Source organism: Brevibacillus sp. FW301-21C12A, from assembly GCF_058788915.1.
The window spans coordinates 1-54981 of sequence record NZ_JBYTBG010000016.1 but is presented as its reverse complement, the minus strand read 5'-3'; the positions used below and the strand labels follow the sequence as shown (position 1 = coordinate 54981).

Genomic DNA, 54981 nt, shown 5'->3' with positions numbered 1-54981 from the left:
GCGAGCAACCGCTGGCAAAGCAAAACGAGGCAACAGCCAAAGCGTCTCAGCCTGCTTCCCCGGCTACGCCAAACGCCGCTTCGCCATCGGCCAGCCATGAGCTTGCGCTAAATACGCAGGAACCCAAAACAGCAGCACCCCAGACGCAAGCGCCGCAAGCCGAGGGAGAGGCGTCCATAGCTTCCCGCAGCGTTCTGACAGGTTCAGAGGAACAAGGCGCAAACGCCAAGGCAGCCCTGGCAAAAGAGGCAAACGGAGCCGAGAACAACCTGGTCGCCGGGAAAAAAGCCAGAGCCGCCGCAGAAGACCAGCAAGCCTATGGGATTACTGCCATGGGCGAACCGGAAGCCAAACAAGCGAAACAAGCGGAAAGCAGTGACAGCGGCCTTGTAGGGCCGACGCTGGCTATGACAGCCAAGCAGCCGATCACGCTGTCGACCTTCTCGGACACGGATACAGCCGTCCAGGCATCGGATATGCCTGTTCCCGTGCTTGCGCAAAACGCGAACAGCTTTTCCTTGAGCACGATCTCTGTCCAGTACGAATCGGAGACGAGCCAAAAGGTCACGCGCCTCTCAGCGGATTACAAGCGCAACGACGACTGGATTCGCATCGAGGTAGTTCGCAATGCGAAAGGCAAACGCAGCCTGTCGATCCCCGGCACGTTCTCCGCTACCCAGCTCTTTGCCGTAAACGGCGAGCAGGCCATCGCCGTCTCGTTTGACAATCCGGACAAGAAAAGCTCTGTCGCCGAGCACGCCGTTCATTTCAACGCCCAGTCCAATAACCAGTCGCTCTACGTAGTAGTAACCGCCCACGGCATTTCCTTGGACGAATTGATCGAAACTTCCAAGCAGATGACCTGGAAGCCTTAGCCGCAACCGGAAGACGCGTTTCTGGCAGACACGACCTGTCGCATCAGGTGCGTGTCTTTTTTGTTGGCTCGCGCGCGGATTTTGCCCCCACGCGGCATCTAAAAATTCGCCGCGTCCCGCCAGCAACGGCTGAATCGTGACGACTTTTTTTCGCAAAAAAATACGCCGTCTTTTGCCCTGCATCGCAAAAAGACGGCGTTTCTTCTTTATAAGCTACTGAGTCTGGTTTTTCGCCTGGTTCCACTGCTTGATTTGCTCGATAATTTCCCGGATTTGATTGCGCGCAGCCTGGTGCTCCGGCTCGCTACCCCAATGCAGGATGAGCGGCGGCATCGCTTTTGCCATCGTGGTGTACAGGCACCATACTTTTACCATCTCGACGCGCTCCGGCGTCGCTTCACCCGTCAACAGCTCGGTAAACTTGTGCAGCAGTTCATCCAGTTCGGGCACCAGCGCTTCTTTTTTCTCACTCATGGATCATCCCCCGCTTTCCTTTCCTTTTTCATTTCTTGGAACATTGTATGCAAGATTTCTGCCCGGCAAAAGGGAGATTTTTCAGCCCATCGGTTTTGGTGTCAAGAACTGGAGCAGACCGTAGGCGACTGCTGCCGTAAGGATGACGCTCCAGATCACGATGCCAATCGACATCCACCACATCAGTTTGCCTGTCGGTGCGCCGAGCGAAATGCCGATCGCAGCCCCTAGCGGAGCGCCTGTCAACAGCGGAGAAGCCAATCCGAGGCCGATTACGCCGTACTTCTCCCAGATGCGGCCCATCCGGCTCTGGCGCCCTGCTTTTTTCTCCACGCGCTTCATCAGCCAGCTTCTGAGCGAACCGCCCAAATAGATGACAATCCCGGCGCTGGCAATCGCGCCAAGGGCACTGAATATCCCGGTAAGCAACGGAGGCAGTTGCAGCATGAAGCCAATCGGAATCGCTCCCCACAGTTCAAGCATACTCGTCAGTGCAACCGTCCCGCATTTCCATAACATGTCCATAATCTCACGCCAATCTCCTCTCGGTGCCATTCTTGGTCCTTCCATGAAATACGAATGAAACGGAAAAAGGTAGCGTTTTTTTCCAGATCAGGAAGTTACGTCTCTGCGGGTAAAGACGGTGTATGCTACAATCAGCGCCGCGACTGCCCAGATCGTCAGTACAGCCAGCGAGAACGGCAGCGTCATTCCTTTGATCGGAGGCAGCGTGCCATTGAGGTAGTCGGTGAGCTGCAGGTTGACGACAAACAAGTATTTGGACGACTCCCACGACGAAGCCATCTGCGTCAGGATCGTCCCGCTGATGAGCGCCGCCATCATGATGCCCATGCCTGCGGCGGCGCTTGGAATGAGGACGGAGACCATGAACGTAACGGTTCCGACGACGATGCAAACAAACCAGCCGAGCCCATACTGCATGAGCAGAAATTGCCACTGCGGCAGCATGAACGCTCCCGACGTCACAAGCTCCCCGCCTGTCACCTCGAAGCCTGTGAGAATCGGCAAGTCCCAGCCGGAATAGCCAAACACGACACCCGACAGCAAGTAGGCCAAGATGAGCGTCATCAGTACCGTAAGCGAGGTGAACAGCAACAGCGTGATGTACTTGCTGGTCAGCACCTTCCAGCGCCGCACGGGTCTGGTCAAAAGCAGCTTGATCGTCCCTTCGCTAAACTCGGCCGACACGATATCGACCGCCAGCACGACGATAATCATCGGCAAAAACATGGAGATCGCCTGATCCATGAAGCCGCGGGCAAATGTCGGGCCTCCGGGCGCCATCGGATTGATATTGTGGTCGAGGTAATACTGCTGCTGCTGAATCCGGATTTTGATAAAATCGCGCCATTCTTCCGGTAGACGGCTGGACGCGAGCCGGTTTTGCATGTCGACGATCTGCTGGGTCAAGAGCGGCCGCCAGTCCGTCGTGCCCATCCGCTCCTGAGCCGTCACGACCGAGCGGTACTGGGCGTATGTAAAAATCGGGATCAGAATGGCCAGGATGAGCACGACCACGAGAAAGCGGCGGCGGCGCAGCAATTTGACGGTTTCGTTTTGGACGAGGCCCAGCATGCTTTGATTCATTTCTCTTCCCCTCCCCCTGTCAGCGTCAGGAACAAGTCTTCCAGCGTCACGGTTTTCGTGGCAATCCCGATTACCGGGACTCCCGCCTGCACCAGCTTCTGGTTGACTTCGCCTACCCGCTCCATATCCATCCGCGTCTTCACGCTTTCCTCCCCGACCGCCAAAATATCCGTCACGGCGTTGTGCCCGCGCAATACATCCAGCGCTTTTGGCAGGTGGGCGTGCGGGATCGTCCATTCCACCTGGTCGGCAAACTGCTCCATCAACTCGCGCACTAGTCCGACCGAAATGACTTTTCCCTGGTTGATAATCGCCACCCGGTCGCACATCATCTCGATCTCGCTGAGCAGGTGGCTGGAAATGAAGACCGCAAGCCCCTCCTCCTCGGCCAGACGGCGAATGAACTGGCGCAGCTCGCGAATCCCTGCCGGGTCAAGCCCGTTTGTCGGTTCGTCGAGAATCAAGATTTTCGGCCGGTGCAGCAGCGCTTGCGCGATCCCCAGCCGCTGCCGCATCCCGAGCGAATACGTTTTGACTTTGTCGTCAATCGCCCGTTCCAGGTCGACGAAGCGGACGATTTCTTCGATCCGCTCCTGCGTAATCCCTCCGCTCATGCGGGCAAACTGCTCCAGGTTTTCCCTGCCTGTCAAAAATTTGTACAGCTCGGGATTTTCCACGATGCAGCCGACTTGCGCAATCGCCTCCGGGAAGTTCTCCGAGAGCGATATCCCGCCGATGCGGATATCTCCCCCGTCTGCTTTAGCCAGACCGACCAGCATGCGAATAGTCGTCGTCTTGCCCGCGCCGTTCGGCCCCAAAAAGCCAAACACTTCGCCAGCGAGCACGTCGAATGTAATATCGTGAATAATCTGCTTTTTGCCGATCGTTTTTTGCAATCGCGATACTGCGAGGACTGTGTCGCCCAAGGTGCGCCCTCCTGTCTTTGTTCCGCTTCCCGCAACTGACGGCAGCGATTCGTTTATGGTACACTGGCATAAGATGTCCCACCACATTATACCATGTCTACCCACTTCCCATCGAATAGGAGGATAGCCGATGCGCACATCCGGCAAACTTCTCTGGCGCACTACAGGGTTGTTGTCGCTTCTGTCCTTTTTATTGTTTGCCGCAGGCTTTGTCCTGGCGATGAACCCGCAGCAGTTGGCCCCGACCACGGGAGCGCCACCTGTGGAAACCGAGGAACCGCCTGCCCCTTTGCCAAAAGAAGGCGTCCACAAAGTCGTCGCGCTCGGAGACTCGCTCACCCGCGGCGCTGGCGATGCGAACGGCCAAGGCTATGTCGGGCTCGTCCGGCAAGCGCTGGAAAAAAAGGCGGGCCACCCGATTACGTTTACGAATCTCGCCATTAACGGGCAAGAGTCGTCCGACCTGCTCAAGCAAATGTCCGAAGCGCAAGTCAAAACGCTGCTCGCCGAGGCCGATCTGATCCTTTTCACCATCGGCGGCAACGACTTGTTCAGGCAAACGGGCGGGCTCTACACGATCGACAAAGAAAAAGTGGCCGCAGCCACGGACAGGCTTGCGACCAACTACGAGGAAATCATCCGGCAAATTCGCCAGTTGAACAGCAAAGCGACGATTGTTTACACGTCGTTGTACAACCCTTTTGGCAATACGGAAGCGGCTGTCGATACGGTGCAGCCCGTTCTGGACTGGAACAGCACGGCCTCCGCGATTGCCTCCCGCTATCCGCAGGTGTTCGTCGTACCGACGTATGACATGTTCCTGCGCAAAGAGCAGGCGTATTTGTACACCGATCATTTTCACCCGAATGCAGAGGGCTATGCCCGCATCGCGGAGCGCATTTTGCAGGCGCTAGAGTGATTCTGCCCTGCTCTGATTGAGCGACTTGCCGTGGGTAGCGAAGTACACCCGTTGGCCCGCCCACTGGAATGCGCTGCTCACCATGGAAAACGCCGCTACGGTCAAGAACAGTGTCGTGCCGCCGTAAAGCCCGAGCAGCAGGCCGCCCATCCACGGGCCGATGAACTGTCCGAGGTTGCTGAAGCTTTTCGCGCCGTAATAGCTGCCGCGCATTCCTTCCGGGGCCATGCGGTCAATCAGGACGTCACCTGCGGTAAAGGTCAAGATTTCCCCAAACGTAAACAGCACCATCCCGATAATAAAGACGATCCAGGAGTTGGCGTAGGCAAAGCCGACGTCGCCCAGCGCATACATGACGTTTCCCACCACAATGGCGGTGAGAGGCGTCTTTTTTTCGGCCCATCGGGTCAGCGGCATCTGCATGAGCACGACCACGACAGCGTTGACGCTCATCAGGATGGCAAACAGTTCTGCGCCGGACGCAACGGTCATTTCCGTGAACTTGGCGAGGGTAGACGACATCTGCGAATAGCCGATCGCGCCCAGCACGCCTGCGACCATGTAGTAGCGAAACGCCTTGTCGTGCACGATCACGCTGAAGGCCCGCCCAAAGGTGACCGTCTCTTTCTTTTGCCCTTCAATTTGTTTGATCCCGAACTTGTTCAACAGCCCTTGCAAGCTGATGACGTACACGAGGTAAATGAGCGCGGTAATCAGAAACGGCAGGGCGACGGACGTCTTCGCCAGCACGGCGCCTGCGATCGGGCCAACTGCGACCCCGACGTTGATCGCGGTGTAGCGCAGGCCGAATACCCGGAAGCGTTTCTCAGGCGGCGTCACGTCTGCCATCAGCGCCTGCGACACCGGCTCGTAAAACGAGCGACAGAGCCCGCCTGCCATGTTGAGCAAAAGCAAAATCAGCGGGTTTTTGCTGAGCGCAAACCCGACGAATACGAGCGTCCAGACGTACAGCGCCCCCAGCATGACCCGTCTGCGGCCGATCCGGTCGGACAGCGTCCCGGCAATGAAGCCGCCAATCGTTCCGGCGAGCGGCCCGGCCCCGATGGTCAGGCCGATCATTGCCAGGTCCATATCGGTTTGGTTGGATAAGTATAAAAACAAAAACGGCATGCTCATCGAGCTGGCAGCCCTGACGAACACGGTCCCGACGACCAGCGACCAGACGATCGGGTGGTACTCTTGCATACGTGATTTGATCCAGCTCATTGTCTCTCTCCCCGCAACTGTTCTGCTTCGTCCTGCCTACCAGAACAGATGCTCTGTGATGTTCCTATTGTAGTGAGCCGTCTATCGTTCGTCAATGAGCATTCGAAATTTTTGGATTATGAAAAATTTCTATGAGGCTTATCGAAATTTCGATAGCTTGAAAAATGTTTGGCGTGGCTGGAGTATCTTTTTCCCGCCTGCAAGCAAAAAAACCGGGAGCATCCCGGTTTTACTCTACAATCTTTCTATAATCAATAAGTTCTCCCTTGTCGTTCCACTTCACGGCCCGGTAGACATTATCGTGGTAAAAGGTGAACCACGCCTCTTGGCGGATGCCGCCGTGAATCCATTCTTCCTTGGCGAAGATCGAGGTCATCGGGTAGTCGTCGTAAGCCATGACCCACAGCGGATTTTGGTGGGCGTGCGTCGGCATGATATCGGCGAGGTGCAACAACAGGTGGCCTTGGCTTTCCATGCGGACGATGGCATGTCCCTGGCTGTGGCCGCCTGTGTGGTGCAGGGTAATGCCGGGAACGACCTCGAAAGTGGCGCCGTACGTCTGCACCTGCGACTCGATGGGACGCCAGTTGTCCTCCCAGTATGTATTGCGCGAACGGATGTTGGGCTCTCGCATCTCGGCCCACTCCTGCTCCTGCACGTAGATCACTGCGTTCGGAAACGTGGAAAAAAGCTGGCCGTCCCGCACCGAGACGAGGCCATTCGCATGATCGTAGTGCATGTGCGTCATGATGACGATGTCGATGTCAGCAGGCGTCAAGCCTTTTGCCGCCAGCCCTTCCTGGACTTGCGATTCTTCCACCAGCCCAAAGTTGCGCTTCTGCTTCTCCGTCAGTCGGTCTTTGCCGATACCGGACTCGATCAGGATGCGTTTTCCGAAAGCTTGTACCAAAATCGGGTCCGCTCGCAGCGGAATCTGGTTCAAATCGTTCGGAGGGTAGCGTTTGCTCCAGAGCGGCTTGGGAACCACCCCAAACATCGCGCCTCCATCGAGCTGTGTCAGACCGCCTTTGAGCCATGCCAATTGCAGCTCGCCTACTTGCCATTCGTTACCTGCCAATTCATCCAGCCTCCTCGCCTGCATTTTCTGTAAAGAAAAAAAGCGAAAAGCACCCCGCCAAGGGTGCCTTACTGCTTCTCTGCCACACTCACGGTTCTGGTCGCAGGGGCGATTTCCAGCAGGAGCTCGCTCGATACGGCCTGAACGGTAACATCCGAGTCGGAACGTCTATGATGAAGCACGAGTTGAGCAACCTTTTCATTTTCGCGGTACATACTGATTAATGTCTGAAGTGGGTTTGCACTACCACCTGCAATCATCTTAAACCCCGGGGCAATCGTAAACGTCCATCCCTCCACCTCTACTACCTGCGCAGTGGAGTACAGGAAGTAACGCTTTCCTAAAAGAATGCTATTGTGGTTCATCAAGGCGAAAGCCCCCAATCACATGAATTTAAACAGTATGCCTTCATTGTGCAAGAATTTAAGTATGTTGAAAAGCGATTCGACAAAAGTTCCGAAAAGACGACATCTTTTTCTCATCATACACGATCCAGCCTATTTTCGGAATAGAAAATCTTTTGCGAACATCAAATCGCTCTGCCAACCTGTGCCCCTTCCAGGATCGCCCGCTTGGCGTCCAGCTCTCCCGCCTCTTTTGCCCCGCCGATCAGATGAACCGGGAGGCGGTTCGTCAGTGCGTGATACAGCGATTGGTTCGGCGTAGCGCCAGCCGCGATAATCACCGTATCGGCAGGCACGAGCTGCTCTTCGTCGTTTACGCTGATGTACACCCCTTCCGGAGCGATTCGCTTGTACTCGATCTGGGTCAGCATCTCCACGCCTCTTTGCTTTAATTGCGCCAATGTCGCCCAGCGGGTCGTTTTGCCCAAGCCGCTGCCGACATGCTTGCCTCTGCGCAGCATGAACACTTTTCGCTTGCTCGCTTGCAACCTGTGAATCGTCTGTTCGTCCACGATCCGGTAGGAGAGCAAATACTCCGCCGTTTGCGCGGAAATGACTTCATTGTGGACGAGCAAATGCGACAAGTCACAGGCGATTCCCCCTGCTCCCACAATCGCCACCTTGTTTCCGACCTTCGCCTTTTGCTCGAACACTTCGTTGTACATGACGACATGCCCAAGCTCCCGGCCAGGAATCTCCGGCACGCGCGGGACGACTCCCGTGGCGATGACAACTTCCGCAAAGCCTTCCGCCACCAGCGCATCCGCCTCTGCTTCCGTCCCCAGCCTGATCTCTACGCCCAGCCGCGCAAGCTGCGTGCGATAGTAGCGCAGCGTTTCGTTGAATTCCGCTTTGCCCGGCACTTGCCGCGCGTAGTTGAGCTGGCCGCCAATCCGCGTTTGTTTTTCGAACAGGACGACCTCGTGCCCGCGCTCTGCCAGCACGCGCGCCGCCTCCAAGCCCGCGGGACCCGCGCCCACGACCGCCACCTTTTTCCGAACTCCCGCCGGAACAATCGCCCATTCCGCCTCTCTGCCGACCTGCGGATTGACCAGACAGGAAGCCACTTTGCCGTCAAAAATATGGTCGAGGCAAGCCTGGTTGCAGGCAATGCACGTGTTGACCTCGTCATACCGTCCTTCCACGCTCTTCGCCACGATTTGCGGGTCTGCCAAAAAAGGCCGGGCCATGGAGACGAGATCGCAATGCCCTTCCCGCAAAATTTCTTCGGCATGGCGCACATCGTTAATCCGGTTGCTGGCGATCACCGGGATGCTGACAGCCTGCTTGACCTGCCGGGCGACCCACACGTACGCTCCGCGCGGGACCATCATCGAAATCGTCGGTACTTTCGACTCGTGCCAGCCGATTCCGATGTTGAGCGCATTCACGCCTGCGTCCTCCAGCATGCGGGCGAATTGCAACGTCTCCTCCATGCTCGTGCTGTCCGGAATCAGATCGAGCCCGGACATCCGAAACACGACAGGAAAATCAGGCCCAACCGCCTCGCGCACCCGCTTCGCCACTTCGATGCCAAACCGCGCCCGGCGCAAAAAGTCTCCCCCCCAGTCGTCCTGGCGATGGTTGGTGACTGGAGAGAGGAACTGGTTGATGAGATAGCCTTCCGAGCCCATGATCTCCACCGCGTCAAATCCGGCCTTTTGCGCACGGACCGCTCCGGCGGCAAAGGCAGCAATCGTCAGTTCGATCTCCGACGCATCCAGCTCCCGCGGCTTCCAGCGATTGATCGGGGCTTGCAACGGCGACGGCGCTACCGGATCAAGCCCGGTTGCCTCCTTGTACGCATAGCGGCCTGCGTGAAAAAGCTGCAAGGCAATTTTGCCGTTGGCCTGGTGAACTTTTTCCGTAATCACCCTCAGTTGCTCGATGTGCTCATCCAAGTACACGTTGCAGTACACTTCGCCCATGCCGCCCTCTGGCAGCACAGCAGCGCCTCCCGTCACGATCAGCCCGGCTCCCCCTCTGGCCCGCTCCGCGTAAAACTCGGCGAGCCGTGCCACACCGTCCGGCAGTCGTTCAAAACCGACGTGCATCGACCCCATGATGATTCGGTTCGGCAGTGTCATCGCCCCAATTTGGACAGGTTCCTGTACGTTTGCAAGCTTCAAAATATGCCCCTCCCTCAATACGAATGAATACTCATTCATTTTCTATTGTATTCGATTCTGCACACCAGCTCGCAAATCCTGCCCGTTCTGCTGGCAAAACCAAACAAAACTCACCGTGCGGGGGAAGAACATCCAAAAAGGCCCAGGAGCACTTCTCCTGAGCCTGTGTGTCGCAGCCTGTGTGTCGCAGCCTGCCTGTCTGCCTACCCGAGCTTGACCAACTCGCCCAAATCTGCCGCGAACCTTTCCAATGTCTCGTTCAAGTCCGCTTCTTCCGCTGCGCTCTGCGGCGTCTGGACGACAAAGTGATAGTCCACCTGCACGCTCGTCTCGGCGAGCTTGCCTGGCTCTATGTAACGGCGCTTTTCCGACAGCGAGCACTCCGCCACCCGGCTTCTGGCCTGCGCCCACAACGCCTGGATCTGTTCTGCCTCCAGCTCGTACGGATACGCGATCTCGACCTCTACCTCGCAGCTTTTTTCATCTTCCAGCAAAAACAGATGAATGGTAGCTACAGGCTGTTCTTCTTCAAAGGTGCCCGCGAAGGAAATCATCACTTCACGCATTTCCTCGTCTTCGAGCAAAGAGCGGTCCGAGCGCAAGACGATATCCGTAATCATTCCTCGCGCAGACAGCAGTTGATTTAGTTTTTCGACCAATAATTGCAGCACGTAAATGGTTCCTCCTGTTAGTTGCGTTATTCCTTATCCAGCTAGAAGTATAGCACGATTGCCCCGGACACGAAAAACCCCTTCACTCAGGAAGGGGTCGGTGTATTGTTCATATTTTTTTGGTTCATAAATTCAGAGAGCCACGCGCGTCTTACTTCCTTGTTCGGGCAATAGCCTAAAATGTAGCTTTCCCCGCGCATATATTTTTCCTTAATCCACTCTTTGTGCTTGCGGAAAAAGGCGTGTTGGAAATCGATCGGCATCTGCTGATATTCTTCCAGCGCTGAGGGGTTCTGGAGGAAAAAATCTTCGTCGTACACAAGCTCTTCATTTTGTTGGCGGCTGATGAGGTACACAAAGGCAATCACCAGAAACAGGTTCACCAAGAAAATCGTCATCCAAATCCCTCCAGTCAGGTCCTTAATTATCTGATTAATCTGTCTTATCAGCATATTATTATTGTACCACGAAATTGGTGTTTTCTAAACCTTTCGTTTCATTTTTCGTAAAAAAAAATCTATTGAAAATAGAAATGCTTGGCTATGTCGAAAAAAAAGCACCCGCTCTTCCGAAAGAAAGAAGCGAGTGCCTGTTTGGCGTACTTATGATTTGCTTGTCGGGCTGCCTTGCGTCGCTCCGCTGTCCTGCCCGGTGACAGGAGGGGAAACGATGTCTGGCGGCGGCGCCGGTGTTCCGGTATTGCCTGCTGGTGCGGAAGGCGGCTGGGTCGCATTCCTATTCGAAGCTGGCGTCTGCGCGTCAGGCACAGTGGTCTGGCCTTGAGGCTGCTCGGGACTGACTACATCCGGGGGAGGAGCGGCGCCCTCTTCCGCAAGCTCCTGTCCTTCCGCTACTTCGATCGGCTCCGTCTGCTTTTTCGGCTCCTCTGTCGCTTTCGGCTTGGAAGTCGCCGGAGCCGCTGATTCTGTCGTTCTATTTTTGGTCGACTTGCTGCTGCTGGAGGCAACCGATGATTCACCCGCTCCGAGGATCGGGGAGTTGTTCAACTGTGCGACTACTTTGCCGGACAGGCCCATCTCCGCCTGCAAGGAGCTGCGGATCAGCTCCAGCTTTTCTTTTTCCAGGAACGTATATCCGCCCTGCCAGTACGCTCCGTTGTCGAGCGTGGTCAAGGTAGAAGCGTTGAAGCCTTTGAAATCATAGGCCAACCCTTTGATCTGCTCTTTGGACAGGTCGGTATGGATGTGCTTCGCGCCTACTTCCATGATGTTAAAAATTTTGGTCAAGCCGTCCAGGGAACCGACTTTGTCGACAACGGCGCGGATCACTTCCTGCTGGCGGCGGTTGCGATCGAAGTCGCTAGAGTAGTATTTCGTTCCGCGATTGTCGTGGCGGTGGCGCACGTAGCCAAGTGCCTGCTCGCCGTTCAGCGTCTGGAGTCCCGGATTCAGATTGATGTGCGTGTCGTCGGTCGGATCGTCGTACACGAGCTTGCGGTCGACGTTGACCTCGACTCCGCCCAGCTCGTCGATTACCGCCTTGAAGCCGTCAAAGTCGACAGCGACGTAATGCTCAATCGGAATCCCCAAAATTTCGTTCAACGTTTTCTTCGTCAAGGAAATGCCGTCTTCGGTCGGCGTCTGGTTGTTGCGCTCTGCCTGTCTCCGCTCTGCCTCGCCGTTGGCGTAAACCGAGTTGATCTTGTGGTAGTCGCGATATCCCGGAATTTTCACCCGTGTATCGCGCGGGATGGATACCATCGTCACTTTTTTCGTCTGTGGATTGGCGACCGCGACGATCATGACGTCCGTGTTCATCGAGCCTGTCTCGGGACGCGAGTCGGAGCCGAGCAAGATGAAGGACATCGGCTTGTCGGCGTGGTAAACCGGGTCCGCATTTTTCGAAGCTTCCGAAGCAAAACCATTTTCTACCGGCTTTGTTACTACATCCAGAGTGTCTTCAATTTTCCAATAAATTGCTCCGGCAACTCCGCCTACCAACAACAGGACCGTCAATGTGAAAATCATCAGGAACCTGCGCAGCTTGCGGCTGCGGGTCGGCTGTTTTTTCTTGCGTGGAGCAGAAGCGCGTGTTTTTACAACAGTTTCTGGCATATGTATCAATCTCCTTGTTCGCGCACGCTTTTTGACAAAAGAAAAGGGAGGCACAATTGTGAACAGTGCCACTCAACCAGATGCACTAATATTTTCTTCTGTTGGTAATCATCTGATTCAGATATTGTATCACAGGATTGTCTTCATTTGTAGAAAAATGTTCCTTACAAGAGAAACTCCCCCACCGTTTTTGTCGATGGGGGAGGCTTTTTGTTTGTTATTGCAAGCCTTTTGGCGCCTGGCTAAAACCTTGTACGGGACCCTCCGGCTGCTTTTGCTTGGAGCGGTGAGAATCGCCGCCTTGGCGCACGTGACTTTCCTGCTTGCCGTTTACGTCGTTCGATTTCTTTTCCATGTACACTCCTCCTCGCTGCTGATACGCAAGTAGTGTACGTCATCTTATGTATTCTCATTCCCGCTCGAAAATCTGCATTTCTTTTCCGGCAAAAAACTCTTTTCGCTGCAAAAGCGCGCGCAGGTCGTAATCGCCCGTTTTGTGCTGGCTCAACTCGGCGAGCGCCATTCCGTAAGCCGCTTGCTCTCGGAGCAGGGGCGTCATCCGTTGCGCGTAAATAATCCCCGCGGCAAATGCATCACACGCCGCTTCGCGGATCGGCGTAGGAGGAGCCGCTACCCAGATGGACTCTTCCTGGCGGCACAGATACAGGCCAGCCTCGCCGCAGTTCACCATAAGCTGATGGAGTCCCTGCTCGAGCAGCCGCTTTGCACACGCTTCCACGTCGCTAAAGGAGTGAAGCGATTGGCCGCACAGCACCTCGACCTCGTCAATGCTCGCAATCAGCACGCGGACTCCCGGCAAAAACGGCCGCCATTTTTCCGCCTTTTTCACAGAGACGGGATCGACCACCACGATTTTTCCCAATCGGTTTGCTTCGTCTACAAAAACGCGCATGACAGCAACAGGCAGGTTCGCATCCATAAACAGCCCCGCTGCATGCGGCAGGCGCTCCAGGGCATGCTGAACCAGCTCGTCTGTCCACGCTTCATTGACTTCCATATCGGCCACGGCTGTGTACAGCTCGCCATCGAGGTCGCGAATCGCCAAATACCGTCCTGTCGATTTGCCGGCGATTCGCACCATTCCATGCGTCGCTACTCCGCTTTTGGCCGTCACTTGTCTCAACCATTCTCCGTCAGCGTCTTCCCCTACGAGAGCGAAGAGCTGCACTTCTTCCCCCAACCACCCCAGATTTTCCGCCACATTTCGAGCTACTCCGCCTGCCACTTGCTGAACATGCCCTGGATTGCTCGTCCCAGGCAGCAATCTGGCAGAAGTGACTCCTTGCACGTCCACGTTGGCTCCACCCACGCATAGCCAGTATTCGGTCATCCCTTTCAGCACTTTGGCACTCCTCCCAGCCTTTTGCTCATGGTCTAGTCCATCTTCTCCCCCATCTTTTTCGACAACGCTCTGGCATTTACCTACCGGGTTGAAAACTTCCTCGCCAGAAAGCCGTTATGTCTTGCCGCCATATGCCGTCCAGACAGTAATGACGCCTCCCTCTATTCCGTGCTACAGTGAGAAAAAGTGCGTGGGCGAACAGAGGGTACATGGGTAATTGCGCTGTTTTTTTACACTACAACTAAATGGAGATGAACTGACATGAGTGCCACATCTACGCCGCTCCAGGCATCCGGCGGGGGGAAAGCGGCACCTACCGTCTACCGCATGCTGTTTGCCATCAGCCTCGTTCATTTGCTGAACGACAGCCTGCAAGCGGTCATTCCCGCCCTGCTTCCGATCGTGGAAAAAAATCTTGCGTTGACCTTCACGCAGGTAGGGGTCATCCTGTTGGTCATGAACTTGACTTCCTCCGTCCTGCAGCCGGTAGTCGGCTACTATTCCGATCGCAAATCGCAACCGTTTTTGCCGCCGCTCGCCTTGCTCGTCTCGGGGATCGGGATGCTCGCGCTCGCGTTTGCGGGCAGTTACTACCTCGTGCTCGTCGCCGTTGCCTGCGTCGGAATCGGCTCGGCCGTCTTCCACCCGGAGGCGTCCCGCTTCGCCCATCAGGCGTCTGGCCCTCGCCGCGGCCTGGGGCAATCGATCTTCCAGGTAGGGGGAAACGCCGGGCAAGCGCTGGCACCGCTGATGACCATTCTCGTGTTCGCCAATCTCGGCCAGCCTGGCGCAGCCTGGTTTTTGCTGCCAGCCGTATTGGCAAGCTGCGTCCTGCTCTACGTGGCGCTCTGGTATCGCGGCCAGCAACGAATGAAGAAAACGGCTGCCGCCGTCGTCGCGTACACGAATCGCAAGCAGCGGCTGATCGCCCTCTGGCTGCTGATTCTGATCGTCAGCGTCCGCTCGTGGATGAACGCAGGCTATCAGAGCTTTTACCAGTTTTACTTGATGTACATCAAGCACATGGACTATTCCAGCGCCCAACTCGTCGTGTTCGGCTTCCTGTTCGCCGGAGCCGTCGGGACCTTCTTCGGCGGCCCGCTCTCGGATCGGTTCGGAAAACGCAATCTGCTGATTCTCTCGACGCTCGGATCGCTGCCGTTCACCTTGTTGACACCATACGTCTCCGGGTTCTGGGCCTTTCCGCTCTTGGTCGTAAGCGGCTTTATCATGCTTTCCAGCTTTTCGGTCACAGTCGTCTACGCCCAGGAGCTTCTGCCGGGCAAAATCGGCACCGTATCCGGCCTGATTATCGGCCTGGCATTCGGGATGGGCGGCATGGGCGCGCTCGTGTTCGGCTATTTGGCAGACATCTTCGGCCTTGGCTTCGTCATCACGCTCTGCTCCGCGTTGCCGTTGATCGGCTTCGTCGGACTTTTGCTGCCAAAAGACAAGACGCTGCGAGAATGGGCACGGTAAGCGTGTCCTGGCATCAGGAAGGAAAGAAAAAACCCGAGGAGCCTTTTCCTCGGGTTTTGTTTGTTTGTCGATCAAGCTGTTGGTTAGACCAACACGCCAGTCCGCACTCCCAGCAGTTGGGCAATGACGGGCGGGTACAGCTCAGGCGTGCCATACAGGCGCCAGAGGCCGTCCTCGCCTTTGCCGACCAGACCGGAGACGATCCAGTCAGATGTCAGCACGTCTTTCACATCTGCCGCTACAGCCAGCGTCATTTTCTCGCCGTCAGGGCGTTTGACTACCAAACCGTCGGCGTCGGCGCCAAGCACGACCAGCGCTTCTTCTGCGACATCCTTCGGCACAGTCGCCTGGCCGTACAGATTCTGGTTCGCTGCTTTTTCCAGCAGACCGCGCATGCGGTAGGCTTCCGGCAAGCTTTCTTTCAACTCGGCAAACAAGGACTGCATGTTCGCATGCAAGCTTGTCTTGCTGTGCTTGTCCAGCCATTTGAAGAAAGCGGTCATGACCGACAACAGGTTCGTTGCCAACGTCTTCGTCACGGCATCCGCGCGTGTGTAAATATCGTGCACGAGGAAGTAAGCCAGATCTTCCTTGCGCAGTTGTTCCCATGTAAACGAAGGACCGAACGCGCCTCTTACAAAAGAGCGGAAGTTGTTCATAACCTCGTCGTACTTTTTGACAGTTGCTTCCGACTTGCCGTCCGTCATCTCCTGAACGAAGCGATTGATGTCGGCGAGCCTGTCCGGGTGGACCGTGTACACGCTCTCCGGCAAGCCTTCGATCAGCGGGCGGGTGAGCAGGTTGTTCACGTGCAGGCTGTCGTTTTGAAGCGACAGACGCGGGCGCAACATATCCATCCGAATGTAGCGCGCAAGGCCTTGTCCTACTTTATGGTCTTGCTCCAACTGCTCCAGCAGGCTCTCCAGCTTGGCGTGCAGCTCTTTGCTGTCGGTTGCCGCAACCAGGACAGGGGCCAGCTCTTCCAACGCTTCGTGTGGCGTCACCAGCCATTTTTCCGCAAAATACGTTTGCACGGCCCACTGCAAAACCTTCGGCGGCAGCGTAGGCTGGCTGGTAATAAACAAGGTGCCTTTGGACAGCTTGGAGCCGGTCGAGGTCAGGACGCGAATCTCTTCCTCCTGCTCGTAGGCAAGCAGCAACAGCAACTGCGCTACTTCCTCCAGATCCGGTGCGTATCCTTCCAGATACAGCTTGTCATCCTCAAGCAGCACCTCTGCCTGCACTTCATACAGCTCCAGGAGCGCATCCTTCAAAGCCGGGAACAGGTGCTCTTCCTTGCGCGTGGCATACACCCACACTTCTTTTGTACCGTCGGACTTTTTCAGTTCGAAAGCAGGGTTTGCCTCAATCGCCTTGAGCAGTTGCTCGCGATTTTGCAACGGATACGTGCGACGGAGCAAGGAGCTTTGGCCCGCTCCTGCCTGTCCGTTGTCCGTTCCGCCAAACTGGACAATAAAACGGTACAGCGCCGTGGTGTACACCCGTTTGCTCGTGTCGGCCGCCGCTTCTTCGACTTCCGGATGCTCCTTCAGCCATTCCAGCAAGCTGTCCTTGACGTGCGGCTGCAAAATGATGCTGCCGGAAAACAGCATGTTGCGCAGCCCCAGGTTCAAGAGACGTCCCACGATGATTTGCCCAGGCATGACGCTCAGGCTGTTGGATCGCAGGATGTAATGCTTCTCCAGCGTGAGCGGCTGTTGAACGGTCATGACATCCCGCTCAACCTCCATGATTTCGTACACATTCAGATGCAAGTCGGCAAAAGCACGGCGAAGATCAGGCTCCATCCGGCGACCGTGCTGCTTGATGTAGTTCTCAAGCAACGTGCTTCCGCCTGTTCTTACATCCAGGACACACCAGTTGAAGAAATGCGCGGCCCACTCTGGACGCGTGACCTCTTCTTCGGTCAGGCCGACTTCTGCCGCAAACCGGCTGCGCGCTTCCTGAATCGTCTCGCTGGTCACATTGCCGCCAACGAAATGATTCAGGCGCTCCACCCAGCCCGCGTATTCCTTCTGCAATTTTTGCTCGTGACGGCTGCGCAGCTCCGCAATCGGAGTGACTACCCCACAGCATTTCTTGTATTTTTTTCCGCTCCCGCAAGGGCACAGTTCGTTTCTTCCTACTGACATAGAGGGTTTGGATCTCCTTTCCATCCCACGCGGCATGCGCGGGGAATCCTGCACAATCCCCCTATTTTACCGCATTTTCCATCATGTGTTCAAGTGTTCTCGTTTTGGTTCATGAGCGATTCCCACATCACTTTTGCCTTCCCATTGGCTGATAAACAGCTCCAGGCGGTTCATCAACCGGACGATGCGCTGCTTCTCGCTCATGCATGCAGAAATAGCAGAGAGCTGGTTGGCGGCAAAAAGTTCCACCACTTCCTGCTCCATGTCTTGAAGGCGAATCCGATAACTCGCGATGACGTCGCGCAGCAAATCAAATCGCTGTTCCAACCGGATCGTGGCCTCAAGCTTACTCATTGTTGCTCACTGGTCGCCAGTACTTGCTGAATGCCAAGCACGATCTGCTCATGCTTATGTTTCTCTTTCATCAGCACTTCTATAGCTTGCATATTGCTTTGTTGAAAATGGGCGACAACCTCCTGGGACATCTCCTGGTTGCGGCCTTCCAGGCGGCTGATCGCCTGTTGCAGCAATTGTTGTACTTCCTCCAGCACTCGCGTGTTCGTAGCGTTTGTCATGTTCGTTTCCTCCTTAGTAAAAATTGGTTCCTGCTGTTCGGTTGCCTGCTGCAAAAGATTCACTGATTCGGGGGCAACTTCCTCTGTTTCATTCTCGATGATGGCTATCGATTCAGAAGAGTCTGCCGCTGCGATTTCTTCCGCAGCCAGCTCCTCATCGGTCACATCACTGCGCGCAATGATATACAGCGTATCTCCCTCAATCCGGAAACGGTCGTCCAGCATGGGCAGAAAAGCAGCATCTGCCGCTATCCTCACTTCTTGCTCCAAAAAATGAACAAGCGAGCGGGCAGCTACTTGCGTGATACCATTGTCCCGGCAAAAATCGTACACCTGGTCATTCGCTTGTGTCCACTCTGCCAAAAACCATCTGTCGTCACCTTGGTACTGCACAAAGCGAGGGTCGCGTTCCAGTTGCAACATGCGAAGGATCTGGTTCCAGCCAAACTGCGTCTGACGGCGCAGCTCTGCGACGATCTGCTCCAGCTTTTTCGGCGCTTGCGTGTCGCGCAAAAAGCGATACGCCAGGTCGTACACCTGATGAGGCTGGTAGGTGATCTCCACAATCGCCTCCGAGCTGGCAACCCGCACTGGCGACTGCTCCATCTTCAACACTTTATCAAGTAGTGTCGAACTGTCCAGATCCATCAAAGCAGTCAGCTCATTCGCTTCCATCCGGGAACAAATCTCCGTACGTGGGAGGGAGCGCTCACCGGACCGGAATACCTTCTTGACAATACTTGGTAGGGTATAGGTTGGCCGTTTCATGCACTTTCTCCTTCTCGTGATCGGCATTTTTGCCAAATCAAATGGGAATCAAGAAGTTATTCTACAAAAAGAAAAAAAATCCTACCAGCCTTGAAGTGTTTGTCTATTTTGAAAAGAAAAGCTGCAAGCCCGGCCATTTGCGAAGGAATAAGCCCGCATAGAAGAACCCGGCACGCTCTGTCGCGATGCCGGGCCACTGCCTGTCTAGTATGATGCTGTCCACTCGATCCAACTGTCCACGACTTCGCCTGTAGCCGCGTCCACCTGCATCGCTTCCGTATCGGCCGTTGGCAAATAGACGAGCTGCGGAGTGGTCGCAGTCTGTCCCCCCACCTTCGGGTAGTCGTACGCCAGGCGCAGGACCATGCTTTGCACAAAAGCTTGCTTCGCTTTTTCCTCGCCGATGACGCCCGACTGATCGATGGTCGCAGGCATGGCTGGGATTTCGTTCACCTTTGCTGCCACGACCGTTCCCTTTTTCGCGTCCACCTCGACCGTGAACAGCGGCGTTTTGGCCGGGATGTCATTGCTGTGCGGGAAGAAGGCGTAGCTGTAGATCGGCCGGACGAGATTTTGGTCTGCCCAGCCAGGCAAATTGTCAAGCTGGCGGGTTTTTCGCACCACGAAGGACTGTTCCTTGGTCAGCAAATGCTTCTCGGCAAATTCGAGCGCCAGCGCCTTCGCCTCTTCGGCTTGCAACGGCTTTTCCAGCTCTTTCTCTGCCGATCCGTCGAGCCTGAACTCGATGAGCGACTTCGTTTTGCGGTCGACCAGAACAAAGGCGCTCTGGTACATTCTCGCGTTCCACTCGTACAGATCGGTATCCCGCTTTTTCGCTTTCTCCGATGGCGCCTGGAACGTCAGCGTATTCACGCGCAGCTTGAACGTCGCCTCCAGCCACTGCTCCATTTTTTTGCGGTCGCCCCAGATGCTGTTGTCAGCCGAGCCTTTCAGCTTGAGAACCTCGCTCTCTTTGCTGTACACAGCAGGGACGACTTCTCCGGTCACGGCGTCAATTACCGGCAGCTCTGTCGGCTCGTACACCAGCTTGCCCGCGGCCGCGTCGTACACGAGTTGCATGCGAAGCTGGTTTTCCCACTCGCGTTTCGCTTTCTCCAGCGGAATCGCTTTTTTCGGGTCAGCCACCTCCGACGCCAGCGGCAGCTTGATTTTTTCCTGATGAAACTGGACAATTTGCCCGGACGCGTCTATGAACGCGCGGCCCATTTCTTTTTTCACCCAGACATCGTTGAGCAACGGGTAAAAAGACACGACGGCCAACTGGTCGAGCTGCGACCTCCGATCCGTCGAGAGCATCGGTTGGGCAGCGATGACGTGGCTGACAGGCACCTGCTCGCGGATAAAATCGCTCAGCTTTTGATAGCTTTGTTTTTTGTCCCATTTTTTCGACTTGTCCCGATCTGCGCCTTTCAGCTCCAGGGACGTAATGTTGCCGTCAGCATCGACGACCAGTTCCAAAGATACCCCTGCCGTAATGACGTTTTTCCTGTCGGACAGAGAAATGATCGTCTCGGATTTGCTGCCTGTGCCGATCGAATCGACATGCAGCTCCGACAGCGCTGGCACGTAATCGTCCCGCAGCTCGACCAATAGCTTGCGCATGTCGTCTGGCAACGGAATGATGTCGAGATCAGATTTGCCGTCGTAGGCGTAAACGTGAGCCGGCGCAAACGGAACTCCCGGCGCGGCCAGTACGCTGGCTGCCAGCAAAAGCACAGCCATTTTGCTCCTTTTTTTCACAGATTCTCCTCCTTTGCAAAGCCAATCATCTAGTAAGACGCCCTTGCAAGGAAAAGGTTTCAGAAAACTTGCGCCGCCAAAGCTCCCGGAAAAATCCCTGTCCGTCCGGCGGCAAGTAAAAAGGCCAACTGTCTGATTCGCGCAGTTGGCCTTTGTCCTCGTCTCGTTTCTCTAGCAAGGCTGCGGATACGTTAATAGCCCCGCCAAACTTTTCGTCTGAGCGCTCCGGCGTACGCCCATTCTTCGTCTTCGCTCATGTCGGCAAGCGTCTGTCCGAGCGCATTCATTTTACTGTCAATCTGGTCGAGGTAGTGGAACAGGACCGCAGTCGGCGTCTTGCCGGATACTGCGCTTCCCCAGCCGTTTTCCACTTCCCCGTGGTGGCTCAGGATGCAATGCTTGAGATGCAGCACTTCGGCATCCCCCAGCGGAATGTCGAGCTTGCGGCAAATGCCGCTCACCATCTCTACGCCCATAACCAGATGGCCGATCAGTTGGCCTGGCGTGGTGTAATCCGGGGCGATCGGGTCAGACAGCTCGTACAGCTTGCCGATATCGTGCAGGATGCAGGTCGCGTACAAGACGTCCCTGTCGACCTGCGGATAGAGCGGCAGCAAGCTTTGCGCCGCTGTCAGCAACGAGACGATATGCTCCAAAAGCCCGTGATAGTAGTTGTGGTGCATCCGCACCCCTGCCGGGTAATGGCGGAGCCGGTCCCTGATCTCCTCCGTGGCGAGCGCCTCCCGGATGATCGCCTTGAGCGTGTTGCTCTTCAAGCTGTCCACTGTCGCTTCCAGCTTCGTCCACAGCTCGTCCACCGGAACAGGCGACACAGGGATGAGCGACTCCATCGCGACTTCGTCTGATGCCGCTGCCGGGCGGATGCGCTGGATCACCAGTTGCTTTTTCCCCCGGTACAACTGGACGGTGGCATCAATTTTTACGACCGATTTGACGGCGATCCACTCTTTCATTTCCGGGCTGACGTCCCACAACTTCGCCATGATCGTCCCGGAGCGATCTCCCAGTTCCAGATTCAAATACTCGCTCTGGTTGCTTGCGACCCCGGCTTCCTTGTTCTTCACCAGGCAAAAAGCGACAACACGCTCTCCCTCTTGATAATCAAGCAAATATTTTGTCATCTGTGTCCCATCCTGTTTATTTTTTTCGGAACAAAGTTTCTTCCAGCTTTTTCACGATTTTTTTGCCGACGAGGTCATCCGCCGACTTCACGACCTTGGTAATGACGGCGAGCAAGTCATCTTTGCCGTTCCAATGCTCGCGAACGATTTTTTCGTCCACGTCCACCAAAATCCGGCGCAGGGCGTAGACGGCCAAAATGACGTCGTCCAGCAGGCCAAAGCCTCCCACAAGCGCCTCCGGAATAAAGTCGATCGGCGTAATGAAGTACGCAACAGCCACTCCGGCAACCGCCTTGGACTGGACGCCGACGCGCTTGTCGAGCAGCAGGCGGGCAAGCAGCACGAACAGGTCGGGCGCGAGCAAAATATAGCTGGCGACCGTGTCGTTTACGCCCTTGTCTTTAATAAATGCCTCGATCTTGGCTCGCAGTTTATCGTAAAAGCGCTGGTGCACCTCCGGCAATTCGATCGGAACGAGCTGCTCCGGCTGGCGCACTGCCGGAAGCTGGCTTGCCTGCTGGTTTTCCTGCCGATTCTCTTCACTCATTGCATTCCCCTCCGTTTTTGCTTTTTCAAACTCGCCTGATGCCGAAAGTACGACCAGGCCGCAATGATTGCGAACACCGCGATAAAAAAGATCGCCAAATTGCGCGAGATGAGATTGAACAGCTCGTCCCAGCGCTCTCCCAACTGCCATCCCAAGGTGACGAACAGCAGGCTCCAAAACAGTCCGCCCGCATACGTGTACAGCAGGAAGGTCGGAAATGGCAGTCTTGTAATCCCTGCAAAGTAGGCGGTAAACTGGCGCACGCCCGGAATAAAGTAGCCGAGCGGCAGCGCCCATTTTCCTACGCGGTTGAACCATTCTTCCGTTTTTTTATAGACGGTGTAGCCCATTCCGAGCCGTTTTCCGTAGCGCTCCAGAAAAGGGAAGCCCAATGTCCGGCCGATCCAGTAAGCCGTCGTCATCGCCGTTACAGAGCCCAAGAAGCAGACCAGAAAAGTAGGCCAGTATGCGAGTTGGCCAGTCGAAACCAAAAACCCGGAGAAAACGAGCAAGGTCTCTTCCGGCAGCGGCATCCCCAAAATTCCCAGAAAAAACAAGCCAAACAGAGCTCCATAACCGTACTGCGCAATATAGTCGCCAAATGTTCCCATAACCTCTGTCATGAAAGTCCACCACTTTTCTTGCAGGTCTGCCCTCTCCATTATGCCAAAAGATAGTACCATTCACAAATGATACGCTTTTGTTGGCGGCGGGGAGCGGGGAAAGCTATGAATCTATAGAAAACTGGACATACTCTTGTTGATCCGACGAAAACGGCAGCACATGACCACACGACAAACGAGGGACAGCGGATGTGGACCAAACTGTATCGAAAACTGAAACTCGAATACTACAAGCTGATCCGCATGAAGGGTGCCCCGTCTTTTGTCGCCCGCGGCTTTTCGGTAGGAATTTTTGTGGAGTTTATCACCTTGCCTACCTTTGGCCTCGCCTTTTTGCTGCTCTTTCCGCTGATCAGGCTGTTTCGCGCCAGCTTGCCGGCCGGCTTGATCGCGTTTGTCATCGGAAAGCTCGTCCTGCCGATCTTCATGGTCATCAACTACAATATTGGGTACGCTTTAGTCGGCAAACCGTTACAGCATCCCACAGACCCGCATCAGGCCGCCTGGCGGGAGTGGCTCGTCTGGATGCAGGACAAGGGGCTGGCTTACTTCACGGGAAGCGCCGTAATGGGCCTCTTCGTCGCATTCGCCAGCTACTTTTTGGTGCACGGAGCTTTGCAGTTGTATCGCCGGAAAAAAGGGCGCCGCTCGCTGTCGCAAAGCCGCACGTCGCCTTGACGGCCACAGCGCTTCGCTTCGGACAAATAAAAAAGGCCGGTACCGACAAATGCTTGTCAGTCCGGTCTTTTTCCTGTGCAGCTTATGCGAAGTAGCCTTTATTCCGCAGTTCCTCAATGATTTCAGCAACAGTATAGCCTTGTGTCAAGAGCTCCATCGTAACTTCCACTTGTTCTGGGGACAGGCCGTTCGCTCCGAGGCTTTCCTTTACCAACACGTCGTTAGGACGGCGGAAATACGTTTGCAACGTACGCTTCACGCGGCCTTCCAGACTTGTTCGCAGCATCAATTCAGTCGTCGACATCTGTTCCACCTCTTTCCTCGAAAGTTTTGTGCGTAACCTCTATTATCGTACAAAACCGCCCAATAATCAACCCGTAAGCGACTTGGCTTCCTTCATCAGTTGCACCCGGTTCTGCTCGTGGGCATCGCGCAAATGTTCGTTGATCGGCTGGCCGTCGTAACAAATTTGCCCAAAACGCTCGGTCAAGGTCTGTTCGTCCAGTCCGGCTGCCACCCCTTCGAAGATGAGCGTTCGCGTATCGTGCAGATACTGCTGGTCGCGCCTGATCCGGTGCATGATTTCCTCGCGCCCTTTCGCCGGAACGCCGTGCCCCGGCACGACCTCCGCGATCTCGCCGTCCTCCACCAGCTTCTGGATCGCGGCCAGACTGGCTGCATAGTCGCTACTGTCCGCAATAAAAGGAAACTCGAGATTGGAGAGCATGTCGCCTGCCACGAGCAGCTTTTGCGCGCAAAAAAGCGTCGCCAACTGGTCTTGCTTATGCCCGGGCACGGGGAGAAATTTTACTTCCTCCCACGCTTCCGTCTGCTCGACCAGCTTGTCAAACAGAGGGGGAACCAGCTCGTACGGGCGATGCACATAGTACGAGCCGTCAAATCGGTTTGTTTTCCGCAGTTGTTTGGCAAGCCGCTCAGGCGACGCAATCTGTTTGTGCCCGATCAGCCTGGCGTCCGGGAAGCGAGGGTAGCCCGCGATGTGATCCCAGTCGCCGTGCGTCAGGACGAGAACGAGCTCCCGCCCGTCTCGCACGTTTTGCACGTAGTCGGCAATCGCCTCGATCTCGTGCGGAAAATAGGCCGGGTCAAACAGGTAGAGCCGATCGTCCGTCGAAACGACGGCGCTGGTCGTCTGCCACAGGCAACTGGTAAACAGCTTGTAGTCGGCCATATTAAATACCTGGCATCAGATTGCGCTTGTGCTCCGAGATGCGGTGCAGGTAGTCGATCCGTTCTTTTGCTTCCGGTCTGGTCTCGCCTGTAATCAGCAGGCGGTCGAGGTCCTCGTACGTAAAGCCCATTTCCTGCTCATCTGTCTGGCCTTCCCACAGATCGGCAGAAGGTGCTTTGGTAATAATCGACTCCGGCACGCCAAGCTCGGCAGCGAGGATGCGCATTTCGTGCTTCGTCAGGCTTGCCACCGGGTTGAAGTCGGCCAGGCCGTCTCCGCCTTTGGTCATATAGCCGACGTGAATTTCGCTGCGGTTGCACGTATCCGCGACGAGGTAGCCTTTTTGATTGGCAATCGCGTACAGCACGGTCATGCGCAGACGGGCTTTCGTATTTCCTTTTGTCTTGTCGCCAAGCGCAAGCACGCCTTCAATGGCGGGCACGAGCGCATCGTAGGCAGGGCCTACATCGACGGTGTGCAGGTTGAGTCCGATCGCTTCCGCCAGGCGCTGCGAGTCTTCCGCATGGACGTTTTGCGAGTACGCGGGCAACCACACGCCAACGACGCGATCGCGGCCGAGAGCGCGTACACACAGCGCAGCCGTTACCGCGCTGTCGATACCGCCGGAAATGCCGACAACCACACCGCCGAGCCCGTTTCCGTCAATTTGCTCGCGAATAAACGCAATCCGTTTTTCGATATCGTCTTTTACATGAATCTGGTAGTTCGCCAGATACTCTTGAAACTTGTCCACGCTACCTACCCCCCGGTTGTTTCGTTCTTCCTCATCCTACCATGCGGTTTTGCCTGTGGCAATTAGCCCCAAACAGGTCTACACTATATACTGTAGAGAGCAAGAGAACTAACGCGAGGACAAGGAGAGAGTCGATGATTATCCTCAAGACACCCGAAGAAATCGAACTGATGCATGCCGCAGGCAAAATTTTGGCCGCCTGCCATCGCGAAATCGCGTCGATGATTCGTCCCGGGATCACGACCTGGGAAATTGATGAATTTGTAGAAGAATTTTTGGCCAGCCATGGCGCCACTCCTGAACAAAAAGGCTTTCACGGCTATCCATATGCCACCTGCGCGTCGGTGAACGACGTGATTTGCCACGGCTTCCCGAAAAAGGAGCCGCTGCGCGACGGAGATATCGTCACCATTGACATGGTCGTGCGCAAAAACGGCTGGCTGGCCGATTCCGCCTGGTCGTACGAGGTGGGCACCGTCTCCCCGGAAGCGAAAAAACTGCTTGAGGTCACGGAAAAGTCGCTGTACCTGGGGATTGAACAAGCTGTTGTCGGCAACCGGATCGGGGACATTTCCCACGCGATCCAAACGTACGCCCAGGCGCAGGGCTACTCGGTTGTCCGCGACTTCACGGGCCACGGGATCGGGCAGGAAATGCACGAGGAGCCGTTCGTTCCGCACTTCGGTCCTCCGGGCAGAGGCCAGCGCCTCAAGGAAGGCATGGTCATCACCATCGAGCCGATGCTCAATATCGGCACTTACCATGCGACCATCGACGAGGACGGTTGGACGGCGAGAACGCGCGACGGCAAGCTGTCGGCCCAGTACGAGCACACGATTGCGATTACTGCGGATGGGCCGCTTATTTTGACCAAGCAGTAGGCACCTGCAAAAATGTGCGGTTGCGCAGCTTGGCTTGCGCTTGAAAGGGGCTGTCTCAACAGTCGATTTTTCGACTTTGAGACGCCTCTTTTTGTATTTCGGAAACGTTGCTCCGTCATCGACCGATGATGAGGTGGACAAGACCGCCCGTTTTCCCAGACGATACGCGCGTGTAAAAGAAAAAAGCACCGCATGGGTGCCTTCACTCGTTATGTTCATTAGCCATTGCATTGAAAATGATTAAATACTCATTGTTGTCTATTTTCACTACTTGAGATACCTCCACTTCTGCGTATCCATCCTCTTGGAATGTTTGGATCATCTCTCTTAGCAAATCAGAAAATGGACCCGTTTTTCTGTTCATTTTCAAATCTACAAACAGTTGCGTCCGTTTCATTCCCTCACCTAATTCTTCACATATAGTGGAAATTGCGTTATTCATTACTACCCTATGGCCCCTTGCAGGAATGTCATTCTTCCTAATTTACCACCAAACTCTTTGGCTTCGCCAGCAACGCTCCAAGTCTTCCTTGTATGTTGAAAGACTTTAGACAGTTCCTTTTAGCTTTTTTATATTCTTTTTAGATCAGCAAAAACTCAGAGTTCGTCTTATTTTACAAATAATGGAATATAATACTAAAGAAAGGAATGGTTTAACGGCAAACTTTATAAAGGACGCAAAGTGCCGCCACAGCCGATTGAAACATTGACAGCCCCCTTCCCTCTTCGTAAGATGCAAGTACGTTTGTTACCGATCAGTAACAAAATTGACCCTCAGAGGAGGTTTCTTTTCATGACAAAAGCATTGCGCGACATCCCGCTGTCTGTTCTGGATCTCGCTCCTATCGTAGAAGGCAGTACGGCTGCCCAGTCGTTTCAAAACAGCCTGGACCTGGCGCAAAAGGTGGAAAAGTGGGGATTTCACCGCTACTGGCTCGCCGAGCACCACGCCATGCCCAGTGTCGCCAGCTCAGCCACTGCTGTGCTGATCGGCCACATCGCGGGCGGCACCTCGACGATGCGCGTCGGCTCCGGCGGGATTATGCTGCCCAATCACGCCCCGCTGATTATCGCCGAGCAGTTCGGCACGCTGGAGTCGCTCTATCCGGGACGAATTGACCTCGGATTGGGACGGGCTCCCGGCGCGGACCAGCGCACGGCCCGGGCATTGCGGCGCGACCTGCGGATCGGCGGAGACGATTTTCCCGAGCTGCTGGAAGAACTGCGCGAGTATTTGCGTCCGCGCACCAGCGACAATGCCGGCGCGCTGCGGGCTATTCCCGGCGAAGGCTTGAACATCCCGATCTGGCTGCTTGGCTCCAGCGATTTTTCGGCGCGTCTCGCGGGGCTGCTCGGACTGCCGTTCGCGTTTGCCGGTCATTTTTCGCCCAATTACACCTTGCCTGCGCTGCAAACGTACCGCCACTGCTTCCGTCCATCCGATGTGCTGTCCGAGCCGTATGCCATGGTGGGCGTCAACGTCATGGCGGCCGACACCGATGAGCTTGCCGAGCGGCTGGCGACCTCGCACTACCAGGCGTTCCTCAACCTCATCCGCGGCGATCTGAAACCGATCCAGCCGCCTGTAGACAATATGGATGAACTGTGGAGCGAGTTTGAAAAAATGTCCGTGCAAGCCCAGCTTCGCTCCTCGATCATCGGCAGCCCGGACACCGTCAAGCAAAAGCTGCAGGAGCTACTGGAGGCGACCCAGGCGGATGAATTGATGATTACGACCCAAATGTACCGCCACGAGGATCGCGTGCGCTCCTTCGAGATCGTCGCAGACGTGTGGAAAGCGTAAAATGGGGTCTGATTCGCCGATGACGTCCACGAAGCGAGTCCGGGTCCCCCGCGAAAAAGCGCAGGAAATGATTTTGCAGGCGGCCGAGGAGCTTTTTTACCAGGAAGGCATCCACGCCGTCAGTGTCGACGCCATCGTGGAGCGGGCCGGAATGAACAAAATGAGCGTCTACCGCCAGTTTTCCTCGAAAACAGCGCTGATCCTCGCCTACATGCAAAAAAAGCAGGCGGCCTTCTGGCAAGAGTGGGAGGAAAGCATGGCGAAGCATCCGGAGCGGCCGTGGGAACAGCTCGTCCAATTTTTTGCCGATCTGGCGGCCCGCGCGTCCTCCAAACAGTTTCGCGGCTGCTGCTTCCTCAACGTCGCCGTAGAGTTTCCCGACCCTGCCCATCCTGTGCGCGAGCTGGTCTGCGCGCATCAAAAGCGGATTTCCGACGCCTTTTTGGAGCGCGCTGTCGCCCTCGGCGCAGCGAATCCGCGCGAGCTGGCCTACACGCTGATCTTGCTGATGGAAGGCACTTATGCGGACAGCCAGACGTACGGAACCGACAGCGCCGCGATTCAGTTGCTCCCCGGGATCGTCGAGAAACTGCTCGCTGCCGCTGTCTGCACGGACGCGGGCGCAGATGCGAATTAGCGAAACGCCAAAACGCCGTGATGCCGCCGTCCCGCTTTTGCGCGGCGGCGGCGGGCAGCTTTCGGGGGCAAAAAGGCTCGATTCCGTTGCCCGAGTCTCTCTTCCTTTTGCCCAGCAGCCTGTCGACAGGCAAGCTTTTGCTTTTGCTTTTGCTTTTGCTTTCCCCATCCGGGACCAATGTAAAAAGTGGCCGTCTGCCTTTTGCGCAGTCGCCACTTTTTGCTGTTTGGGGACCTTCTGTCGTTGTCAGCGATCGGTTATCACTGGCCGCTGGTTGCGTACTTTTCTTTGTTCGTCATCGCTTCCAATGCCTGGACATCTTTCTCAAGCTCTTGGATGTCTTCTTCAATCAGCTTTTTCAGGTGCTGCTTTTCCCGCAGCATTTTGCGGGTTTGCTCCAAACGCTGATTCAAATCGAACACGCCGAGATACACTGCTTCTCCCTCCCTATGTACATTCTCCCACCTTACATGTTATGCCGAAAAGCGCAGAAGTTGCCGATTTCGTTCCGCTGATTTTTCGCCGCCGACAACGCCAGGAAGGGCTTCTTGTGTCGGCAAAAAAGAGACGTGCCTTGTCGGCATAGGAAAAAGGCCCCCCGCACGCGGCAGGAAGCCTCTCCCCTCGACTTTTTACAAGCCTTTGTACTTGCTCAGTTCTTCCCGCAGGCGATAAACTTCCTGCACCAGCGCCCGCTTTTCCAGGCGATCGATTTCCGAATCGAGGTCGTTCATGCGCGCACGTCCTGCCATCGGAGCATCGTACATGCCGAACCCGTCACCCGCGTAAGCCCAGTGCGGTTCTTTTGGCATAATCATCGCCAAAAGGATGTAGAGCAAAATCGGGATTCCCGTGCAAACGGTCAAAATGACGACCCCTACGCGCACGAGCGTCGAGTCCACGCGCAAAAACTGGGCGATCCCTCCACAAACCCCAAACAATCGTTTATCTTGCGAAGAGCGATATAGACGTCTTTCCATCGTACCATTCCTTCCTCTCTGCAGTGTCCGCTTGCCTTCTATGTCTTTAAGGATACCCGAGAGCGCCCAGCGGCAAAATGGCCCGCAGAGGGATTTGTCCTCCGTCCCTGGACGGATATGCGCTTCGCCCGTATGAAATCGGGACAGAAAAGTCACGCTACATACGAGGTGATCGACTATGCCGCTACTTGTGCTCCTGTTGCTGGTCCTGTTCACAGGCGGATGCTCCCCGGCTGGCTGGCAGGACCGCTCCTACATTCAAAGCGATCGCGAGCTGTACTACCAGCAAAGCGTGGTTCATCCGCTCGGGCTGGAGCCGAACGCCACCCCTTACGGCACGCCTGCCAATGCCGGGACCGCCTCCGACTACAACAGTTGGATCAGGCCGGACGCCATTTCCCGCTATCCCGGCCTGAACTAGCGATCGCGAGCGGACACGAGAAAAACCGTTCCAGCCGCACACCGGAACGGTTTTTCTCTGTTTGCACAACATCTGCGCTATTTGGACCCAGCGGAAGGATCGTAGACAGGACGCGGACGGTCAAACAAATCGCCCAGCGTCGCATACGAATGCCCCGCCAGCCTGCTCACAGGCGCAAAGGCGTGCGGGTCAATCCTGCCCGCGTGATACAGCTCGTCGGCAGCATGCACATGCACGACCTCGCCGATGATGAGATCGGAGGTGGTGGGGGTGCCAAGCTCGACAATCTGATGCAGCCTGCATTCAAAATGAATGCGCGACGAAAGCAGCCTTGGAACCTTGACCGCCGCAGACGGGCCAACCTCCAGCCCGAGCGCGTCTACCTCGCTTACGTCTGGCGGATAGTCTGCCGAGGTCTGGTTGACCGCATCGACATTGTGGATGTCCACCATATTGACGACAAATTCGCCTGTCTGCAAAATATTTCGCGCCGTATCTTTTCTGACGCTGCCCGGCTTGCGCATGACGGCGACAGAAACCATCATCGGCTCGATGCTCGCGACATTGAAGTAGCTGAAGGGAGCGGCATTGACGACTCCCTTGTCATCGTGCGAAGTTACCCATGCGATCGGCCGCGGAATGATGCAGCCGATCAACAGCTTGTATTTGTCCTGTCGCTCCAGTTCGCGAATCGCGATTTCCATTCCTATCCCGCCTTTTTACGTCGTTCACTCGGACGGCAGCCAGCTCGACATGTACGCTTCGTCCTCTACCGCCAACGCCTCTTTCGTGACGTAAAGCGGCTGGAACGTATCGAGCATCACTGCCAGCTCCTTCGTTTCTTTTTTGCCGATGCTGGCCTCGACCTTGCCCGGGTGCGGCCCGTGGGGGATTCCCATCGGGTGCAGCGTGATCGAGCCTTCGTAGACGCCTTTTCTGCTCATAAAATTGCCATCTACGTAGTATAACACCTCGTCGCTCTCGACATTACTGTGGTAGTAAGGCGCGGGGATCGCCTGCGGATGGTAGTCGTACAGGCGCGGGACGAACGAGCAGATGACGAAGTTTTGTCCGGCAAACGTCTGGTGGACTGGCGGCGGCTGGTGAATCCGGCCGGTAATCGGCTCAAAATCGTGAATACTCAGCGCATACGGATACAAGTAACCGTCCCAGCCCACGACATCAAACGGATGGAAGTCGAAAAAGTAGCTGTAGACGACGGACTGCCGTTTGACGCGCACTTCGAAGTCGCCGCTCTCCACGTGCGTCACCAGCTTTTCCGGCACGCGTATATCCCGTTCGCAAAACGGCGAATGTTCCAACAATTGCCCGTGCTCGTTGCGATAGCGCTTAGGGGCGACGATTTCGTTTTGCGACTCGATCACCAAAAAGCGGCTCTGCACCGCAGGCACGATCCGGTACGTCGTGCCGATCGGGATGACCAGATAATCGCCAGGTCTGTACGCAATCGTGCCGAAGATCGTCTGCAGCTCGCCCTCGCCCTCGTGGACAAACACGACTTCGTCCCCGTCCGCATTGCGGTAAAAATAGTCCATCGGCTCAGTCGGCGAGCAGACGCCCATGACCACGTCGCTGTTCCCGAGCAAATAGCGGCGGCCAAAAATCGGATCGCCCCCTGGCGGCAAGTCAAACGTCTTGAAATGCTGATGCTTCAAATCCGCCTGCTCCACAAATTCCAGGCGCACGTCCGCGTATTTGCGCGTCTCGCGCACCTGTGTCGGCGGGTTGTGGTGATAGAGAATCGACTGAATCCCGGAAAAGCCTTTCGTGCCCATGACCTGCTCACGGTACAGCTCTCCATCCGGCTTGTAAAAAGTCGTGTGTCGCTTTTGCGGCACTTCTCCCATGCGGTGATAAAAAGCCATCCTGCTTCCCCCTTTTTTCCATCGTTATTCGCTGATCGTATTGACGAGCACGCCGAGGCGCTCGACTTCCAGCTCGACCACATCGCCCGGCGCAAGCCAGCCGTGCTGTTCCGGCCCCAGTTCCAAAATGCAGCCGGTGCCAACCGTGCCGGAGCCGATGACATCGCCCGGATACAGCATGCAATCCTGCGAGGCGCGCGCGATCATTTCCGCAAACGTATAGTGGATGTCGCGCAAATTGCCGCGGGAGTACTCCACGCCGTTCACCCGCGCCACCATCGCGAGATCGTAGCGGTCGCCTTTTTCCCCCGGCACACGCACAGCTTCCAGCTCGTCTGGCGTCACCAGCCACGGCCCCATCGAGGTAGCGAAGTCTTTGCCTTTGGCTGGCCCCAGCCCGACCTTGACCTCTTCGCGCTGGATATCGCGCGCGCTCCAGTCGTTGAGAATCGAGTAGCCCGCAATATGCTCGTGCGCCCGCTCTACAGGGATATCCGTCCCCGCCTTGCCGATGACGCAAGCCACTTCCAGCTCGTAGTCCAGCCACCGGGTCGTCTTCGGCCGCCGAATGCTCGCCTCCGGTCCGCTAAAAGCCGCCGTGTTGGAAAAGTAAAAGACGGGAAACTCGTACCATTCGGGAATCATCTCCAGCCCGCGGCGTGCTCGCGCCGTTTTCACATGCGCCTCGAAGGCGTAAAAATCGCGAAAGCTGGCGGGACGCGGCAACGGCGATCCAAGACGCACCCCCTGCAACGCCACGTCTGTTTCGGAAGCAGGTGCGCTTTCGGAAATCGACGCCAGCCGCTCCCTCCACGCGTCCCACTGCTCCAGCAGCTCCTGCATCGTGCTCGGCGCGCCTGGAAGTGCGCTTGCGATGTCCCTGACTGTTTCGCCAAGCAGCAGCCCTGCCCGCCACGCCGTTTGCTCGTCTGGCCGATAGGAGACTACTTTCATGCGCTCCACTCCTTTTCTTTGGATGAGCAATCCTGGCTGCGTCAATGATTGGCACAGCCTTCGTTGCCCTTTTACTGGATAAAAATCTTATCCATGCTTATCTGTACAACAAAAAAACCCAGCTTACCCCGTTCGCTCATCCGGTGCATGACAAACAAGAGGGTTCCCCCTAGCTCTTGTCAACTATGCCGAAACATGCGTCAGGCGCAAGCTGGGTCTGTCTGCTACCGAAAAAAATCTTGCGGGATTTTTCCCCGCAGACAACCAGCGTATTTCCTGTTTCTTCTATCATATCGAAAACGCTTTCAGCTTTCCAGAGGAAATTGCCGAATTTTTTCGGCTACATCCCTTCCTTGTCATGCACAGGCAGCGCGGGAAAAAACTTTTGCAACAACGCCTGCATGTCGTCTGGCAGCGGCTCTGCAAACGCCATCGTCTCCTTGCTGCGCGGGTGGACAAAAGACAGCCGCGCCGCGTGCAGCGCCTGCCTGCCGATATGCTCCCGCCCGCCTGCGTACAAGTCGTCGCCTGCGAGCGAATGCCCGATGCTCTGCATGTGCACCCGAATCTGATGGGTGCGCCCCGTCGCAAGCTTCAGCTCCAGGAACGTCATGCCGTCACCGCGAGCCAGCACGCGATAGTGCGTGACGGCCGCTTGTCCATCCGGCCGAATCTGCCGCGTGATAAAGGAGTTTTCCGCAAGCCCGATCGGCGCATCAATCGTCCCTTCCTCCGAAGCGATGATCCCCTCGGCAATCGCCTGGTAATAGCGGTGCAGCGTCCGGTCCTGCTGCATCCGGCTGAACTGCTCGTGCGCCCACTGATTTTTCGCGACAATCATCAAGCCAGACGTATCTTTGTCCAGACGGTTGACGGCGCGAAATCTTCTCGCTTCGCCGCGCTTTTTCCAATAGGCGATCACGCCGTTGGCAAGCGTGCCTCCCGGATGGTTGCCCGTCGGATGCACGACCAGGCCGGCCGGCTTTGCGATCACCATCAAGTCCTCGTCCTCGTAGCGGATACATAGCGGCATTTCTTCGGGAGCCACCGTCTCTTCTTCCTCTATGTCTACCATGACAGCCAGTTCATCCCCGGCTTGCAGCCGTTCGTTCACAAACACGAGCGTGCCGTTGCGCGTAATCGTTCCTTTGAATTTGGCCCGGATCAGCAAGCGGCGCGACACACCGTAGCGCTTTTGCAGCACTTCCCGTACCGTCTGGCCCTCATCTGCCTCGTCCGCCGTAAAGCGTATCAATTCTTCCTGCATGTTGTCTCTCCTTTAGGTCTTCCCTGCATTCCCTGCTGTCCAGTATAGCAAAAAGACCCGCCGCAAGGACAACCTGCTTCTGCTACAGCGGGCGCTGCTGCCCGTTTTGCCTGACCTCAATCACGAAGGCATGTCCCGCATCTCCCTGGCTCCACTGGCCGCGCACGTCGAACAAATACCAGCCTGGCTGCTCGGGCACCTTCCACTGGTTGCCGTTTTCCAGCAATTGCTCGATTCGCTTCGTCCCGATCCATTGCGCAACCGTCAACGATTCATCAGTAGGCGGGGGCGAAAACGTAACCGTCAGCACGGCTCCCGGACTCACCTGCAGCGGCTTGGGCTTTTGTTCGCCGATCACTTCCGGGGGAGCGGCCATATCTTTGCAGACCGCCTCGTTTTCGTAGCTCCAGCAGGATGAGGTCGGAACCGTCGCCGCTGTTTTTCCTTGCCACGCGATGACAGGCTCCGGCGGTTGGGCGAGCTGTTGCGAATGCGGCTGATGGACCCAGCCAATCTGGCAGCCTGCCAAGAGCAAGGCAGTTGCCACGTACAGCGCGGCTATCCTTTCTACCTTTTTCATCCAATCACCTCTCCCATTAGACGAAAAAAAGAGCGATTCGTTTCAACCGTTTTTGGAAATTCGTGCTATTCTATCTAGTAAATTCACCTGGAGGCGCGGCCATGCGCCTCGCAAAAGAATGGAGAGATAAGGATGACCGAACCGTCTGTCAGTGAACGCTCCGGCCTGCTCATTCGCGAGTTTGATCCGCAGCGTGACTCGCTGGAAGCATTGACCCGCCTGTTGAACACCGCTTATCAAACGCTTGCCGAAATGGGTTTCCACTTTGTCGCCGCGAGCCAGGACGCAGCCACTACCGCGAAAAGAATCGCCTCCGCTACCTGTCTCGTCGGCTTGCTTGACGGTCAAATCATCGCGACCATTTCTTACTATCCGCCAGCCAAGACAAAAGGCACGCCCTGGTACGACGAGCCGTTCGTCGCCAAATTCGGCCAATTCGCTGTCGATCACCGTTATCGCAAGCACGGCATCGGCAGCCTCTTCATCCAGCGCGCAGAAGAGCTGGCGATCGCGGACGGGGCCACGGAACTTGCGCTGGATACGGCCGAAGGGGCGGAACATCTCAGACGCTACTACGCGGCAAAAGGCTATCGCTTCATCGCGTACGCGCAGTGGAGCACGACCAACTACCGCAGCGTCCTGATGAGCAAAAGACTGTCGCACGACTAAGCTTTGCGCTTTTGTCCCTACTGTAGCGTGCTCGCCGGAATGGAAAAGGTGCGGGACATTTCGGCCAAATACCCGTCGAGTTGCTCGGCGGGATTGTGCACGGCATCGCCATGGCATACTTCCAGCCGCAGCGGCTGAAGCTGCCGCAAAATCCGGCTGCTTTTCACCGCCTCTGTCATGTCAGCGGTGAACATCGGCATAGGACGATGCAGCCTGCCTCGCTTCGACGTAAACAAGTCGCCCGCCAACAGCACACGATCCTGCTCGTGATAGTAGATGACATGCCCTGGCGAATGGCCTGGCGTCCAATACGGCTGCAGTCCGGCGATGGCGGCCAATCCTCCGCCTTCTGCTTCCGGCAGCGGCTGCGCCAGGCCAGCCTGTACGTTGAACTCCCGTTTTTTGCGGCGCGGGTACAGCTCGCGGCCTTCCATGTACGGAATCTCGATCCGATGCGCATACACTGGCACTTGCTCCGCCGCGACGAGCTTTTGGACGGCCCCGACATGATCGGAGTGGCCGTGCGTCAGCAAGATGCGCTTCAGCGGGCCCGCGCCCTGTTTTTTCAAAAAAGCCGCAATGCCTTTTGCCATGAACGGCATCCCCGCATCGACCAGGGTCACGCCGTCCTCCTCCAGCACCGCCCAGACGCGCACGGGAATCAGCATCCACGCCTTGATGCACCATATATGCGCCGAGATTTGCTCTGCTTTCATCTTCAACCACTCCTTGTCATCAGTTGTTTGCTGCCCGCGAGGATGACGTCGACAGCGAGATCGAACGTCGGGGCCAATCTCTCCAGCAGACCGTCCAGCGTTTCCTCTGAATGCGTATAAGTCCCGACAATGCCGTGCAACGTATAAAAGTAAATCCGTGAAAACGCAAGCGCTTCCGCTTCCCCGACCTCTTCGGGCAAGGAGAGCTGCATCGCCCGGCGCAGCAGCGCAAACAAATGCGTGCGCAGCGCCTGGAGCTCTTTTTCCGGCTGCTCGACGTCGATGCGGGATGCTTTCACCATGAAAAACAGCGTGTACATGTTGCGGTTGCCGAGGCAAAAGCGGATGAACTGTCGGCTGATTTCGCGCAGCTTCGCCTCGGGGGGTACGGCTTCGTCTGCCAGCGTGCGCTCCATCTGCTCGGCCAGGCTTTGCAGCGGGCCTTTGGAGAGCTGATGCAGGAGCGCTTCCTTGTCTTTGAAATAAATGTAGAGCGTCGTATGGGAGCAGCCTGCGGCCTTGGCGATCTCGCGAATCGAGACGGCTTCGAATCCCCGCTCCGCGAAAAGCGCTGTCGCCGCAGCAAGGATGGCGCGCTTCGTTTCCTCTGAACGTACTTCCTGTCTGCTTGCCATGATTAAGCTTCACTCCTGATCTGATGTCCACCGAAGAAGTAACCAGTGGTTAGTAACCGTTGGTAATAATATAACCACTGGTTACCAAAATCGTCAAGCCTTTTTTTCCAAACACAGGAAACGCTCTGGCCCAACCGCAGCAAAAGCAAAAACCCCCTCTCGTCTCCAGGACGAACAGGGGGTTTCCTCAATACCAGCTTATGGCGCGAAACTTACTTCGCAGCTTTCGCAGCAGCGATCGCAGCTTCGTAGTTTGGATGCTCGCCAGCAGCAGGCACGTATTCTGCATAGACAACCTTGTCGTTTGCATCGACAACGAAAACAGCGCGGGACAAAAGACGGAACTCCTTGATCGCTACGCCGTAAGCCGTACCGAAGGACAGGTCTTTGTGGTCAGAGACAGTTTTCACTTTGTCGATGCCAGCAGCACCGCACCAGCGGTTTTGCGCGAATGGCAGGTCAACGGATACAGTCAGCACAGTTACGCCTTCCAGACCGGCAGCCTCTTCGTTGAAGCGGCGAGTTTGCGCGTCGCAAACGCCAGTGTCGATGGACGGGATTACAGAGATGATGCGCACGGTTCCTTTGGAATCGTCCAGTGTAACAGGGGACAGGTCGCCGCCTACTACGGTGAAGTTAGGAGCAGTATCTCCCACTTTGATTTCCGGACCGAGCAGGGTTACAGGACCCCCTTTGAAAACAAATGCGCCTTGACGTTCAACAGCAGTTGTCATGATTTCTTCCTCCTCACCAAATCTTTCATATGTACCTCATTTATCATACCCTATCATTCACTTTTTTTCACTATGCCAATAGTAGAAATTACAGATTCACTTGCACTTTCCCCGACGATTTGGCATCGCCCTTCACGATCCGCTTCACTTCGTGCTCGTACTCCCAGTCGGTTTTCGCGTTCAGCTCGTGGCAACGCATCAGCGCGTGATAGAGGGCGAAGACGAAGTCGACATGCTTCATCTCGTAGCGGGTTCCGTGCGCTTTTGGCAGGGCGGTGTTGATAATTTCGATCTGATAGGTAGCCTTCTCCCGCTTCTCCCTGACGGGGACGATGTAGCCCATCTGCTTCAGCACAAAGCCGTAGTCAAACTGGCCCTCGTCGTCAAAGTCAATCGTGTCGTCAGACGTAGCCAAATACTCCAGCAGCGTGCCCATATCCAGCGTCTCAAAGCAGGCCGGCTTGGGCAGCGCCAAGACCGAGCCATCCTGGTTCACAAAATAAATATGGTCGCGATAATGGAAGATCAGTTCGTCTTCGGGAACTTCCTCGGAAAACATCCAGAAGCTTTGCGGAATCAGCAAGCGCCAGATTTGCGCAGGGTTCGCATTCATCAATTCCATGGCAGGGTCCCTCCTTTACCCTACCAGTTTTGGCAAAACGCGCCTCTGCTATTCAGCCGCCTCTTCCATAAACCTCCGCCAGTCGCCGTGCTCTACCTTGGTCCCGGCTTGTCTCACGTAGTCATGGTCCAGGTAGCGATAGACGTACACGGGCACCTCCTGCCCCGTTTCGGCCAAACGGGCAACAACGACAGTCCGCTCGTACTCGTTGCGCGGGTCCCCCTGTCCATAATACGTCTCCAGCTCGTCGAGGACAGCCAATGCCTTTTCGTACACCTCAGGGGCAAAGTCAAGAATCGCGCCTGTCACTTCCGCCCCTTCCCCCAGCAGCAAGCCGGGATAGCCTTCTGGCAAATGATAGATTTCTCCTTCGATCGTCGCCTTGGCTTCCGTATGGGGAAACGGCTTGACGCAAAGCGCATGATTGTGAAAACCTTTTAGCAATGTGCCGTAAACGAAAACGGGAAGCTGCTTTTGCACATGGACTCACTCCAATCTGTTCGCTGATGGTGAAAAAGAAAAAAGGGTGTCTTGTATAGCGAAAATTTTGTATATTTATGCTATATATATTTTTTCATGTCTCGTCATGAGACGGAGGGGGAGAGAAATTTGGCAAAGAGAAAGATCAATCGGTTACTGGTAGCAAACCGCGGCGAGATCGCGATCCGCATCTTCCGCGCTGCCACTGAGCTCGGCATTCGCACTGTCGCGATTTACTCCGAGCAAGACAACGTCTCGATTCATCGTTTCAAAGCGGACGAGTCCTACCTCGTCGGTGCCGGAAAAGGCCCGATTGAAGCCTATCTGGATATCGACAGCATCATCGAGATCGCCAAGCGCAACGATATCGATGCGATCCACCCAGGGTATGGCTTCCTCGCCGAAAATGCCGATTTCGCCAAGCGCTGCCAGGAGGAAGGGATCATTTTCATCGGACCTTCTCCTGAACTGATTGAAAAATTCGGTGACAAGGTAGAAGCGCGCAAGCTTGCCATCGAAGCGCAAATTCCGGTCATTCCAGGGACGCCGGAGCCGATCGAATCGCTGCAGGAAGCTCTTCTGTTTGCCAAAGAGTACGGCTATCCGATCATCATCAAAGGGGTTTCCGGCGGCGGCGGCCGCGGCATGCGCATCGTGCGCAGCCAGGACGAGCTGCAGGAGTCGCTTGATCGCGCCCGATCCGAAGCACGTTCATCGTTTGGCAACGCCAAAGTGTATTTGGAGCGCTATCTGGAACAGCCCAAACATATCGAAGTGCAAATACTGGGCGACAACCACGGCAACATCGTGCATTTGTACGAGCGCGACTGCTCCGTCCAAAGACGCCACCAAAAAGTCGTGGAAGTGGCGCCAAGCCTTTCTCTTGATGACAACCTGCGGGAAGAAATTTGCCAGGCCGCTCTCACCCTCATGAAAAAAGCTGGCTACTCCAACGCGGGGACGGTCGAGTTTTTGCTCACGCCGGACAAGCGCTTTTACTTCATTGAAGTCAATCCGCGCATTCAGGTGGAGCATACGATTACCGAGCTGATTACCGGCATCGACATCGTGCAGTCGCAAATCCGCGTCGCGGAAGGACACGCCCTCTCCGATCCGGAAATCGGGATCGCCTCGCAGTCCCAGATTCAAATGAGCGGCTATGCGATCCAGTGTCGCGTAACGACCGAAGATGCGGAAAACAACTTCCTGCCCGATGCTGGCCGCCTGTCAGCCTGGCGCTCCGGCGGTGGCTTCGGCGTCCGTCTCGACGGCGGAAACGGCTATCCCGGCGCGATCATCACACCGTTTTACGATTCGCTTTTGGTCAAAATCTCCACGTACGGAACCAGCTTTGACCAGGCCGCGCGCAAAATGCTTCGAACGCTGCGCGAATTCCGCATCCGCGGTGTGAAAACCAACCTGCCTTTCCTGGAGAACGTCGTGACGCATCCTGATTTCCTCAGCGGGAACTACGACACCTCCTTCATTGATACAAAGCCGGAGCTGTTCGTGTTCCCCGGTCGTCAGGACAGGGGTTCGAAACTACTATCGTACATCGGCAACACGATTGTCAACGGCTATCCGGGCATGGCAAAGCCGGACAAAAAGCCGCACTTTGACACTCCGCGCATTCCGCGCACGCCGTTTGCCCAGCCGTATCCGGACGGCACGAAGCAAATTTTGGACAAGGAAGGCGCCGCTGGCCTCGTCCGCTGGATTCAGGAGCAAAAGCAGGTGCTCGTGACCGACACGACATTCCGCGATGCTCACCAGTCTTTGTTTGCCACACGCGTGCGCACCTACGACCTCGCCTCGATTGCCGAAGCGACAGGCAAGCTCGGCGCGGGACTTTTCTCCCTGGAGATGTGGGGCGGTGCCACGTTTGACACGTCCATGCGCTTCTTGCAGGAATCGCCGTGGGAGCGGCTGCAAATTTTGCGCGAGCGCATCCCGAACGTCCTGTTCCAGATGCTTTTGCGCGGGGCAAACGCAGTCGGCTACACGAACTACCCGGACAACGTCATTCAGGCATTTGTCAAAGCTTCTGCGGAAAACGGCATCGACGTCTTCCGGATCTTCGACAGCCTGAACTGGCTGCCGGGCATGCAGACAGCGATTGATGCGGTGCGCGAAACAGGCAAAGTGGCCGAAGCGGCGATTTGCTACACGGGCGACATTTTGGACCCGACCAAAACGAAATACACCCTGTCCTACTACGTCAACCTGGCAAAAGAGCTGGAAAAAGCCGGGGCGCACATCCTCGCCATCAAAGACATGGCGGGCCTTTTAAAACCTTACGCTGCCTATGAGCTCGTCTCCGCCTTGAAGCAGGAAATCGGCATTCCGATCCACCTGCACACGCACGATACGTCCGGCAACGGCGCGGCGATGCTGCTCAAAGCGGTCGAAGCAGGAGTCGATATCGTCGACGCGTGCGTCAGCTCCATGTCCGGCCTGACCTCGCAACCGAGCCTGAACGGCTTGATCGCGAGCCTCGCCCACACCGAGCGCGATACGGGCCTGTCGCTTGAGTCGTTCAACAAGCTGTCCGATTACTGGGAGGACGTCCGCCCGTACTACCAAGGCTTCGAGAGCGGCATGAAGGCCAGCAACACAGAAGTGTACGTCCACGAAATGCCGGGCGGCCAGTACACCAACCTGGAACAGCAGGCTAAAGCGGTCGGTCTGGAAGGACGCTGGGACGAGGTGAAGCGCATGTACGCTGTCGTCAACCAGATGTGCGGCGACATCGTGAAGGTCACCCCTTCCTCCAAGGTCGTCGGCGACCTGGCCCTGTTCATGGTGCAAAATAACCTGAACGAAGAAAACATTTGGGAAAAAGGCGAACGCCTCGACTTCCCGGACTCTGTCATCCAGTTTTTCCAAGGCTACCTGGGCCAACCGCCAGGCGGCTTCCCGAAACGTTTGCAACAGCTCGTGCTGAAAGGCCGCGACGCTTTCACCGCTCGCCCTGGCGAACTGCTGGCGCCGATTGATTTTAACGAGGTCGCTGCTGAGCTGGTGGAAAAAATCGGACGCGAGCCGAGCGAGCTGGATGTGCTGTCGTACATCATGTACCCGCAAGTGTACCTGCAATATGACCAGCGCCTGAAAGAATACGGCGACCTGTCCGTCCTGAACACCCCTACGTTCTTCTACGGGCTGCGTCCAGGCGAAGAGACGGCGATTACGATTGAGCGCGGGAAAACGTTGATTATCAAGCTGGTTGCCGTCGGCGAACTGCATCCGGACGGCCGCCGCATCATTTACTTCGAGCTGAACGGACAGCCGCGGGAAATTTTCGTCCGCGACCAGTCGGCCAAAGTCTCGGAGACGATCCGGCGCAAGGCTGATCCGCAAAACTCCGCTCACCTGGGCGCCTCGATGCCGGGCAAAGTGTTGAAAGTGCTCGTGTCCGAAGGGGACAAGGTACGCAAAGGCGAACACCTCCTCGTCAGCGAAGCGATGAAGATGGAGACGACCATCCAGGCGCCGCAGGACGGAAAAGTCAAGGCCGTTTACGTCAAAGCGGGCGAAGCGATCGAAACTGGCGATCTGCTCATTGAAATGGAGTAGGCATCGTCTATAATGGAAAGTAGCAGACGATGATTTCCATCGTATTCCAATTGTTCGCAAGGAGGCGATCGACTTGAAATTGGATCGGGTCAGCCATATTCCGTATAGCCAGCGAGTCGGCCGCTACCATTTCCAGATGGTTCAGGCGAAGCTCGGCGCACCTGTCGAACCGATTTTTGGCTATAGCCTGCAGCCATACTACACCCGACAGCAACAGTGGATGGCTGATCTCTCCGATTCCTTGTCCCGCCTGTACCGCTTTTTTGCTGACCTGGACAACGCTGCGCGCGAGTTTGATCCGTCTCGGCCAAACAGCGCGATCAACCAGCGAGCTGTCGCCTCCTCTGCTCCCGAAGCGGCAGCCGTCCAGGCAGATTCGCAAGCAGCGAGCGGCACGCACCGTTTGCGCATCGTCTCGCTGGCGAGCGGACAGTCCCATACAAGCAAAGCGTTGCCGGGCGACGCTCCTACCGTCGTCTTGGAAGGCCCGCAGCAATTTGTCCTGCGCATGGGCGAGCAAGAGGAGCTGTTTTCCTACGATTCGCAAGCCAGCGACTCTCACGCGGACAGCCTCCGCTCCATTGCGGAAGCGCTGCGGGGCAGTTCCCTTGGCCTCGACGCCCGGATCGTCTCCGAAGGCCAGTCCATCGCCTTGACGGTATCGTCGCGGCAGAGCGGAGCCGCCGCGGCTTTTGAACTGTGGGATGTGACGGGAAATACCGTTCGCTCGCTTGGGCTGGACCGCGTCACGCAAAAAGCATCAGACGCTGTCTACTTGTGGGATGGCGTGCAGCACACAAGCCCGTCCAATCGCGTAACGCTCTCGGACGGTGCGGTGCAGCTTTCCTTGCGCCAAGCGGGGGAAAACGAGATTGCCATCACCATCTCGCCCGACATGGAGCAACTGCTGCGGCACACCCGCACGCTGGTCAACGGCTACAACCGCCTGCATGCGTTTTTGGCGGAGCAGTCTCCTGTACTCGCGACACAAAAGCTCGACACGTTCACGCGGATGGCGCAAGCATCCGGCGGAGCGCTCGGCAACTATGGGCTTCGCGTACAGTCGGATGGGCAGATCGCCCTGGATGAGTCGGCCTGGCGTGCGGCGGTGTCCGCGAACTTTCCCGGGTTTGCCAAGGAAATGGCGGGCCTGTCCCGCTCTTTTCGCGAGGAAGTCATTCGGGTGCAAAGCAAGCCGTTTGCCTCGTTCTCCCGCTCGTATGAAGCGGCGACGTCGGCCAATCCGTACGAACAGACGACAGCCTCTGGCATGCAGTTCCGCTTTGCCACGCGAACTGGCTTGTTTTTCAATCAATTGTGGTAAAGGCTTGCGAGCCACGCCAATAAAAAACAGGTATGCCCTGGCCATAGGCCGCATACCTGTTTTATTTTCTTATCCCCGGTCTATCAGCTCTTCCAAGTCGTGCTCGTCTACTCTCACCCTTACCGGCTGGGTATGAACAGGTGGTTCCTCCTGCTTTTTAAACAGCGACTGCATCTTGTCCACAAACTGCGGGACCGAATCGAGAATCCGGTCGTACAGATGTGTCGTATTTTCAAGCGGTATGGAGCGGATTCCTTGTTTTCCGACCACTAAAAAGGCAACCGGAGTAATCGAGACGCCGCCCCCGCTACCGCCGCCAAAAGGGTGGCCTGCGATTCCCTGGTGATGCTGGTCGTACTGAAACTCGCTTCCCCCTGCCGCAAAGCCAAATCCTACCTTGGAGATCGGGAGAATCACGCTGCCGTCAGGTGTCTCGACCGGATCGCCAATGATCGTGTTGACGTCGACCATTTGCTTGATGTTTTCCATCGCTGTACGCATTAAGCCCTGAATGGGGTGGTCTGCCATAATAAGCTGCTCCTCCTTCCTGTATGTCTCATCTGTTAACATTCCCCCAACGATTTCAGAGCATGTACTGCTGGCTTTCGTTATTATGCTGAACCTATGAGCAGACTTCTGCTTTTTTACGCCTGCGATGGCGTCGTTTGCCATTTGCGCTGGTTGCTTCTTCTGATCCGCAGCGCAATTTTCAATAAGGACAAAAGAAAATGACCCAAATAAAAATGAAAGACGCAGCGAAACGTCGTCTGGATGACGGCTGCGTTCCAGACTGGCTGGACGCTCATCGCCGGCATCGCCCGCAGCGAGATGGAATGCGACAGGACGCCGACAATCACGCTTTTGACGCCCCAGATGATCCCGGTCAGTGCCCCGGTCTCAGCCGCCTGCCCAGTGCCCAAAAGCGTATGCCACTCCAGCTTGGTGCAGTGAATCTGCTTGCACAAGTCTTTGATGAGCGGCAACAAATCCCGCACCCGATCGACAAGCTCCCGGTAGTTGTGATACAACTCTTTCACTTGCCTGCGGGTAAAGTCTTTGACCTTCTCCTGTATTTTGCTTCCTTGCTGGATCGTGTCCACCTGCGCTACCAACTCCTGGCCGGCAGGAGACACCTTGAACAGCAGCATCGGGATCTCGTATCTTCGGGAAAACAAGCCGTGCCATACCGTAATCTCGACTTCTAGCTGGTCGTCTTCCTCTTTTCGACTGTAGTAACAAGTGATTTTCACTGGCGTGACGGCAAGCAGCGCCAGCAAGGCAAACAATCCGGCAAATACCCAGCCCCACAAAAAAATCCCCTCTTTCCACCGTTAGTATGAGTGGAAAGAGCAGGAAATATGTTCGAAAACTTAGCGTTAATCCAGCACGTACACTTTCACGCCTTGCTTCATGCCGTAGCTGCGGGCTTGCTGCAAGGTCGGCAAATACAGGTCGACATGGCGCTGTTTGACTGCGCCGCCGATGTCGGCCGCGACCGCATAGCCGTAGCCGTCGATATACAGATGGCTTCCCAGCGGAATGACGGACGGATCGACAGCGACGACACCCTCGCGCAGCGGATACTCCAGGTACGAGAGGATCGGCTGGTTCGGATTGCTGTACGCGGTCGTCTGGACGGTCAGCGCTTGCTTGTAAGCGGTTCCGTTAAAAAGCTGCTGCGAACTTTTCGCGGCCTCGCTTTTGACCAGGTGCAGCGCCGCATACGTGGCTGCTTCCGCTCTCGTCATCGCGTTTTTCGGCTTCAAGGTACCGTCTGCATACGGGCTGACCAAGCCTTTTTCCAGCGCGTAAACGAATGCCCGCTGGTAGCTCTTGCCCACGCTTTGCCCATCGGGATACTTGGCCAGTGTCTGGATCGTCGTCGACCATTTCACCTGGTTGACGGCACCGCTTTCGCCCTTGGAGCGAATCAAAATGGACACAAGCTCTTCTCTGGTGACAAGCTCATCAGCCTGCAAAAACAATTGGCTTCCTTGCTTCGTTCCGTGGACGATCCCGAGCCGATAAGCTGTTTCCGCAAAAGGAGCCATCCAACTGCTTGCAGGTATGTCGGCAAACGGCGACTGACTTGTCGTACCCGGCGCAATGCCCTTTGCTTTCACAAACATCGTCACCAGCTCGCCGCGAGTGACAGGATCGTCCGGGCGGAACGACTCGGCGTTGCCAACAGCCCCTGCTATGTAAAGTTTTTCAATTTCTTTTTTGGCCCAATGGTCGGCAATGTCTGTATAAGGTGTCGCATTCGTCTCGTTTGTCTTTGCCTCTGCGACTGGCGTGCCGATGACCAGCAAGGCTGCCAGCGAGGCCAGGATCAGTTGTTTCCTCATCATCATCCTCCAAAAAAGCGATTTGCAATCCTTTCGTTTCATTTTATCGAAACATTTCGGGAACACAATGTACAATTGTTCCCAATGGCCGCTTGGACAGAAAAATAGCGCTTTGGGCCGGGCAGCCCCGTACACCGGACCCGTTTGCCTTCGTGAAAAAAGGCCCCTGATCGGCGCATGGTGCGCCAAAATCAAGAGCCAAAATCAAGAGCCTTTTGTTCCGCGCTGCGTTATTTGGCGAAAATATGCTTGCCGATCTTCACGACTTGCGGACGAGACCAGATCCATTTGGAGGTGGCGGTCGATGGATTGAAGTAATAGAGCGCACCATTGGTTGGGTCCCAGCCTCTTACTGCTTCCCATGCGGCCCGGTAGGCCGTCTTGTTGGGGCTCAACCAGTACTGTCCATCAATGACCGCCGTAAACGCGTACGGCTCGAAAATGACTCCCTTGAGCGTGTTCGGAAAGTCTTTGGACTTCAGACGGTTCAGGGCTACCGCCGCGACGGCCACCTGCCCGGTAAAGCTTTCTCCCCGTGCTTCTGAATAGACCAACTGGGCGAGCATTTGCATCTCGTTTCGATTGACCGATACTTTTTTTAACGCCCGCCATGTATTTGTACCAGCGACGCCATCGACTGGCAGTCCGTATGCTTTTTGAAACTTTTTGACTGCCTGGACGGTGTTCGCTCCGTAGCTGCCATCCAGCCGGTCCGTATAATACCCCAACAGTTGCAGACGATACTGCAAATCCCACACATCCCCGCTCTCGCTGCCTCGCTTCAAGAGCGGCGCAGCAAAAGATTCAGCAGGGCAAACAAACGCGACGGCAAGCATCGCCGAGAGCAGGGTCGTCAATGTTTTTTTCATCCATGACATGAACATCCCCTCCTTACGCCACCATTCTACTAGCTGGCGAAAGTAGGTTCAATTCAAGCATTTTGGCAGCACAGGTAACATATGACGCGCTTTTTCCTCTTTTAGCCTTTTGGCCGGAAGATCAGGGCCATGAAAAAGCCAAAGACGATCGCCGCCGATATGCCTGCGCTGGTCACTTCAAAAATGCCGGTCACAATGCCGATCAGCCCGTGCTGCTCTGCTTCGGCCATCGCGCCGTGGACGAGGGCATTGCCGAAGCTGGTGATGGGAACGGTAGCGCCTGCCCCGGCAAACTGGACGAGCGGCTCATACAGCCCGAAGCCGTCCAGCACCGCCCCGGCGACCACCAGAGATGACATCGTATGCGCCGGTGTCAGCTTGACGACATCCATGAGAAACTGGCCGATCACACAAATGATTCCCCCTACGAGAAACGCCCATAAAAACGTCATGCTATCACTCTCCAGGTCACTCGGACTCGATGGCCACGGCGTGTGCGACACAAGGGATGCTCTCCCCTTGCTGATACGAGATGGGCGATAGCAGCGCGCCTGTCGCCACCACCAGCATCCGCTTCCATTCGCCTGCGCTCATCCTCCGCAGCAGGTGGCCATATGTAACGGTCGCAACGCAGCCGCAGCCGCTCCCTCCGGACCAGACATTCGGGTTGTCTCCATAGATGAGCTTCCCGCAATCAATGTAGCGCTGCAGCGGCACCATCACGTTATGTTTAGGCAATAGTTCCGACAAAATCGCATGCCCCACTTTCCCCAAGTCTCCCGTTACCACCAGGTCGTAGTGGTCGTGCGGGAGCTGGAAGTCGCGAAAATGCGTTTCGATCGTCGACAGCGCAGCCGGAGCCATCGCCGCCCCCATGTTGAACGGATCGGTCATCCCCATGTCCACGACTCGGCCAATCGTGGCGCCTGCTATGCGCAAGCCTTTACCTTTGTTGCCGACGACCGCTGCTCCTGCTCCCGTAACCGTCCACTGGGCGGTCGGCGGCTTCTGGGAGCCGTACTCTGTCGGGTAGCGGTATTGCTTTTCTGCCGCCCCGTTGTGGCTGGACGTCGCCGCGAGCACGCAGTCCGCCGCCTGGCTGTCCACGAGCTGCGCAGCCAGTGCCAAGCCTTCCATGGCGGTCGAGCACGCCCCGAAAATGCCGAGAAACGGGATCGCCAGCGTGCGGGCGGAAAAGCTGGCGGAAATGATCTGGTTCATCAAATCGCCTGCGAGCAAAAAGTTGATCTGCTCCTTCGCCAGCCCCGCTTTTTCGATGGCTTTCGAGCACGCTTCCTCCAGCAGCACCTTTTCCGCCTTTTCCCAGCTCTCCTGACCGATCATCAAGTCCCCGTGCAGCGTATCGAAATCCTCTGCCAACGGCCCCTGTGCTTCAAATGGCCCGCCGATGGCAGCGTGGCCGAGAATAAACGGCTTGGAGGGAAACACCCACGACTGATGGCCCTGGCGCATGCGTCACCCTCCCATCGTAAACAACGTTTTTAACAGACCGATGATGAAAGCGGCAACAACCCCAAACACAATGACAGAGCCTGCGAGCTTGAACATATTGCCGCCGACGCCAAGCACCAGCCCTTCGCTTCTATGCTCGATGGCGGCTGAGGTAATCGAGTTGGCAAAGCCCGTCACCGGAACACTCGTCCCCGCCCCCGCCCATTGCGCAATCCGGTCGTAGACGCCCAGCCCTGTGAGCAGCGCCGAAAGCAGGATCAGGACAGCGGCTGTCGGATTTCCGGCCGTTTTCTCGGTAAAGTCAAAGTATCGGATGAACAGCTCTGTAATCCCCTGGCCAATCAGGCAGATGAGGCCCCCCACGAAAAAGGCGCGGATGAAGTTGCGCACGAGCGGACGCTTAGGCTCATGGCGCATCGCCAACTGCTGATACTCTTGCTGCACGGGGGTCAGATTCTTCTTTTTTTGATCCGCCACTTTTCTCTCACTCCTTTTTTACCGTATCAAAAACGGCTTCAATTGGTCGATGACTTGCTGCAATTGCTCCGCGTCACGCTGATAAGTCTGTTTGGCCTCTTCGCTTTTCGTCGCAAGGGCAAACAGCTCCAGATCGGCCTGGCATTTTTTCAGTGTCGCAAACGTCAGCTTCATCGCTTGCGGGGCGGGCACCTGAATTTTGTCGTCATACAAATCGAGGTACAGCTCGCCGCCTTTGTCGACCTGGCCGAGAAACACGTTCTCCAGCGCCACGCCCGCTTTTTGCAATTGCGTGCGCACCCAACGGCGATTGTAGCCCGCTGTCGCCAACGGCTCGTCCATGATGACGCCATCCATAATGACGACCTGGTTTTCTTCTGCCGGCGACACGGTCAATTCCAACTGCTGCGGCGTCACGGGTTGGTTCTCGGACTTCAAGAGCACGCTCAGTTCCCCGTTTGTCTCCATCAGGGCGAACTCCACGTCCGCTACCCGGAACACGTTTTTGATTCGCAGTTGCTCCAGCAATTCTTCCGCCGTGAGACGTTCCTTTTTCAGATTGTCCTCCAAAATTTTCCCTTCTTTAATAAGAACGGTCGACTTGCCATCGAAAAAGTCGCGCAGCACCTTGCTTTTGAGCGTCAGCCATTCCATCAGGACAGGGACAATCGCAAAAACACCCATGGCAATCAGACTGTGAACAATCGGTCCGTCCAACTCCGTCGCCAAGAAGGCAGCGATGGAGCCGATCGTAATGCCGACGATGTATTCAATGAGCGAAAGCTGCTTGATTTGCCGCTTTCCAATGATTTTCGTCAGAATAAACAAGTATGCCAGCGCTCCCAGCGAGCGTAGCAAAATATTGAACCAGTCAGGCATGCTCCACCTCCGTCAGCCCTTAAAAGAAAAGCCAAGAGAGAGGGAGTCCCTCTCCCTCATTCACAGCAGGCTAGAAGCCTTTGTACTGTGGCTCTTCGTTCTCCAACTCTGTCACGCGTTGCTGCAGGTTGTTCACAATCGTTTGGGTTTGCTCGGCAGCTTCTGTGTACAGTTGCTTCGCTTGCTTGTTTTGCGTGCTAAGCGCGAACGACTCCAAATCTGCCTGCGCACCCTTCAGGCTGGCAAGCGCCTGTTTTACTTGTGCTCCAACTGTCATAATCCTTTCACCTCCCAACACCTATAGAATTAGCCTCTCACGCTGAAAATATGCGGTCGAGTTTGCCTTTTTTTCTGTAACTTGTTTCCAAATAATTCTATATGCATGAAAAAGGAAAGACACCCGCAGGTGCCTTCCCTCATCCAGCTATGCAATTAGCCACGGCCAGCCAATTGTTGTTCAGCGAAGGCAACAAGACGTTTTGTGATCTCGCCACCCACTGAACCGTTTTGACGGGAAGTGGTGTCCGGACCAAGCTGAACGCCGAATTCAGAAGCGATTTCATACTTCATTTGGTCCAGCGCTTGGTTTGCTTGAGGAACCACCAGATTGTTGCTAGAGCGGTTGTTGTTAGCCATCTGTAATCACCTCCTCGTCGTTGGTAGGTTTAATATGTGTGAAGTTTTCGTTGTTCATTCGCCTTTTTCATTTCCAAATTTAGACTCCAGTTGAAAAAGCAGCTCAGCGATATGGGTAGCCGCTGCCGGACGCCTTAGCTTGTCCATCTGCCGGGCGATCCTATCCTTTTGATCGGAGTGGCGCCAGCGCCTGATAATCTCCCGGATTTCCTGCGGCGTACTCGCCAGCACGGCTGCGTTTTGCTGCGTGAGAAAAGCGCTGTTATGCCTTTCCTGACCGGGCAGCGGCTGGTACAGGATCAGCGGCGTCCGCAAAGCGAGCGACTCCGCGCACGTAATGCCTCCGGGCTTGGTCACGTACACGTCTGCCGCGCCAATCCACTGCCACATGCAGTCTTCAAAGCCTTTGACGACAAGCTGGTGCCGCTGGCCGCTGTGCGCTTGCTCTGCCTCCAACTGCTTTTTTAGGCGGGCATTTTTTCCGGTTAGCGCGACGACCTGCAGCGGCTCCTCCTCTGTGAGCAAAGCGCGAATGACTTCTTCCATCTGACCGTAGCCGCCCTCGCCTCCGCCGATCAGCACCGTAAAGCGCTCCGGAGCAATTCCCAGCCGCTTTTTCCACTCGTGCCTGGCCGTCTTCTCTGCCAGGCTGAACGCATGGCGGATCGGAATGCCGCAGACGTGAATTTTTTCCGGGCGGATCTGGTAGCGCCGTTGCAGCCGCTCTGCCATCTGCTCATGCGCTACCATATAAGCGTCGATCTGCGGATCTACCCAAAAGCGGTTAATGTGAAAATCAGTCGGCACACTGACCAACCGAAACGGCTTGTCCGCCTTTTTCTTCGCATAGGCAAGCGCCGACAGGCAGTAGGCATGCGTCGCAATTACGACGTCCGGCTGTTCCGCCTGCAGCACCCGCCGAAGCAGTCGCGTCGAGAGCCACCAGCCAAGCGGCTTGGACAGCGACTTTCCCCACATCTCATCCTGTTCGTACATGCTGTGCCAGATGGGCTTGGCGTATTTGAGCATGTTGAAATAAAAAAAACGGGACAGCACGCGCAAACCCGGGCTGGCTGTCTGTAAGCCTCCGATCACCCGGGCTGATTCCGCACCGTCCATTTTTTGCAAAACCTCCTGAAGCGCCTCTGCCGCTACCCGATGCCCACTGCCTGCCCATTCCTCGGTGACCAGTAAAAAACGTTTGGCCATCAAAGCGTATCTCCTGTCGACGCGCCTTGTCCGTAACGCGCAAGCAACAACTCCTTGGACATGTAGACCCGTTTTAGCGGCATGTCGTGCTTCCACGTCTGCACCCGTCTTTTGCCGTTGGGATGAACCAGCCTGAGCATGAGCCGCAAGTACCAACGCTTGTAGCGGAAAAACCAGTTCATCGGCACGTCCGAGATGGAAAAGCCCAGCGGGGCGACTCCTTTGTGCAGCATGGTTGTGCCTACGATTCCTTTGATTTGCTCCCGCTCCTCCATCGCTTCCAGAAAGGCGGCCAACCTGGGCAGCGACTGCAAAATATGCCTGCGCAACAGCAAGGCGACCCGCAGCTCGTCCTGCACTCCCCGGCAGAGCGTAGCAAAGTAATAGTTGTGAATATGTATTTTCAAAATCAGATCGCCGTCATGAATGGTCCGCTCGTCTGACGTGCGTAATGTCTCCCCCCGATAACGCAAGGGAACGACCCGGAAGATGTTGTTCCCTTTTTCGATGTAGGTAAGTCTGGTGCACCGTTGGTAGATTTCATCCCAGTATCCCCATAGCATCAAGAGATTTGTGTTCATGTGCAACGGTTCCTTTCCAGCGATGTTTACTTTGTTTGTAGTATTCCCCAGTATCGCTTCCTTTCATTACCTCTTCAGGCCCTTTTCATCCGTCCCCACAGCATGATCGCTGCCGAGGCAATGGCCGGGAGCCACATGTGGTTAAGCATCAGCGGATTGATCCATTTCCACACGTACGGGTCTTCGAGACACATGTCCACCGCTGTAAAGGCCAACACCCCGCCGCCGAGAATGACCAGGCCTGGAAAACGGTTCATAAGCCTGGCGACCCATGTGCTTCCCCACATTAACAGCGGAATGCTCATTCCCAGTCCAAGCAAAACCAGCCATATATCGCCATGCGCCGCTCCACCAACCGCCAAAACATTATCCAGGCTCATTACAAAATCCGCCAATATAATCGTTCTGACCGCCTGGCCGATTGTCTGATTATGCGCTACCTCTGTCGTTTCCTCCTGGTTGCTCACCATCAGCTTGATGGCAATCCATAAGAGCAGTCCTCCCCCGACCGCCTTGACAAGCGGAATATCGAGCATCCAGGTCGTCACGCCCGTCAACCCGATTCGCAGGACAACAGCCCCGATCGTTCCAAACAGGACAGCACGGCTTCGCTCCCGCAGAGGCAAGCCCCGACAAGCCATACCTATGATGACAGCATTGTCGCTGCTCAGCACCAGATCAATCATGAAAATATGCACCAGACCCAGCCAAAAATGCTCTCCCATCCCTGCCTCCCTGGTCCATGTAAATGTTTGTCCATTCTACTTTATGCGATTAGAATCGGACTCATGATTGAATATTTTTCCGAATAAAGGCGTATTTCAGCGGATTTTGTCAATAAAAAAATCCCACAAAAAAACATTTTATCGCGAAATCGGGATAATTATACCTTGTCTAATCTTACCCTTTTCCCTTACGATTTTAGTGGGGTGGATAATGCGATGGTGGAGACTGTGACGCTTAATCTATTGAACGTTTCACGGAAAATTTTAGATTTGGCTCCAAGAATTACTACGATATGGTTACAGGAAATTGTTCGCAGTATGGAAATTCCTGTAACCATTCCTCGTGATTTTGCGGAGAAACGAACTGTGCTCTTAGCCCGTTATCTGGTGGAAGACGTAGATCAGGACATGCAGAACTGGGCACTGGATATGGGAGAGTGGCTGCGTTCGCAGGAGTTCCCCTTTTCCTCCATTTTGCGTACGTATCAGTTGTATCGAAATGTCTTTTGGCGCGTGCTTCAGCCTGAACTGCAACAATGGTCCCTCTCTCCGCAGGAGATGCACTATCTGGAGCGACAACTGGGGAAGGCGATGGATGAGAGTGTGTTCTGGGCTGTCTATCATTTCGAGCAGATGATAAACAAGGAGCTCGTGCAAAAGGAAGAAACGATTTCCTACCTGCACAATGACAAACTGACCATGCTGGGGAAAATCGCCGCCAACATGGCGCATGAGCTGCGCAATCCGCTGTGCGCGATTGAAGGCTTTCTCAAGCTGATTAGCGAGTCTACGCAGGAGCAGGCACAACTGCAGACGTACATTCAAGTCGTGATGCATGAATTCGAAAATTTGCACCGGCAAATAACAGGTTTTCTCAGCTTCTCCAAAAAACCGATTTTAGATGAAATTTTCAAAACTGTCCAAGTTGAGCAACTGCTCGCCGAAGTAGAAACGCTCATTACTCCGCGACTGGTAGGAGAAAACATACGCTTTGAAAAACAAGTCCACTCCTGCGCCCTGGCTTGTTATGAGGAAGGCTTAAAGCAGGTCGTCGTCAATCTGTTGAACAATGCGATCGACGCTGTGCAAAATCGAACAGACAAGTACATCCACGTCATTGCCACCGCTTCGGATGGCTGGCTCTATTTGAGCGTGGAAAACAACGGAGAAATGATTCCTCCCGACATTGTCGAGATTTTGTTCCAACCGTTCTTTACGACCAAGCAAAATGGGACAGGCATCGGTCTGTCTATCTGCAAAAACATTATCGACAAACATAATGGCACCATCCATTGTGATTCCAACGAAAATCGTACCCGTTTCGTCGTGTCGCTGCCGATTTTATCGCCAGAAGAAGCAGCCGTCCAGGCAGCGGTATCTACGTGAAAGCATTCATTTTCTCCGCTTCTCCGCGCAAAAAAGCCTCCTGAGATTCAGGAGGCAATGCAAGAGATCCGTTACCTATTCGTTCGGTAAGCGACCTTAGCCTTACTGTACACGAAAACATATGTTTCTACCACTGAAAACGTCAGACAGCTTTCGACATCTGTTTTATGCAGCAGTCTGTCCCTCTATAGATGATGAAAACGTTCGTGCTCTTAAGCCCCGTTTGCGGGCGTTTCCTATTGGGCTTGGGCGAATTAGCGAGCTTGGGGCTGGGCCTATACGCACACGCTTGCACACTCGCTTTCGCGCCCGCATGCAAAAGGACCTGTGGCAAGGCTGAAGTGAATCGCCGCCTCGTCTCACAGGTCTTTTTCTGTGTGTGCGTCCTCCTTGCTTTTGTTCTTGCGTCGCTTTTGCCTCGGCCAAACGGTTCTGCCCAAGCTTGGCCGCAAGCGCTGTTTCGAGCTGAATCATCTTTTTTATTGCAAAAAAGCAGAGAGCCGATTGGTTCCCTGCTTTTTGTGTATGGAGCGGGTGATGGGAATCGAACCCACGCGACCAGCTTGGAAGGCTGGAGTTCTACCATTGAACTACACCCGCATCTGACTTATATGGTGCCGAGGACCGGACTTGAACCGGTACGGGAGAAACTCCCGACAGATTTTAAGTCTGTTGCGTCTGCCCATTCCGCCACCCCGGCAATTTCGTTACGAATCTTTGGGCAAATCATGGTCGGGAAGACAGGATTCGAACCTGCGACCCCTTGGTCCCAAGCCAAGTACTCTACCAAGCTGAGCTACTT

General features: G+C 55.6%; 61 protein-coding genes and 2 tRNA genes (1 of these 63 only partly in view). 12 read left to right on the top strand and 51 right to left on the bottom strand.

Translation table 11 applies throughout. The features are described 5' to 3' along the window. Positions 1-875: the 3' portion of a 2-oxoacid dehydrogenase subunit E2 family protein gene (locus tag AC3WQH_RS12495; protein ID WP_235694719.1), read on the top strand. The gene continues 403 nt to the left of window position 1, outside the view; only the last 875 of its 1278 coding nucleotides appear in the window; its start codon lies beyond the left edge, outside the window; its stop codon occupies positions 873-875. 213 nt (positions 876-1088) lie between these two features. Here the strand turns inward: AC3WQH_RS12495 and AC3WQH_RS12490 are convergent, their stop codons facing one another. The 4 genes from AC3WQH_RS12490 to AC3WQH_RS12475 all read right to left on the bottom strand — a co-directional run bounded on the left by AC3WQH_RS12490 (position 1089) and on the right by AC3WQH_RS12475 (position 3883). Then, complete coding sequence (locus tag AC3WQH_RS12490; protein ID WP_026557502.1) at positions 1089-1349, bottom strand: DUF2573 family protein; 261 nt, start codon at positions 1347-1349, stop codon at positions 1089-1091. 81 nt (positions 1350-1430) lie between these two features. Then, positions 1431-1874 (bottom strand): small multi-drug export protein, encoded by a 444-nt coding sequence (locus AC3WQH_RS12485; RefSeq protein WP_005828934.1) that lies wholly within the window; start codon positions 1872-1874, stop codon positions 1431-1433. A gap of 87 nt (positions 1875-1961) precedes the next feature. Beyond that, complete coding sequence (locus AC3WQH_RS12480) at positions 1962-2957, bottom strand: DUF2705 family protein (protein ID WP_492332061.1); 996 nt, start codon at positions 2955-2957, stop codon at positions 1962-1964. Next, complete coding sequence (locus AC3WQH_RS12475; RefSeq protein ID WP_007784594.1) at positions 2954-3883, bottom strand: ABC transporter ATP-binding protein; 930 nt, start codon at positions 3881-3883, stop codon at positions 2954-2956. The genes AC3WQH_RS12480 and AC3WQH_RS12475 overlap by 4 nt, the downstream gene beginning before the upstream one ends. 130 nt (positions 3884-4013) lie before the next feature. Here AC3WQH_RS12475 and AC3WQH_RS12470 point away from each other — a divergent pair, with 130 nt between their 5' ends. Then, the gene (locus AC3WQH_RS12470) at positions 4014-4802 is read left to right on the top strand and encodes a GDSL-type esterase/lipase family protein (RefSeq protein WP_005828940.1); all 789 of its coding nucleotides are present in this window, start codon (positions 4014-4016) and stop codon (positions 4800-4802) included. Here AC3WQH_RS12470 and AC3WQH_RS12465 read toward each other — a convergent pair. The 9 genes from AC3WQH_RS12465 to AC3WQH_RS12425 form a co-directional block, all read right to left on the bottom strand. Then, complete coding sequence (locus AC3WQH_RS12465) at positions 4794-6029, bottom strand: MDR family MFS transporter (protein ID WP_007784596.1); 1236 nt, start codon at positions 6027-6029, stop codon at positions 4794-4796. The two genes, AC3WQH_RS12470 and AC3WQH_RS12465, sit on opposite strands and share 9 nt — an antisense overlap. Before the next feature lie 229 nt (positions 6030-6258). Next, positions 6259-7107, bottom strand: coding sequence for a YtnP family quorum-quenching lactonase (locus AC3WQH_RS12460; protein ID WP_005828944.1), 849 nt, complete (start codon positions 7105-7107; stop codon positions 6259-6261). A gap of 68 nt (positions 7108-7175) precedes the next feature. Next, positions 7176-7472: a hypothetical protein gene (locus AC3WQH_RS12455; protein WP_005828946.1), complete on the bottom strand. Its 297-nt coding sequence runs from the start codon at positions 7470-7472 to the stop codon at positions 7176-7178. 164 nt (positions 7473-7636) lie between these two features. After that, positions 7637-9679: an oxidoreductase gene (locus AC3WQH_RS12450; protein WP_369750403.1), complete on the bottom strand. Its 2043-nt coding sequence runs from the start codon at positions 9677-9679 to the stop codon at positions 7637-7639. A 164-nt stretch (positions 9680-9843) separates the two neighbouring features. Next, entirely contained in the window at positions 9844-10311 is a 468-nt protein-coding gene (locus AC3WQH_RS12445; RefSeq protein WP_429779594.1) for a hypothetical protein, read from the bottom strand. Positions 10312-10397: 86 nt separating this feature from the next. Beyond that, positions 10398-10709 carry a hypothetical protein gene (locus AC3WQH_RS12440; protein ID WP_005828950.1) on the bottom strand — a complete coding sequence of 104 codons (312 nt, stop codon included), beginning with the start codon at positions 10707-10709 and terminating at the stop codon, positions 10398-10400. Positions 10710-10913: 204 nt separating this feature from the next. Continuing rightward, positions 10914-12386 (bottom strand): LCP family protein, encoded by a 1473-nt coding sequence (locus AC3WQH_RS12435; RefSeq protein ID WP_005828952.1) that lies wholly within the window; start codon positions 12384-12386, stop codon positions 10914-10916. Between the two features lie 217 nt (positions 12387-12603). Further along, positions 12604-12741 carry a hypothetical protein gene (locus tag AC3WQH_RS12430; RefSeq protein ID WP_005828954.1) on the bottom strand — a complete coding sequence of 46 codons (138 nt, stop codon included), beginning with the start codon at positions 12739-12741 and terminating at the stop codon, positions 12604-12606. Between the two features lie 54 nt (positions 12742-12795). Beyond that, positions 12796-13749 (bottom strand): carbohydrate kinase family protein, encoded by a 954-nt coding sequence (locus tag AC3WQH_RS12425; RefSeq protein ID WP_005828955.1) that lies wholly within the window; start codon positions 13747-13749, stop codon positions 12796-12798. 261 nt (positions 13750-14010) lie between these two features. Here AC3WQH_RS12425 and AC3WQH_RS12420 point away from each other — a divergent pair, with 261 nt between their 5' ends. Continuing rightward, on the top strand, positions 14011-15228 hold the full coding sequence (locus AC3WQH_RS12420) for an MFS transporter (protein ID WP_005828957.1): 1218 nt from the start codon (positions 14011-14013) through the stop codon (positions 15226-15228). An 83-nt stretch (positions 15229-15311) separates the two neighbouring features. Here AC3WQH_RS12420 and AC3WQH_RS12415 read toward each other — a convergent pair whose 3' ends face one another. The 7 genes from AC3WQH_RS12415 to AC3WQH_RS12385 all read right to left on the bottom strand — a co-directional run bounded on the left by AC3WQH_RS12415 (position 15312) and on the right by AC3WQH_RS12385 (position 22797). Further along, positions 15312-17381, bottom strand: a complete 2070-nt coding sequence (locus AC3WQH_RS12415; protein ID WP_025848964.1) for a YecA family protein — start codon at positions 17379-17381, stop codon at positions 15312-15314. 81 nt (positions 17382-17462) lie between these two features. Continuing rightward, the gene (locus AC3WQH_RS12410; protein ID WP_005828962.1) at positions 17463-17735 is read right to left on the bottom strand and encodes a hypothetical protein; all 273 of its coding nucleotides are present in this window, start codon (positions 17733-17735) and stop codon (positions 17463-17465) included. Next, on the bottom strand, positions 17732-18724 hold the full coding sequence (locus AC3WQH_RS12405) for a hypothetical protein (protein ID WP_007784604.1): 993 nt from the start codon (positions 18722-18724) through the stop codon (positions 17732-17734). Before AC3WQH_RS12405 ends, AC3WQH_RS12410 begins: the two co-directional genes overlap by 4 nt. Positions 18725-18928: 204 nt before the next feature. After that, on the bottom strand, positions 18929-20485 hold the full coding sequence (locus AC3WQH_RS12400) for a YcdB/YcdC domain-containing protein (protein WP_492332060.1): 1557 nt from the start codon (positions 20483-20485) through the stop codon (positions 18929-18931). A gap of 191 nt (positions 20486-20676) precedes the next feature. Next, complete coding sequence (locus AC3WQH_RS12395; RefSeq protein ID WP_005828967.1) at positions 20677-21627, bottom strand: 3'-5' exoribonuclease YhaM family protein; 951 nt, start codon at positions 21625-21627, stop codon at positions 20677-20679. A 16-nt stretch (positions 21628-21643) separates the two neighbouring features. Next, positions 21644-22174 carry a YkvA family protein gene (locus AC3WQH_RS12390; protein ID WP_005828969.1) on the bottom strand — a complete coding sequence of 177 codons (531 nt, stop codon included), beginning with the start codon at positions 22172-22174 and terminating at the stop codon, positions 21644-21646. Beyond that, positions 22171-22797: a DedA family protein gene (locus AC3WQH_RS12385; RefSeq protein ID WP_005828971.1), complete on the bottom strand. Its 627-nt coding sequence runs from the start codon at positions 22795-22797 to the stop codon at positions 22171-22173. The genes AC3WQH_RS12390 and AC3WQH_RS12385 overlap by 4 nt, the downstream gene beginning before the upstream one ends. Positions 22798-22986: 189 nt before the next feature. Between AC3WQH_RS12385 and AC3WQH_RS12380 the strand changes: the two genes are divergently transcribed. After that, a complete protein-coding gene (locus AC3WQH_RS12380; protein WP_309479246.1) occupies positions 22987-23475 on the top strand; it encodes a DUF2062 domain-containing protein in 489 nt (162 codons plus the stop codon). 82 nt (positions 23476-23557) lie between these two features. Here the strand turns inward: AC3WQH_RS12380 and AC3WQH_RS12375 are convergent, their stop codons facing one another. The 3 genes from AC3WQH_RS12375 to nadE form a co-directional block, all read right to left on the bottom strand. Then, a complete protein-coding gene (locus AC3WQH_RS12375; protein WP_005828974.1) occupies positions 23558-23779 on the bottom strand; it encodes a hypothetical protein in 222 nt (73 codons plus the stop codon). A gap of 66 nt (positions 23780-23845) precedes the next feature. Then, a complete protein-coding gene (locus AC3WQH_RS12370) occupies positions 23846-24667 on the bottom strand; it encodes an MBL fold metallo-hydrolase (RefSeq protein ID WP_197187540.1) in 822 nt (273 codons plus the stop codon). Position 24668: 1 nt separating this feature from the next. Continuing rightward, positions 24669-25421, bottom strand: a complete 753-nt coding sequence (gene nadE, locus AC3WQH_RS12365) for an NAD(+) synthase (RefSeq protein WP_007784620.1) — start codon at positions 25419-25421, stop codon at positions 24669-24671. A 134-nt stretch (positions 25422-25555) separates the two neighbouring features. Here nadE and map point away from each other — a divergent pair, with 134 nt between their 5' ends. After that, entirely contained in the window at positions 25556-26302 is a 747-nt protein-coding gene (gene map, locus AC3WQH_RS12360) for a type I methionyl aminopeptidase (protein ID WP_005828979.1), read from the top strand. 202 nt (positions 26303-26504) lie between these two features. On the opposite strand, the gene AC3WQH_RS12355 is transcribed toward map, so the two are convergent. Then, on the bottom strand, positions 26505-26744 hold the full coding sequence (locus tag AC3WQH_RS12355) for a hypothetical protein (RefSeq protein ID WP_005828981.1): 240 nt from the start codon (positions 26742-26744) through the stop codon (positions 26505-26507). Between the two features lie 351 nt (positions 26745-27095). Here AC3WQH_RS12355 and AC3WQH_RS12350 point away from each other — a divergent pair, with 351 nt between their 5' ends. Then, on the top strand, positions 27096-28106 hold the full coding sequence (locus tag AC3WQH_RS12350; protein ID WP_005835467.1) for an LLM class flavin-dependent oxidoreductase: 1011 nt from the start codon (positions 27096-27098) through the stop codon (positions 28104-28106). Between the two features lies 1 nt (position 28107). Beyond that, on the top strand, positions 28108-28743 hold the full coding sequence (locus AC3WQH_RS12345; RefSeq protein WP_429781988.1) for a TetR/AcrR family transcriptional regulator: 636 nt from the start codon (positions 28108-28110) through the stop codon (positions 28741-28743). Positions 28744-29003: 260 nt separating this feature from the next. Here the strand turns inward: AC3WQH_RS12345 and AC3WQH_RS12340 are convergent, their stop codons facing one another. Then, positions 29004-29177, bottom strand: a complete 174-nt coding sequence (locus tag AC3WQH_RS12340; protein WP_005835464.1) for a hypothetical protein — start codon at positions 29175-29177, stop codon at positions 29004-29006. A gap of 198 nt (positions 29178-29375) precedes the next feature. After that, entirely contained in the window at positions 29376-29723 is a 348-nt protein-coding gene (locus AC3WQH_RS12335; RefSeq protein ID WP_007784626.1) for a PspC domain-containing protein, read from the bottom strand. A gap of 178 nt (positions 29724-29901) precedes the next feature. Here AC3WQH_RS12335 and AC3WQH_RS12330 point away from each other — a divergent pair, with 178 nt between their 5' ends. After that, positions 29902-30144, top strand: coding sequence for a hypothetical protein (locus AC3WQH_RS12330; protein ID WP_005835460.1), 243 nt, complete (start codon positions 29902-29904; stop codon positions 30142-30144). A 77-nt stretch (positions 30145-30221) separates the two neighbouring features. On the opposite strand, the gene AC3WQH_RS12325 is transcribed toward AC3WQH_RS12330, so the two are convergent. The 5 genes from AC3WQH_RS12325 to AC3WQH_RS12305 form a co-directional block, all read right to left on the bottom strand. Further along, positions 30222-30848 carry a flavin reductase family protein gene (locus tag AC3WQH_RS12325; RefSeq protein ID WP_007784630.1) on the bottom strand — a complete coding sequence of 209 codons (627 nt, stop codon included), beginning with the start codon at positions 30846-30848 and terminating at the stop codon, positions 30222-30224. A 24-nt stretch (positions 30849-30872) separates the two neighbouring features. Beyond that, on the bottom strand, positions 30873-32030 hold the full coding sequence (locus AC3WQH_RS12320; protein WP_005835456.1) for a homogentisate 1,2-dioxygenase: 1158 nt from the start codon (positions 32028-32030) through the stop codon (positions 30873-30875). A gap of 24 nt (positions 32031-32054) precedes the next feature. Beyond that, a complete protein-coding gene (locus AC3WQH_RS12315) occupies positions 32055-32984 on the bottom strand; it encodes a fumarylacetoacetate hydrolase family protein (RefSeq protein WP_005835454.1) in 930 nt (309 codons plus the stop codon). Between the two features lie 340 nt (positions 32985-33324). Beyond that, positions 33325-34251: an RluA family pseudouridine synthase gene (locus AC3WQH_RS12310; protein ID WP_005835452.1), complete on the bottom strand. Its 927-nt coding sequence runs from the start codon at positions 34249-34251 to the stop codon at positions 33325-33327. Positions 34252-34333: 82 nt separating this feature from the next. Further along, positions 34334-34831, bottom strand: a complete 498-nt coding sequence (locus tag AC3WQH_RS12305; RefSeq protein WP_005835450.1) for a hypothetical protein — start codon at positions 34829-34831, stop codon at positions 34334-34336. A 132-nt stretch (positions 34832-34963) separates the two neighbouring features. Here AC3WQH_RS12305 and AC3WQH_RS12300 point away from each other — a divergent pair, with 132 nt between their 5' ends. Next, positions 34964-35500 (top strand): GNAT family N-acetyltransferase, encoded by a 537-nt coding sequence (locus tag AC3WQH_RS12300; protein WP_005835448.1) that lies wholly within the window; start codon positions 34964-34966, stop codon positions 35498-35500. Between the two features lie 17 nt (positions 35501-35517). Here the strand turns inward: AC3WQH_RS12300 and AC3WQH_RS12295 are convergent, their stop codons facing one another. The 5 genes from AC3WQH_RS12295 to AC3WQH_RS12275 all read right to left on the bottom strand — a co-directional run bounded on the left by AC3WQH_RS12295 (position 35518) and on the right by AC3WQH_RS12275 (position 38687). Next, entirely contained in the window at positions 35518-36216 is a 699-nt protein-coding gene (locus AC3WQH_RS12295) for an MBL fold metallo-hydrolase (RefSeq protein ID WP_026557512.1), read from the bottom strand. 2 nt (positions 36217-36218) lie between these two features. Next, complete coding sequence (locus AC3WQH_RS12290) at positions 36219-36851, bottom strand: TetR/AcrR family transcriptional regulator (protein ID WP_026557513.1); 633 nt, start codon at positions 36849-36851, stop codon at positions 36219-36221. A gap of 212 nt (positions 36852-37063) precedes the next feature. After that, positions 37064-37585, bottom strand: coding sequence for a thiol peroxidase (gene tpx / locus AC3WQH_RS12285; protein WP_005835444.1), 522 nt, complete (start codon positions 37583-37585; stop codon positions 37064-37066). A gap of 88 nt (positions 37586-37673) precedes the next feature. Continuing rightward, complete coding sequence (locus tag AC3WQH_RS12280) at positions 37674-38207, bottom strand: hypothetical protein (protein WP_005835441.1); 534 nt, start codon at positions 38205-38207, stop codon at positions 37674-37676. Between the two features lie 48 nt (positions 38208-38255). Next, entirely contained in the window at positions 38256-38687 is a 432-nt protein-coding gene (locus AC3WQH_RS12275; protein WP_005835440.1) for a gamma-glutamylcyclotransferase family protein, read from the bottom strand. Between the two features lie 129 nt (positions 38688-38816). Here AC3WQH_RS12275 and pyc point away from each other — a divergent pair, with 129 nt between their 5' ends. Together pyc and fliD are read left to right on the top strand one after the other, a co-directional pair. Beyond that, on the top strand, positions 38817-42263 hold the full coding sequence (pyc, locus tag AC3WQH_RS12270; protein WP_007784636.1) for a pyruvate carboxylase: 3447 nt from the start codon (positions 38817-38819) through the stop codon (positions 42261-42263). Between the two features lie 73 nt (positions 42264-42336). Beyond that, on the top strand, positions 42337-43587 hold the full coding sequence (gene fliD, locus AC3WQH_RS12265; protein WP_005835439.1) for a flagellar filament capping protein FliD: 1251 nt from the start codon (positions 42337-42339) through the stop codon (positions 43585-43587). Between the two features lie 69 nt (positions 43588-43656). Here the strand turns inward: fliD and ytfJ are convergent, their stop codons facing one another. From ytfJ to AC3WQH_RS12200, 13 genes are all read right to left on the bottom strand, one after another. Then, positions 43657-44115, bottom strand: a complete 459-nt coding sequence (ytfJ, locus tag AC3WQH_RS12260; RefSeq protein ID WP_005835438.1) for a GerW family sporulation protein — start codon at positions 44113-44115, stop codon at positions 43657-43659. A 116-nt stretch (positions 44116-44231) separates the two neighbouring features. Beyond that, on the bottom strand, positions 44232-44897 hold the full coding sequence (locus AC3WQH_RS12255; RefSeq protein ID WP_005835437.1) for a DUF2953 domain-containing protein: 666 nt from the start codon (positions 44895-44897) through the stop codon (positions 44232-44234). A 66-nt stretch (positions 44898-44963) separates the two neighbouring features. Further along, positions 44964-45935 (bottom strand): S-layer homology domain-containing protein, encoded by a 972-nt coding sequence (locus AC3WQH_RS12250; protein ID WP_005835435.1) that lies wholly within the window; start codon positions 45933-45935, stop codon positions 44964-44966. A gap of 230 nt (positions 45936-46165) precedes the next feature. After that, entirely contained in the window at positions 46166-46813 is a 648-nt protein-coding gene (gene sleB, locus AC3WQH_RS12245; RefSeq protein WP_005835434.1) for a spore cortex-lytic enzyme, read from the bottom strand. 101 nt (positions 46814-46914) lie between these two features. Continuing rightward, a complete protein-coding gene (gene spoVAE, locus AC3WQH_RS12240; RefSeq protein WP_005835433.1) occupies positions 46915-47265 on the bottom strand; it encodes a stage V sporulation protein AE in 351 nt (116 codons plus the stop codon). A gap of 16 nt (positions 47266-47281) precedes the next feature. Beyond that, positions 47282-48286: a stage V sporulation protein AD gene (gene spoVAD, locus AC3WQH_RS12235; RefSeq protein ID WP_005835431.1), complete on the bottom strand. Its 1005-nt coding sequence runs from the start codon at positions 48284-48286 to the stop codon at positions 47282-47284. Positions 48287-48289: 3 nt separating this feature from the next. Continuing rightward, a complete protein-coding gene (gene spoVAC, locus AC3WQH_RS12230) occupies positions 48290-48763 on the bottom strand; it encodes a stage V sporulation protein AC (RefSeq protein ID WP_310670532.1) in 474 nt (157 codons plus the stop codon). A gap of 18 nt (positions 48764-48781) precedes the next feature. Continuing rightward, positions 48782-49642: a DUF421 domain-containing protein gene (locus AC3WQH_RS12225; protein ID WP_005835429.1), complete on the bottom strand. Its 861-nt coding sequence runs from the start codon at positions 49640-49642 to the stop codon at positions 48782-48784. 70 nt (positions 49643-49712) lie between these two features. After that, positions 49713-49919: a DUF1657 domain-containing protein gene (locus tag AC3WQH_RS12220; RefSeq protein ID WP_005835427.1), complete on the bottom strand. Its 207-nt coding sequence runs from the start codon at positions 49917-49919 to the stop codon at positions 49713-49715. A 155-nt stretch (positions 49920-50074) separates the two neighbouring features. Beyond that, positions 50075-50278, bottom strand: coding sequence for an alpha/beta-type small acid-soluble spore protein (locus AC3WQH_RS12215; protein WP_005830919.1), 204 nt, complete (start codon positions 50276-50278; stop codon positions 50075-50077). 54 nt (positions 50279-50332) lie between these two features. Next, on the bottom strand, positions 50333-51487 hold the full coding sequence (locus AC3WQH_RS12210) for an MGDG synthase family glycosyltransferase (RefSeq protein ID WP_005830917.1): 1155 nt from the start codon (positions 51485-51487) through the stop codon (positions 50333-50335). Next, positions 51487-52068: a YkoP family protein gene (locus AC3WQH_RS12205; protein WP_005830916.1), complete on the bottom strand. Its 582-nt coding sequence runs from the start codon at positions 52066-52068 to the stop codon at positions 51487-51489. Before AC3WQH_RS12205 ends, AC3WQH_RS12210 begins: the two co-directional genes overlap by 1 nt. A 74-nt stretch (positions 52069-52142) precedes the next feature. After that, entirely contained in the window at positions 52143-52793 is a 651-nt protein-coding gene (locus AC3WQH_RS12200) for a TerC family protein (RefSeq protein ID WP_492332059.1), read from the bottom strand. Between the two features lie 216 nt (positions 52794-53009). Here AC3WQH_RS12200 and AC3WQH_RS12195 point away from each other — a divergent pair, with 216 nt between their 5' ends. Beyond that, the gene (locus tag AC3WQH_RS12195) at positions 53010-54179 is read left to right on the top strand and encodes a sensor histidine kinase (RefSeq protein WP_221843266.1); all 1170 of its coding nucleotides are present in this window, start codon (positions 53010-53012) and stop codon (positions 54177-54179) included. 526 nt (positions 54180-54705) lie between these two features. Here the strand turns inward: AC3WQH_RS12195 and AC3WQH_RS12190 are convergent. Both AC3WQH_RS12190 and AC3WQH_RS12185 read right to left on the bottom strand, forming a co-directional pair. Continuing rightward, positions 54706-54779 (bottom strand) — tRNA-Gly (locus tag AC3WQH_RS12190). 12 nt (positions 54780-54791) lie between these two features. After that, positions 54792-54879: transfer RNA gene (locus AC3WQH_RS12185), tRNA-Leu, on the bottom strand. Positions 54880-54981 lie beyond the last annotated feature (102 nt).

Excerpts from the sequence above, each read along its gene's own strand:
- AC3WQH_RS12490 (WP_026557502.1), bottom strand. The coding sequence starts at position 1,349 with ATGAGTGAGAAAAAAGAAGCGCTGGTGCCCGAACTGGATGAACTGCTG.
- AC3WQH_RS12485 (WP_005828934.1), bottom strand. The coding sequence starts at position 1,874 with ATGGACATGTTATGGAAATGCGGGACGGTTGCACTGACGAGTATGCTT.
- AC3WQH_RS12480 (WP_492332061.1), bottom strand. The coding sequence starts at position 2,957 with ATGAATCAAAGCATGCTGGGCCTCGTCCAAAACGAAACCGTCAAATTG.
- AC3WQH_RS12470 (WP_005828940.1), top strand. The coding sequence starts at position 4,014 with ATGCGCACATCCGGCAAACTTCTCTGGCGCACTACAGGGTTGTTGTCG.
- AC3WQH_RS12465 (WP_007784596.1), bottom strand. The coding sequence starts at position 6,029 with ATGAGCTGGATCAAATCACGTATGCAAGAGTACCACCCGATCGTCTGG.
- AC3WQH_RS12455 (WP_005828946.1), bottom strand. The coding sequence starts at position 7,472 with ATGAACCACAATAGCATTCTTTTAGGAAAGCGTTACTTCCTGTACTCC.
- AC3WQH_RS12450 (WP_369750403.1), bottom strand. The coding sequence starts at position 9,679 with ATGAATGAGTATTCATTCGTATTGAGGGAGGGGCATATTTTGAAGCTT.
- AC3WQH_RS12440 (WP_005828950.1), bottom strand. The coding sequence starts at position 10,709 with ATGACGATTTTCTTGGTGAACCTGTTTCTGGTGATTGCCTTTGTGTAC.
- AC3WQH_RS12435 (WP_005828952.1), bottom strand. The coding sequence starts at position 12,386 with ATGCCAGAAACTGTTGTAAAAACACGCGCTTCTGCTCCACGCAAGAAA.
- AC3WQH_RS12430 (WP_005828954.1), bottom strand. The coding sequence starts at position 12,741 with ATGGAAAAGAAATCGAACGACGTAAACGGCAAGCAGGAAAGTCACGTG.
- AC3WQH_RS12420 (WP_005828957.1), top strand. The coding sequence starts at position 14,011 with ATGAGTGCCACATCTACGCCGCTCCAGGCATCCGGCGGGGGGAAAGCG.
- AC3WQH_RS12415 (WP_025848964.1), bottom strand. The coding sequence starts at position 17,381 with ATGTCAGTAGGAAGAAACGAACTGTGCCCTTGCGGGAGCGGAAAAAAA.
- AC3WQH_RS12410 (WP_005828962.1), bottom strand. The coding sequence starts at position 17,735 with ATGAGTAAGCTTGAGGCCACGATCCGGTTGGAACAGCGATTTGATTTG.
- AC3WQH_RS12405 (WP_007784604.1), bottom strand. The coding sequence starts at position 18,724 with ATGAAACGGCCAACCTATACCCTACCAAGTATTGTCAAGAAGGTATTC.
- AC3WQH_RS12395 (WP_005828967.1), bottom strand. The coding sequence starts at position 21,627 with ATGACAAAATATTTGCTTGATTATCAAGAGGGAGAGCGTGTTGTCGCT.
- AC3WQH_RS12390 (WP_005828969.1), bottom strand. The coding sequence starts at position 22,174 with ATGAGTGAAGAGAATCGGCAGGAAAACCAGCAGGCAAGCCAGCTTCCG.
- AC3WQH_RS12385 (WP_005828971.1), bottom strand. The coding sequence starts at position 22,797 with ATGACAGAGGTTATGGGAACATTTGGCGACTATATTGCGCAGTACGGT.
- AC3WQH_RS12380 (WP_309479246.1), top strand. The coding sequence starts at position 22,987 with ATGTGGACCAAACTGTATCGAAAACTGAAACTCGAATACTACAAGCTG.
- AC3WQH_RS12375 (WP_005828974.1), bottom strand. The coding sequence starts at position 23,779 with ATGTCGACGACTGAATTGATGCTGCGAACAAGTCTGGAAGGCCGCGTG.
- AC3WQH_RS12370 (WP_197187540.1), bottom strand. The coding sequence starts at position 24,667 with ATGGCCGACTACAAGCTGTTTACCAGTTGCCTGTGGCAGACGACCAGC.
- map (WP_005828979.1), top strand. The coding sequence starts at position 25,556 with ATGATTATCCTCAAGACACCCGAAGAAATCGAACTGATGCATGCCGCA.
- AC3WQH_RS12355 (WP_005828981.1), bottom strand. The coding sequence starts at position 26,744 with ATGAATAACGCAATTTCCACTATATGTGAAGAATTAGGTGAGGGAATG.
- AC3WQH_RS12350 (WP_005835467.1), top strand. The coding sequence starts at position 27,096 with ATGACAAAAGCATTGCGCGACATCCCGCTGTCTGTTCTGGATCTCGCT.
- AC3WQH_RS12345 (WP_429781988.1), top strand. The coding sequence starts at position 28,108 with ATGGGGTCTGATTCGCCGATGACGTCCACGAAGCGAGTCCGGGTCCCC.
- AC3WQH_RS12335 (WP_007784626.1), bottom strand. The coding sequence starts at position 29,723 with ATGGAAAGACGTCTATATCGCTCTTCGCAAGATAAACGATTGTTTGGG.
- AC3WQH_RS12330 (WP_005835460.1), top strand. The coding sequence starts at position 29,902 with ATGCCGCTACTTGTGCTCCTGTTGCTGGTCCTGTTCACAGGCGGATGC.
- AC3WQH_RS12325 (WP_007784630.1), bottom strand. The coding sequence starts at position 30,848 with ATGGAAATCGCGATTCGCGAACTGGAGCGACAGGACAAATACAAGCTG.
- AC3WQH_RS12320 (WP_005835456.1), bottom strand. The coding sequence starts at position 32,030 with ATGGCTTTTTATCACCGCATGGGAGAAGTGCCGCAAAAGCGACACACG.
- AC3WQH_RS12315 (WP_005835454.1), bottom strand. The coding sequence starts at position 32,984 with ATGAAAGTAGTCTCCTATCGGCCAGACGAGCAAACGGCGTGGCGGGCA.
- AC3WQH_RS12310 (WP_005835452.1), bottom strand. The coding sequence starts at position 34,251 with ATGCAGGAAGAATTGATACGCTTTACGGCGGACGAGGCAGATGAGGGC.
- AC3WQH_RS12305 (WP_005835450.1), bottom strand. The coding sequence starts at position 34,831 with ATGAAAAAGGTAGAAAGGATAGCCGCGCTGTACGTGGCAACTGCCTTG.
- AC3WQH_RS12300 (WP_005835448.1), top strand. The coding sequence starts at position 34,964 with ATGACCGAACCGTCTGTCAGTGAACGCTCCGGCCTGCTCATTCGCGAG.
- AC3WQH_RS12295 (WP_026557512.1), bottom strand. The coding sequence starts at position 36,216 with ATGAAAGCAGAGCAAATCTCGGCGCATATATGGTGCATCAAGGCGTGG.
- AC3WQH_RS12290 (WP_026557513.1), bottom strand. The coding sequence starts at position 36,851 with ATGGCAAGCAGACAGGAAGTACGTTCAGAGGAAACGAAGCGCGCCATC.
- tpx (WP_005835444.1), bottom strand. The coding sequence starts at position 37,585 with ATGACAACTGCTGTTGAACGTCAAGGCGCATTTGTTTTCAAAGGGGGT.
- AC3WQH_RS12280 (WP_005835441.1), bottom strand. The coding sequence starts at position 38,207 with ATGGAATTGATGAATGCGAACCCTGCGCAAATCTGGCGCTTGCTGATT.
- ytfJ (WP_005835438.1), bottom strand. The coding sequence starts at position 44,115 with ATGGCAGACCACCCCATTCAGGGCTTAATGCGTACAGCGATGGAAAAC.
- AC3WQH_RS12250 (WP_005835435.1), bottom strand. The coding sequence starts at position 45,935 with ATGAGGAAACAACTGATCCTGGCCTCGCTGGCAGCCTTGCTGGTCATC.
- sleB (WP_005835434.1), bottom strand. The coding sequence starts at position 46,813 with ATGTCATGGATGAAAAAAACATTGACGACCCTGCTCTCGGCGATGCTT.
- spoVAE (WP_005835433.1), bottom strand. The coding sequence starts at position 47,265 with ATGACGTTTTTATGGGCGTTTCTCGTAGGGGGAATCATTTGTGTGATC.
- spoVAD (WP_005835431.1), bottom strand. The coding sequence starts at position 48,286 with ATGCGCCAGGGCCATCAGTCGTGGGTGTTTCCCTCCAAGCCGTTTATT.
- AC3WQH_RS12225 (WP_005835429.1), bottom strand. The coding sequence starts at position 49,642 with ATGCCTGACTGGTTCAATATTTTGCTACGCTCGCTGGGAGCGCTGGCA.
- AC3WQH_RS12220 (WP_005835427.1), bottom strand. The coding sequence starts at position 49,919 with ATGACAGTTGGAGCACAAGTAAAACAGGCGCTTGCCAGCCTGAAGGGT.
- AC3WQH_RS12215 (WP_005830919.1), bottom strand. The coding sequence starts at position 50,278 with ATGGCTAACAACAACCGCTCTAGCAACAATCTGGTGGTTCCTCAAGCA.
- AC3WQH_RS12210 (WP_005830917.1), bottom strand. The coding sequence starts at position 51,487 with ATGGCCAAACGTTTTTTACTGGTCACCGAGGAATGGGCAGGCAGTGGG.
- AC3WQH_RS12205 (WP_005830916.1), bottom strand. The coding sequence starts at position 52,068 with ATGAACACAAATCTCTTGATGCTATGGGGATACTGGGATGAAATCTAC.
- AC3WQH_RS12200 (WP_492332059.1), bottom strand. The coding sequence starts at position 52,793 with ATGGGAGAGCATTTTTGGCTGGGTCTGGTGCATATTTTCATGATTGAT.
- AC3WQH_RS12195 (WP_221843266.1), top strand. The coding sequence starts at position 53,010 with ATGGTGGAGACTGTGACGCTTAATCTATTGAACGTTTCACGGAAAATT.